Annotated in this window: 60 protein-coding genes and 1 tRNA gene (2 of these 61 only partly in view); 32 read left to right on the top strand and 29 right to left on the bottom strand. The window is 44.4% G+C overall.

Going from position 1 to position 56647, the window contains the following annotated elements; genetic code table 11:
- The 6 genes from ICN36_RS08775 to ICN36_RS08800 form a co-directional block, all read right to left on the bottom strand.
- On the bottom strand, window positions 1–532 hold the 5' portion of the coding sequence (locus tag ICN36_RS08775) for an efflux transporter outer membrane subunit (RefSeq protein ID WP_255531283.1). Its footprint begins 974 nt before the window's first position; 532 of the gene's 1506 nt are visible here — the first part of the coding sequence; it begins with the start codon at window positions 530–532; its stop codon lies beyond the left edge, outside the window.
- A complete protein-coding gene (locus ICN36_RS08780) occupies window positions 533–3691 on the bottom strand; it encodes an efflux RND transporter permease subunit (protein ID WP_216228004.1) in 3159 nt (1052 codons plus the stop codon).
- A gap of 22 nt (window positions 3692–3713) precedes the next feature.
- On the bottom strand, window positions 3714–6800 hold the full coding sequence (locus ICN36_RS08785; RefSeq protein ID WP_216228005.1) for an MdtB/MuxB family multidrug efflux RND transporter permease subunit: 3087 nt from the start codon (window positions 6798–6800) through the stop codon (window positions 3714–3716).
- A gap of 36 nt (window positions 6801–6836) precedes the next feature.
- Window positions 6837–8348, bottom strand: coding sequence for an efflux RND transporter periplasmic adaptor subunit (locus ICN36_RS08790; protein ID WP_216228006.1), 1512 nt, complete (start codon window positions 8346–8348; stop codon window positions 6837–6839).
- A gap of 489 nt (window positions 8349–8837) precedes the next feature.
- Window positions 8838–9419: a hypothetical protein gene (locus tag ICN36_RS08795; protein ID WP_216228007.1), complete on the bottom strand. Its 582-nt coding sequence runs from the start codon at window positions 9417–9419 to the stop codon at window positions 8838–8840.
- Window positions 9420–9518: 99 nt separating this feature from the next.
- Window positions 9519–10472, bottom strand: a complete 954-nt coding sequence (locus ICN36_RS08800; protein ID WP_216862074.1) for a hypothetical protein — start codon at window positions 10470–10472, stop codon at window positions 9519–9521.
- A 45-nt stretch (window positions 10473–10517) separates the two neighbouring features.
- Between ICN36_RS08800 and ICN36_RS08805 the strand changes: the two genes are divergently transcribed.
- Both ICN36_RS08805 and ICN36_RS08810 read left to right on the top strand, forming a co-directional pair.
- The gene (locus tag ICN36_RS08805; RefSeq protein ID WP_216228008.1) at window positions 10518–11966 is read left to right on the top strand and encodes a sensor histidine kinase; all 1449 of its coding nucleotides are present in this window, start codon (window positions 10518–10520) and stop codon (window positions 11964–11966) included.
- A 94-nt stretch (window positions 11967–12060) separates the two neighbouring features.
- Window positions 12061–14166 (top strand): alkyl/aryl-sulfatase, encoded by a 2106-nt coding sequence (locus ICN36_RS08810; protein ID WP_216228009.1) that lies wholly within the window; start codon window positions 12061–12063, stop codon window positions 14164–14166.
- A gap of 69 nt (window positions 14167–14235) precedes the next feature.
- Here ICN36_RS08810 and ICN36_RS08815 read toward each other — a convergent pair whose 3' ends face one another.
- From ICN36_RS08815 to rph, 4 genes are read right to left on the bottom strand one after another with little or no spacing between them, the layout of a single operon-like run.
- Window positions 14236–15249 carry a tripartite tricarboxylate transporter substrate binding protein gene (locus ICN36_RS08815; protein ID WP_216228010.1) on the bottom strand — a complete coding sequence of 338 codons (1014 nt, stop codon included), beginning with the start codon at window positions 15247–15249 and terminating at the stop codon, window positions 14236–14238.
- Between the two features lie 45 nt (window positions 15250–15294).
- The gene (gene hemW / locus ICN36_RS08820; protein ID WP_216228011.1) at window positions 15295–16482 is read right to left on the bottom strand and encodes a radical SAM family heme chaperone HemW; all 1188 of its coding nucleotides are present in this window, start codon (window positions 16480–16482) and stop codon (window positions 15295–15297) included.
- Window positions 16475–17065, bottom strand: a complete 591-nt coding sequence (rdgB, locus tag ICN36_RS08825; protein ID WP_216228012.1) for an RdgB/HAM1 family non-canonical purine NTP pyrophosphatase — start codon at window positions 17063–17065, stop codon at window positions 16475–16477. Before rdgB ends, hemW begins: the two co-directional genes overlap by 8 nt.
- A gap of 19 nt (window positions 17066–17084) precedes the next feature.
- Window positions 17085–17825, bottom strand: a complete 741-nt coding sequence (rph, locus tag ICN36_RS08830; RefSeq protein ID WP_216228013.1) for a ribonuclease PH — start codon at window positions 17823–17825, stop codon at window positions 17085–17087.
- A gap of 55 nt (window positions 17826–17880) precedes the next feature.
- On the opposite strand from rph, the gene ICN36_RS08835 reads away from it, so the two are divergent.
- Genes ICN36_RS08835 through ICN36_RS08850 form a run of 4 tightly spaced genes read left to right on the top strand, consistent with a single transcriptional unit; the run spans window position 17881 to window position 22121 of the window.
- Window positions 17881–18810 (top strand): YicC/YloC family endoribonuclease, encoded by a 930-nt coding sequence (locus tag ICN36_RS08835; protein WP_216228014.1) that lies wholly within the window; start codon window positions 17881–17883, stop codon window positions 18808–18810.
- A gap of 15 nt (window positions 18811–18825) precedes the next feature.
- On the top strand, window positions 18826–19464 hold the full coding sequence (gene gmk / locus ICN36_RS08840; RefSeq protein WP_216228015.1) for a guanylate kinase: 639 nt from the start codon (window positions 18826–18828) through the stop codon (window positions 19462–19464).
- Between the two features lie 44 nt (window positions 19465–19508).
- A complete protein-coding gene (gene rpoZ, locus ICN36_RS08845) occupies window positions 19509–19712 on the top strand; it encodes a DNA-directed RNA polymerase subunit omega (protein WP_011902918.1) in 204 nt (67 codons plus the stop codon).
- 15 nt (window positions 19713–19727) lie between these two features.
- Window positions 19728–22121 carry a RelA/SpoT family protein gene (locus ICN36_RS08850; RefSeq protein WP_216228016.1) on the top strand — a complete coding sequence of 798 codons (2394 nt, stop codon included), beginning with the start codon at window positions 19728–19730 and terminating at the stop codon, window positions 22119–22121.
- Window positions 22122–22133: 12 nt separating this feature from the next.
- Here ICN36_RS08850 and greB read toward each other — a convergent pair whose 3' ends face one another.
- The gene (gene greB / locus ICN36_RS08855; RefSeq protein WP_216228017.1) at window positions 22134–22634 is read right to left on the bottom strand and encodes a transcription elongation factor GreB; all 501 of its coding nucleotides are present in this window, start codon (window positions 22632–22634) and stop codon (window positions 22134–22136) included.
- A gap of 18 nt (window positions 22635–22652) precedes the next feature.
- On the opposite strand from greB, the gene ICN36_RS08860 reads away from it, so the two are divergent.
- Window positions 22653–22729 (top strand) — tRNA-Arg (locus ICN36_RS08860).
- 74 nt (window positions 22730–22803) lie between these two features.
- Here the strand turns inward: ICN36_RS08860 and ICN36_RS08865 are convergent.
- The 8 genes from ICN36_RS08865 to ICN36_RS08900 all read right to left on the bottom strand — a co-directional run bounded on the left by ICN36_RS08865 (window position 22804) and on the right by ICN36_RS08900 (window position 28564).
- A complete protein-coding gene (locus ICN36_RS08865; protein WP_216228018.1) occupies window positions 22804–23904 on the bottom strand; it encodes an integrase in 1101 nt (366 codons plus the stop codon).
- Window positions 23905–24117 carry a DUF4224 domain-containing protein gene (locus ICN36_RS08870; RefSeq protein ID WP_216228019.1) on the bottom strand — a complete coding sequence of 71 codons (213 nt, stop codon included), beginning with the start codon at window positions 24115–24117 and terminating at the stop codon, window positions 23905–23907.
- A gap of 136 nt (window positions 24118–24253) precedes the next feature.
- On the bottom strand, window positions 24254–25120 hold the full coding sequence (locus tag ICN36_RS08875) for a hypothetical protein (RefSeq protein WP_216228020.1): 867 nt from the start codon (window positions 25118–25120) through the stop codon (window positions 24254–24256).
- Window positions 25121–25228: 108 nt separating this feature from the next.
- Entirely contained in the window at window positions 25229–25807 is a 579-nt protein-coding gene (locus tag ICN36_RS08880; protein WP_216228021.1) for a hypothetical protein, read from the bottom strand.
- Between the two features lie 194 nt (window positions 25808–26001).
- The gene (locus ICN36_RS08885) at window positions 26002–26541 is read right to left on the bottom strand and encodes a hypothetical protein (RefSeq protein WP_216228022.1); all 540 of its coding nucleotides are present in this window, start codon (window positions 26539–26541) and stop codon (window positions 26002–26004) included.
- Between the two features lie 105 nt (window positions 26542–26646).
- Window positions 26647–27570, bottom strand: coding sequence for a DnaB-like helicase C-terminal domain-containing protein (locus tag ICN36_RS08890; protein WP_216228023.1), 924 nt, complete (start codon window positions 27568–27570; stop codon window positions 26647–26649).
- Window positions 27555–27848, bottom strand: coding sequence for a hypothetical protein (locus tag ICN36_RS08895; RefSeq protein WP_216228024.1), 294 nt, complete (start codon window positions 27846–27848; stop codon window positions 27555–27557). The genes ICN36_RS08890 and ICN36_RS08895 overlap by 16 nt, the downstream gene beginning before the upstream one ends.
- A gap of 29 nt (window positions 27849–27877) precedes the next feature.
- On the bottom strand, window positions 27878–28564 hold the full coding sequence (locus tag ICN36_RS08900) for a hypothetical protein (protein WP_216228025.1): 687 nt from the start codon (window positions 28562–28564) through the stop codon (window positions 27878–27880).
- Window positions 28565–28850: 286 nt separating this feature from the next.
- Here ICN36_RS08900 and ICN36_RS08905 point away from each other — a divergent pair, with 286 nt between their 5' ends.
- The 15 genes from ICN36_RS08905 to ICN36_RS08975 all read left to right on the top strand — a co-directional run bounded on the left by ICN36_RS08905 (window position 28851) and on the right by ICN36_RS08975 (window position 42311).
- A complete protein-coding gene (locus ICN36_RS08905; RefSeq protein WP_216228026.1) occupies window positions 28851–29327 on the top strand; it encodes a hypothetical protein in 477 nt (158 codons plus the stop codon).
- A gap of 446 nt (window positions 29328–29773) precedes the next feature.
- The gene (locus ICN36_RS08910) at window positions 29774–30631 is read left to right on the top strand and encodes a hypothetical protein (RefSeq protein WP_216228027.1); all 858 of its coding nucleotides are present in this window, start codon (window positions 29774–29776) and stop codon (window positions 30629–30631) included.
- 57 nt (window positions 30632–30688) lie between these two features.
- Window positions 30689–31108, top strand: coding sequence for a hypothetical protein (locus ICN36_RS08915; RefSeq protein ID WP_216228028.1), 420 nt, complete (start codon window positions 30689–30691; stop codon window positions 31106–31108).
- Entirely contained in the window at window positions 31105–31518 is a 414-nt protein-coding gene (locus ICN36_RS08920) for a hypothetical protein (protein WP_216228029.1), read from the top strand. Before ICN36_RS08915 ends, ICN36_RS08920 begins: the two co-directional genes overlap by 4 nt.
- 52 nt (window positions 31519–31570) lie before the next feature.
- Entirely contained in the window at window positions 31571–31972 is a 402-nt protein-coding gene (locus ICN36_RS08925) for a hypothetical protein (RefSeq protein ID WP_216228030.1), read from the top strand.
- A 58-nt stretch (window positions 31973–32030) separates the two neighbouring features.
- Complete coding sequence (locus ICN36_RS08930) at window positions 32031–32576, top strand: hypothetical protein (RefSeq protein ID WP_216228031.1); 546 nt, start codon at window positions 32031–32033, stop codon at window positions 32574–32576.
- Window positions 32577–32613: 37 nt separating this feature from the next.
- Window positions 32614–32910 (top strand): hypothetical protein, encoded by a 297-nt coding sequence (locus ICN36_RS08935; RefSeq protein ID WP_216228032.1) that lies wholly within the window; start codon window positions 32614–32616, stop codon window positions 32908–32910.
- Window positions 32910–33800, top strand: a complete 891-nt coding sequence (locus tag ICN36_RS08940; RefSeq protein WP_216228033.1) for a hypothetical protein — start codon at window positions 32910–32912, stop codon at window positions 33798–33800. The genes ICN36_RS08935 and ICN36_RS08940 overlap by 1 nt, the downstream gene beginning before the upstream one ends.
- Before the next feature lie 2 nt (window positions 33801–33802).
- Window positions 33803–34126 carry a hypothetical protein gene (locus tag ICN36_RS08945; RefSeq protein WP_216228034.1) on the top strand — a complete coding sequence of 108 codons (324 nt, stop codon included), beginning with the start codon at window positions 33803–33805 and terminating at the stop codon, window positions 34124–34126.
- A 477-nt stretch (window positions 34127–34603) separates the two neighbouring features.
- Entirely contained in the window at window positions 34604–34954 is a 351-nt protein-coding gene (locus ICN36_RS08950) for a hypothetical protein (protein ID WP_216228035.1), read from the top strand.
- 2 nt (window positions 34955–34956) lie between these two features.
- Window positions 34957–35325, top strand: coding sequence for a hypothetical protein (locus ICN36_RS08955; RefSeq protein ID WP_216228036.1), 369 nt, complete (start codon window positions 34957–34959; stop codon window positions 35323–35325).
- On the top strand, window positions 35318–37372 hold the full coding sequence (locus tag ICN36_RS08960) for a type IV secretion system DNA-binding domain-containing protein (RefSeq protein WP_216228037.1): 2055 nt from the start codon (window positions 35318–35320) through the stop codon (window positions 37370–37372). Before ICN36_RS08955 ends, ICN36_RS08960 begins: the two co-directional genes overlap by 8 nt.
- A gap of 94 nt (window positions 37373–37466) precedes the next feature.
- Entirely contained in the window at window positions 37467–40835 is a 3369-nt protein-coding gene (gene mobF, locus ICN36_RS08965; RefSeq protein ID WP_216228038.1) for a MobF family relaxase, read from the top strand.
- 483 nt (window positions 40836–41318) lie between these two features.
- The gene (locus ICN36_RS08970; RefSeq protein ID WP_216228039.1) at window positions 41319–41528 is read left to right on the top strand and encodes a hypothetical protein; all 210 of its coding nucleotides are present in this window, start codon (window positions 41319–41321) and stop codon (window positions 41526–41528) included.
- A gap of 258 nt (window positions 41529–41786) precedes the next feature.
- Window positions 41787–42311 carry a hypothetical protein gene (locus ICN36_RS08975; RefSeq protein WP_216228040.1) on the top strand — a complete coding sequence of 175 codons (525 nt, stop codon included), beginning with the start codon at window positions 41787–41789 and terminating at the stop codon, window positions 42309–42311.
- A gap of 55 nt (window positions 42312–42366) precedes the next feature.
- On the opposite strand, the gene ICN36_RS08980 is transcribed toward ICN36_RS08975, so the two are convergent.
- Entirely contained in the window at window positions 42367–42597 is a 231-nt protein-coding gene (locus ICN36_RS08980) for a hypothetical protein (protein ID WP_216228041.1), read from the bottom strand.
- 173 nt (window positions 42598–42770) lie between these two features.
- On the opposite strand from ICN36_RS08980, the gene ICN36_RS08985 reads away from it, so the two are divergent.
- Together ICN36_RS08985 and ICN36_RS08990 are read left to right on the top strand one after the other, a co-directional pair.
- Window positions 42771–43535: an outer membrane protein gene (locus ICN36_RS08985; protein ID WP_216228042.1), complete on the top strand. Its 765-nt coding sequence runs from the start codon at window positions 42771–42773 to the stop codon at window positions 43533–43535.
- Window positions 43536–43688: 153 nt separating this feature from the next.
- Window positions 43689–44045, top strand: coding sequence for a hypothetical protein (locus ICN36_RS08990; RefSeq protein WP_216228043.1), 357 nt, complete (start codon window positions 43689–43691; stop codon window positions 44043–44045).
- Here ICN36_RS08990 and ICN36_RS08995 read toward each other — a convergent pair.
- From ICN36_RS08995 to ICN36_RS09015, 5 genes are read right to left on the bottom strand one after another with little or no spacing between them, the layout of a single operon-like run.
- Complete coding sequence (locus ICN36_RS08995) at window positions 44035–44463, bottom strand: hypothetical protein (RefSeq protein WP_216228044.1); 429 nt, start codon at window positions 44461–44463, stop codon at window positions 44035–44037. The genes ICN36_RS08990 and ICN36_RS08995 overlap by 11 nt on opposite strands.
- Window positions 44463–44765: a hypothetical protein gene (locus ICN36_RS09000; protein WP_216228045.1), complete on the bottom strand. Its 303-nt coding sequence runs from the start codon at window positions 44763–44765 to the stop codon at window positions 44463–44465. The genes ICN36_RS08995 and ICN36_RS09000 overlap by 1 nt, the downstream gene beginning before the upstream one ends.
- A gap of 17 nt (window positions 44766–44782) precedes the next feature.
- Window positions 44783–47650: a type I restriction endonuclease subunit R gene (locus ICN36_RS09005; protein ID WP_216228046.1), complete on the bottom strand. Its 2868-nt coding sequence runs from the start codon at window positions 47648–47650 to the stop codon at window positions 44783–44785.
- A gap of 8 nt (window positions 47651–47658) precedes the next feature.
- Window positions 47659–48936: a restriction endonuclease subunit S gene (locus ICN36_RS09010; RefSeq protein ID WP_216228047.1), complete on the bottom strand. Its 1278-nt coding sequence runs from the start codon at window positions 48934–48936 to the stop codon at window positions 47659–47661.
- Window positions 48905–50506, bottom strand: a complete 1602-nt coding sequence (locus tag ICN36_RS09015; protein ID WP_216228048.1) for a type I restriction-modification system subunit M — start codon at window positions 50504–50506, stop codon at window positions 48905–48907. The genes ICN36_RS09010 and ICN36_RS09015 overlap by 32 nt, the downstream gene beginning before the upstream one ends.
- A 489-nt stretch (window positions 50507–50995) precedes the next feature.
- Between ICN36_RS09015 and ICN36_RS09020 the strand changes: the two genes are divergently transcribed.
- Window positions 50996–51772, top strand: a complete 777-nt coding sequence (locus tag ICN36_RS09020) for a hypothetical protein (RefSeq protein WP_216228049.1) — start codon at window positions 50996–50998, stop codon at window positions 51770–51772.
- Here ICN36_RS09020 and ICN36_RS09025 read toward each other — a convergent pair.
- The 3 genes from ICN36_RS09025 to ICN36_RS09035 all read right to left on the bottom strand — a co-directional run bounded on the left by ICN36_RS09025 (window position 51769) and on the right by ICN36_RS09035 (window position 53127).
- On the bottom strand, window positions 51769–52035 hold the full coding sequence (locus ICN36_RS09025) for a DUF4236 domain-containing protein (RefSeq protein WP_216228050.1): 267 nt from the start codon (window positions 52033–52035) through the stop codon (window positions 51769–51771). The two genes, ICN36_RS09020 and ICN36_RS09025, sit on opposite strands and share 4 nt — an antisense overlap.
- The gene (locus tag ICN36_RS12155; protein ID WP_216228051.1) at window positions 51998–52117 is read right to left on the bottom strand and encodes a DUF4236 domain-containing protein; all 120 of its coding nucleotides are present in this window, start codon (window positions 52115–52117) and stop codon (window positions 51998–52000) included. Before ICN36_RS12155 ends, ICN36_RS09025 begins: the two co-directional genes overlap by 38 nt.
- Before the next feature lie 659 nt (window positions 52118–52776).
- Complete coding sequence (locus ICN36_RS09035; protein ID WP_215310636.1) at window positions 52777–53127, bottom strand: DUF3147 family protein; 351 nt, start codon at window positions 53125–53127, stop codon at window positions 52777–52779.
- A gap of 104 nt (window positions 53128–53231) precedes the next feature.
- Here ICN36_RS09035 and ICN36_RS12070 point away from each other — a divergent pair, with 104 nt between their 5' ends.
- From ICN36_RS12070 to ICN36_RS09065, 7 genes are all read left to right on the top strand, one after another.
- Window positions 53232–53354 (top strand): hypothetical protein, encoded by a 123-nt coding sequence (locus ICN36_RS12070; protein ID WP_099092317.1) that lies wholly within the window; start codon window positions 53232–53234, stop codon window positions 53352–53354.
- A 59-nt stretch (window positions 53355–53413) separates the two neighbouring features.
- Entirely contained in the window at window positions 53414–53764 is a 351-nt protein-coding gene (locus ICN36_RS09040) for a hypothetical protein (protein ID WP_215330275.1), read from the top strand.
- Between the two features lie 71 nt (window positions 53765–53835).
- Entirely contained in the window at window positions 53836–54117 is a 282-nt protein-coding gene (locus ICN36_RS09045; RefSeq protein WP_216228052.1) for a copper-binding protein, read from the top strand.
- Window positions 54114–54752 (top strand): hypothetical protein, encoded by a 639-nt coding sequence (locus tag ICN36_RS09050; protein ID WP_216228053.1) that lies wholly within the window; start codon window positions 54114–54116, stop codon window positions 54750–54752. The genes ICN36_RS09045 and ICN36_RS09050 overlap by 4 nt, the downstream gene beginning before the upstream one ends.
- 22 nt (window positions 54753–54774) lie before the next feature.
- Complete coding sequence (locus tag ICN36_RS09055; RefSeq protein WP_011903508.1) at window positions 54775–55101, top strand: heavy-metal-associated domain-containing protein; 327 nt, start codon at window positions 54775–54777, stop codon at window positions 55099–55101.
- The gene (locus tag ICN36_RS09060) at window positions 55098–55493 is read left to right on the top strand and encodes a hypothetical protein (RefSeq protein ID WP_228385071.1); all 396 of its coding nucleotides are present in this window, start codon (window positions 55098–55100) and stop codon (window positions 55491–55493) included. The genes ICN36_RS09055 and ICN36_RS09060 overlap by 4 nt, the downstream gene beginning before the upstream one ends.
- Before the next feature lie 191 nt (window positions 55494–55684).
- Window positions 55685–56308 carry a tyrosine-type recombinase/integrase gene (locus ICN36_RS09065; protein WP_216228054.1) on the top strand — a complete coding sequence of 208 codons (624 nt, stop codon included), beginning with the start codon at window positions 55685–55687 and terminating at the stop codon, window positions 56306–56308.
- 146 nt (window positions 56309–56454) lie between these two features.
- On the opposite strand, the gene ICN36_RS09070 is transcribed toward ICN36_RS09065, so the two are convergent.
- Window positions 56455–56647 carry the final stretch of a hypothetical protein gene (locus tag ICN36_RS09070; RefSeq protein WP_068949419.1) on the bottom strand. Its footprint extends 308 nt past the window's final position, so 193 of the gene's 501 nt are visible here — the last part of the coding sequence; the start codon falls outside the window, past its right edge; its stop codon occupies window positions 56455–56457.

Here is a 56647-nt window from a genome sequence, read left to right on the forward strand (position 1 = left end):
TCTGAGCAGCGCTGGCCTGAGCATTTGCACCGCCCGCCTCAACATTGCGCCTGACTTGACCCCAAATATCCGGAATCCAACTGGCTCCAATATTGGCATTGGAGCTTTGCACTACTGAACTTGAGGTATTGCCATTATTGCTTGCAGTGCCCCGGGTGCCGCCGGCATTGCCTGTTAAGGTAGGAAAGAGACCCGCACGTGCTTGGGTCAATAGAGCGGTGGCTTGTCGATACTGTGCTTCGGCCGCAATCACATTTTGATTGTTAATGGCGATGTTAGTCATCAGCTCATCAAGCACGGGGTCGTGATACACCCTCCACCATTGGGTATCCATGCCCGCTTCGTTTGGCTCGGCAAGCTTCCAGCCGTCACCTGATTGACTACTGTCTAACTCTTTATAAGCCGGTGCAACCGGACTTGTGGGCTTCACATAATCTGGCCCGACCATACACCCAGCCATCAGCGCCGAAAAAATGGCTCCGATGAGAATGGGCTTGAGTTGCTGTGAATTCATGCTACCAATCTTACTCATTTATTGACGCCCCCACCGCCATTGACGTAAGCGTTCCATGTAGAGGTACACCACTGGTGTGGTGTAAAGCGTTAAAAGTTGACTCACAATTAAGCCGCCCACAATGGAGATGCCCAGGGGGCGATGAAATTCAGCGCCATCACCCGAACCAATCGCTAAGGGAATGGCCCCTAAAATTGCCGCCATAGTCGTCATCATGATTGGCCGAAAGCGTAATAGGCAGGCCTTATAAATTGCATCATGCGGCGACAAGCCATCCGTACGCTGCGCATGAATCGCGTAGTCAATCATCATGATCGCATTCTTTTTCACGATACCGATTAGCAAAATGACGCCAATCAAAGCGATGATGCTAAATTCCGTATTAAAGAGCATTAGGGCTAAAAGTGCTCCGACACCAGCCGAGGGCAAGGTTGAGAGAATCGTAATGGGATGAATGAGGCTTTCATACAAGATGCCTAGAACAATGTAGACCGTGATAAACGCTGCCAGAATCAGCCAGGGCTGACTTGAAAGGGAATCCTTAAAGGCTTTGGCAGTCCCTTGGAAGTTGCCTCGTACAGTATTGGGTACGTTCAATTTATCCATGGTCGCCATGATGGCCTCCGAGGCTTGACCCAAGGACACATTCGGCGCAAGGTTAAAGGAGATCGTCGTGGCAGTGAATTGGCTCTGATGATTGACTACTAAAGGGGTATTCGTTGGCGCATACGTGGCGATGGCGGAGAGGGGGACTTGTGCGGAAGTCACTTTGCTCCCCGGCGTATGAATCGCACCGATCGGGGTCGTCGCGGCCGTAATCGACTGCGCTGCGCCCACTGAATACGAATTTGGGCGAGGCGCTCCTGTACTAATATAGATATCCTTCAAGGTAGCTGGGTTCTGCCAGTACTGGGGTGCGACTTCCATGACTACGTGATACTGATTGAGGGGATTAAAAATGGTCGACACTTGACGTTGACCAAAGGCGTCATTCAGGGTGGTGTCAATCAAATTAGTTGTTAGACCCAACTTGGCAGCATCATCATGATTAATGGTCAAGGTGGTCTGAATCCCTTTATCTTGAGCATCGGTATTCACATCCACGATTTCGGGTAAATCCATCATCGCAAATCGAATTTTAGGACCCCATATCCTCAGGTCCTCTAAGTTATCGCCCAGTAGGGTAAATTGATAAAGTGCATTACTCGGTCTGCCCCCCATGCGAATATCTTGGACGGCCTGTAAATAGAGGGTTGCTCCCGCTACTGCGTTGAGTTTGCGGCGCATCCTGCTGATCACCTCATCAACATTGATCTTGCGCTCACTCAGAGGCTTGAGAGACATAAATAAACTGCCTGTATTGGTTTGACCTCCACCATTGAAACTCACTACTTTATCGACTGCGGGATCTTGCATCACGATGTTCATAAACTGCGCCATCTTCTGTTGCATTGCCTGAAAGGAGATAGCTTGATCTGCTTGAATGTTGCCAATTACCCTGCCGGTATCTTGTTGTGGAAAGAAGCCCTTGGGAATGGCGATATATAAATACACGTTCAGACCAATGACGGCAAACAAGATCAGCATGGTCAGTCGTTGATGGGACAAGGCATACTCTAAAGAGCTTGCATAGCGTTGGTTGAGTTTCTTGAAGAAGAGATCAATCTTGAGCATGAAACCCGTAGGTTCAGAATGCACATGAGGCTTCAATAAGCGTGCGCAGAGCATCGGGGTAGCAGTTAAAGAGATCAGGAGCGAGACGGTAATCGCAACGGATAAAGTGATGGCAAATTCACGGAAGAGTCTGCCGACGATGCCACCCATTAAGAGAATAGGAATAAATACCGCTACTAAAGACACCGTTATAGAGAGTACGGTGAAGCCGATTTCACGTGAGCCCTTGAGGGCGGCGCTTAGTGGTGACTCACCATTCTCAATGCGACGTGCAATGACCTCCAACACGACAATGGCATCGTCCACGACGAAACCAGTAGCAATTGTGAGGGCCATCAGAGAGAGATTATTCAAAGAGAAGCCGCATAAATACATCGCGGCAAACGTACCTACTAGCGAGACTGGCACTGCAATACTCGGAATGATAGTGGCACGTACATTCCCTAGGAAAATAAAGACCACCATCACCACCAACATTACGGAAATCATGAGCGTGCGCTCCACCTCTTTCAGCGAGGCCCGAATAGTGGGCGTTCTATCCAGCGGCACTTCCATGTGGATTGCCGCAGGAATGGAGGCTTCTAATTGGGGAAGCAGGGCTCTAACACCATCCACTGTTTCAATAATATTAGCGCCTGGTTGACGCCAAATTACTAGTAACACTGCTGGCTTACCGTTGGCAAGACCGCCGTTGCGTAAATCTTCAACGGAGTCCACTACTTGTGCAATATCGCCAATACGAACCGGAGAACCATTGTGGTAACCAATAATTACGGGAATGTAGTCTTGCGCCGTTGAAGAGGTATCGTTCGCAGTGATTTGCCAGGCTCTTTCACCGCTCTCTATCTGCCCCTTAGGCCGCACCGTATTAGATGCCGCAATCGCGCTACGCACATCCTCGAAGCCAATCCCCAAGGCAGACATGACGGTAGGATTAATTTCTACTCGCACTGCCGGTAATGAACTCCCCCCGACAGAGACCTGACCGACTCCTTTAGATTGGGCAATTTTTTGCGCCAAAATAGTTGCGGCAGCATCATACAGCTGCGCTCTTGGCATCGTCTCCGATGTCAAACTCACAATCATGATGGGCGCATCTGCTGGATTGACTTTGCGATAGGTTGGGTTGCTTGGCAATCCCGTCGGTAGCAAGCTACGCGCTGCATTAATTGCCGCCTGAACATCATTCGCAGCGCCATCAATATTACGGCTGAGATCAAATTGCAATGTGATACGAGTGGATCCCAATGAACTTGATGAGGTCATTTCTGAAACACCTGCAATCCGGCCTAGAGATCGCTCCAAGGGAGTGGCAACAGTTGCCGCCATGGTTTCTGGGCTTGCGCCAGGAAGGTTGGCTGAAACAGAGATGGTAGGGAAGTCGATTTGCGGTAAGGGCGATACTGGCAGTAATTGAAAGGCAGTAGCACCGGCCAGCATGATGGCCAACATCATGAGGGTGGTAGCAACAGGTCGGTGGATAAATGGGGCGGAGAAATTCATCGACTCAATGAGATTCCCATAGTTATCCTTTGCGGCTGGCTTGGTAGGCTTTTAGGCGCAGCGATAGGCGATCAAATGCCAAATAAATGACTGGTGTTGTAAACAGAGTCAGTACTTGACTGAACAATAAACCGCCGACCATCGTGATGCCGAGTGGGTGGCGCAACTCAGAGCCGGTACCTGTACCCAGCATGAGAGGAAGGGCGCCTAGAAGGGCTGCAAAGGTAGTCATTAAAATGGGGCGTAAGCGCAAGAGGCAAGCCTCATAAATGGCTTCCCGAGGCGACTTACCTTGGGTGCGCTCTGCCTCTAAAGCAAAGTCAATCATCATGATGGCATTTTTCTTGACGATACCAATGAGCAAGATAATGCCAATCACGCCAATAATATCCAGATCATTACCCGTGATCATGAGCGAGAGTAAGGCGCCTACTCCGGCTGAGGGAAGGGTGGATAGAATCGTGATCGGGTGAATATAGCTTTCGTACAAAATGCCCAGCACAATATACATACAGATAATGGCTGCCACAATGAGTACGACTGTATTACTTAAAGAAGCATTAAAGGCTTTGGAAGCGCCTTGAAAGCGAGTGATTAAACTCGCCGGCACTTGAATTTCTGCTTGCGCTGCGGTGATCGCGGCAACTGCATCTCCCAATGAGGCAGTACGACTTAAGTTAAACGATATCGTTGTGGCCGGAAATTGCCCTTGATGATTGATATTGAGTGGGCCATAGCGTTCTTCAATTTGAGCGAGTACGCTTAACTGAATTTGTTTGCCAGAGGTGCTAGGTACATAGATCGCATCTAAAGCGTTGAGGCCAGGCTCCTCACTCTGCGCCGCTTGCAAGACCACACGATATTGGTTGGTTTGGGTAAAGATGGTGGAGATCAGACGTTGACCATAGGCATTGTATAAAGCGTTATCGATCGCCGCGATCGTCACACCCAAGCGCGCCGCAACATCGCGATCAATCGCAATGTAGGATTGCAAACCTTTGTTTTGAAGATCGCTTGTGACGCTACTGAGTTCGGGGACGGTATTGAGCTTTTCAATAATCTTTGGGGTCCACTCATTTAACTCGGTTGGGCTGGCGTCTTCTAGCGTGAATTGATATTGCGTCCGACTCACCCGATCCTCGATGGTGAGATCTTGCACTGGCTGCAAGAAGAGTTTGATATCAGTGAGTCGATCCACCTGATTTTGGATTCTGGCTAAAACTGTTTTGACGCTATCCCGGTCAGCATGGGGCTTAAGATTAATCAGCATCCGCCCACTATTGAGCGTGGCGTTTGTACCATCCACCCCGATAAATGAGGACAAGCTATCCACATCAGGATCTTTGAGGATGATGTCTGCTAAAGCTTGTTGACGCTGCGCCATCGCTGCATAAGAAATCGATTGCGGCGCCTCGGAAATACCTTGAATCATGCCAGTATCTTGGCTCGGGAAGAATCCCTTTGGTATAAAAATATAAAGCAAGATGGTGAGTACTAAGGTCAAGAAAGCAACTGCTAGGGTTGCTTTTTCACGATCCAAAACCCAATTGAGGCCAAGACTATATTGGTGAATGAGGCGATCGAATTGTTGGCCGCTCCAGTGATAAAACTTTGATTGCTGACTTTCTGGAATGTGATGCAATAGCAGGGCGCACATCATTGGCGTTAGAGTCAGAGATACCACTGCAGAGATAACGATCGCGACTGCTAATGTGACCGCAAATTCCCTAAAGAGTCTGCCCACCACATCTCCCATAAAGAGCAGGGGGATGAGTACTGCCAGAAGCGATACGGTTAAGGAGATGATCGTAAAGCCAATTTGCTTTGAGCCCTTTAAGGCTGCTTCAAGCGGATTATCACCTTCCTCGATATAGCGTGAGATATTCTCAATCATCACAATGGCATCATCCACGACAAAACCAGTGGCAATTGTTAAGGCCATGAGCGATAAATTATTTAATGAAAAGCCAACCCATTGCATGATGCCGAAGGTGCCGATGAGTGAGAGGGGTACGGCAATGCCGGGAATAATGGTGGCCGGCACACTGCGCAGGAAAACATAAATTACCAGCACCACTAACAGAATCGAAAACAGCAGTTCAACTTGCACGTCATGTACTGAAGCGCGGATGGTGCTCGTACGGTCAGTTAATATTTTGACTTCCAGTGCTTGCGGCAGACTAGCTGAGAGTTGGGGCAATAGCGTTTTGATTTGATCCACTACCTCAATTACATTGGCGCCAGGTTGGCGTTGGATATTGAGGATGATGGCGGGTTGCTGATTGGCCCATGCCCCAAGACGAACATTCTCGGGGCCATTAATAACCCGTGCGACATCGGAAATACGTACCGGAGCGCCATTGTTGTAAGTGATGATGAGATCTTTGTAGCCTTCAGCCGATTTGATTTGATCATTGGCATCAATCGTGGAGGACTGATAAGGACCATCAAAGCTACCTTTAGCTGAATTGATATTGGCGTTACCAATCGCTACGCGGACATCATCAAGACTTAAGCCTTTGCTGGCCAGCGCTCCTGGGTTGGCAATGATGCGTACAGCGGGTCTTTGCCCTCCTGAGACGCTCACGAGACCGACGCCAGGAATTTGAGAAATCTTTTGCGCTAGGCGAGTGTCTACTAAATCTTCGACCCGCGTTAATGGCAGCGTGGCAGAAGTAATTGCCAGCGTGAGGATGGGGGTGTCAGCCGGATTGACTTTGTTATAAATCGGTGGCGCAGGCAGATCTCCCGGTAACAACGAATTTGCTGCATTAATTGCGGCTTGCACTTCTTGCTCAGCAACATCCAAACTCATTTCTAGGCCAAATTGCAGGACAATGACGGATGCGCCTCCCGAGCTCACTGAAGACATTTGATTGAGTCCAGGCATTTGACCAAACTGGCGCTCAAGTGGAGCGGTGACTAGAGAAGCCATCACATCTGGGCTACCACCGGGATATAAAGTAACTACCTGAATGGTGGGATAGTCAACCTGGGGTAAAGAGGAAATTGGTAAGCCACGATAGGCTAAAAGCCCCCCAAGCAAAATTGCCACCATCAGGAGCGAGGTGGCAATTGGGCGGAGGATAAATATTCGTGAGGGGTTCATCAATAACTGAAAAGTCGATGCAACTGGATAGCTACCTTAATTACCCTGAGCAGCACGTTTAGATTTTTTTGAGCTACCCCAGCCAGATTTTGAGTCCGGGTTCACTGCACTGGAAGCTTTGCCAACCATGACCTTGGAACCATTGCGCAACTTATCCGTGCCATCCACCACCACAATATTGCCTGCAGAAAGACCATCCAGCACTTGCTGGTTGTAGCCATCTATCGGCCCCAACTTCACTGGCACGACCGAGACAGTGTTGTTGTTATTTAAGCGGTAAACAAAAGTACCCGGAGTTCCGCGCTGAATAGCGGGCACAGGAATCACGAGTGTATTTTTGAGGGTTTCAAGGACGACCCGTACATTAACAAATTGATTCGGGAAGAGATTGAGATTCTCATTGGCAAAAATACCGCGTAATTTGACGGTACCGGTGGTGATATCGATTTCATTGTCGATACTTTCCAAAAACCCAGTGGCTAATTTCACTTTGTTATCACTACTCCAAGCCTCCACTGGGATTAGTATCTTTTCAGCTAGGGGTGATGCGCTCGTTTGAGTGCCATTGCTAGCTGTAGGAGCTGAAGCCGGAGCCGGAGCGGGAGCATTCTCAGGAGGAGGTGGCTCTTCTAGGAATTTCTTAAATGCTGGAATTACTTCTTGAGGCACCGAAAATAGGACGGTAGTGGGTTGAAGTTGTGTAATCACGAACAACCCACTAGCGTCACTAGGCTGAACTAAGTTACCAGGGTCAACAAAACGCAAACCAATGCGACCATTGATCGGTGAGGTGATATGCGAAAACTCGAGCTGTAATTTAGCGGCACTGACAGAGCCTTCATCAGTTAAAACATTACCCTTGTATTGCTGAACCAAGGCCTTTTGAGTTGCGTAGACCTGCTTAGAAATAGAGTCTTGTTTGAGCAAGATATCGTAGCGCTTCAAGTCAGTTTCAGCATTGCTGAGTAAAGCCTGATCCTTGTCGAGTGTGCCCTGTGCCTGCTTCAGTGCAGCCTCAAAAGGACGCGGATCAACTTGGGCTAGTAATTGGCCAGCCTTTACTAAATCACCCTCTCTAAAGTAGAGCTTACTTAGAATGCCACTGACTTGGGTGCGCACAGTGACCACATTACGAGGAGTAACTGTACCCAAAGCAGTTTGGATCACGGTAATGTCGCCACGTTCAATAGGTGAGGTCACAACTGATACGGGCCTGTTACGGGCATCGCGCGCTTTAGAATCTGACAGAAAGCCGCTGATGAAATTCCATACAAAACTCAGGACTAGGTAGACGGCAATATAAAAGAGAATCTGTGTGAATCTTCTACTGATCTTGAATTCAGGTTTTCTAGTAATGAACCGCGCGAGTTTTTCCAAACGGGGCTGTACATAATCGGTCATGCGCTGATTGAATTCCACCAGTCGCAGACGTCCCAACGCATACTTTTTTTGAGAAAAGCGCCACCATTTTGGCCAAATTGGATTATCCCGAATGCGCAGGGCTAAACGGTAGAGTGCTTGACCAATTTTGTGCAGGAAAGGTTTCATGGGGCTACATTAGGAAAAAGTGCAAATTGGAGTGGTGGTTTTAGTGCTTTAAGCCTCAGGCAACATCATAAGCCCTTGGGTTCTCAAGCCAAGAAAATCTCTTGCAAATTGTTTAAATAGCGCAAACCTTGTTCCGTGGGCCTGAGTAAAGAGGGGTTGGGGTCCAGCAAGCCTTTTTGACAAGCTTCTGCAAGGGGTTTTGCAATGACATTCAAGGGTATCCCCTTGTTAAGATACTTCTTCTGTGTACCTTTATGTGTACCATTTTACAGGGGATGTTATGAGTCTCCTAGTGATATCTTTTGGTAACATCATTGAAAAAATACATACGTTTAAGTGCTTACAAGGCTATTTTAGGAATTTCATGGAGTCTTATGGTTCTATAGATTTGCAGACACCTCTTCCACCAAGTTAAATGTAAAAAGCCCAGCAACTACTTGCTGGGCTTTTATCTTTTCAGCTACTAAAAAGAGCTACTGCATTTCTGGATTACTTCTTAGCAGCTGGTGCGCTTACTACTGCGGCAATTGCTTCTGTGTAAACCACTTTTACTTGATCGTTTACAGCGATATCTTTCATCAAGTCAGGGTTCTGAACCTTCACCTTGAAGATGTTTCCTTGCGGACCTTTTAAAGTAACAACATTCTTAGCTGTGTCAATTGCTTCAACATTAGCAGTTGCAGTAACGGTATTAGTAGTGATCATGCCTGGCTTGTCGCCTTTTGGGGCAGTTGCTGTGCTAGTAGTAACTTGCTCGCTAGTTACGCCTGGATTTTTAACCTTAACCAATTCAATCGCTACAGCCATTTCATAAACAACATCAAAATGGTCGCCTACTTTAATTTCAGCAAAGTTCTTCACTTCAGGGCCGGCAACGATAGAAGTCTCGCCATCTTTGTTTTTTAGAGTAACTGTGCGTGTTGCAGCATCAACTTTAGTTACTTCACCGTCATAAATAAGTGCGGCTTCTTGAGCGGCTACTCCAGCAATAGGTGCTTTTGGTTTAGTAAGGTAAAAGTAACTGCCAACTGCGATTGCAGCAATAACGACAGCAATGATAATTTTTTTCATAATGGTTTGATCCTTAAGATATTTGAAGTACATCACCATTAGATGGCGATGCGGAAATGTCTAAATACTAGTAATTTAGTACTTGCTTCTATTGTATTGCTAGAAGCTTGCCGCTAGCCCGATAGAGGTGCCATGCACTTTTTGTCCAAATTGGTAGCGAAATACAACCCTAACCCTAGTAAATATAGGGTCAGAGGCACTTCGATCCAATTCTATACCGGTGCCAACTGAGGATAGGGAATTGAACCCGAGCGCTCCCCGTAGGTCTCCTAGAAACTCCGTATGTGCCAACTCAAATACAGCTCTTAAGGGTCTATCTAATAGTGTTATCGGTGTTGGAATGCGACTGCGGGCCCAAAGTGCCAGACTTTGCGAGTCTGCTGATCCCTGAACCGCGGTAGATGTCGCAAATGTTTGGACCGGAATATTGGTGTAACGCAACTCCACATCAATCTCTTGATCGGGTTTGTAATTTTCATAATCGAGCATGACTGAGCCACCTAAACCATAAGAGTTCATGCGACCACCGTTCAGGAATTGCAAATCAATCCCTTTCTGATTTTGAATGACTCGAGAAGCAATAGAGAGATCGCTCTCTAGGTGCCCCAGCATGACATTGGCAATAGGGCGAAAGCGCAGTTCATTTGTAATCGGAAAATCCCAGCCAACACCTCCAGTGCCAGTCACGCTATTCCAGTGAACTGGCACAGTAATAGAGCTGTTCCCAATCCCATCGGTAAAAGTAGGGTTGTAACGATTTACTGCCAGAGTACCCTCTAAGTAGAGTGGAAAATTAGCGCTAATACGGTCACCGCCACCTAAAGAGATCATTTGTAAGTCAGCATTATCGCCACCGTTGTTGCGAATAGATAAGGAGCCTGTAGTGATATCTGGCGTGAGAGAGTAGCCGGTAATTGTCATAAAGGCATCAGCACGCTTTTTAAGGTAATTATTTGCGGCGTTATAGAGGGCGGATTGGGCATGTGCAAAGCTAATCCCAGCGGCAAATAGGGTGACAAAGAAAAGGAGCTGGGTTCTACTAAAAAGCCGCATTATTCGATTTTAGCGATTCAATTCAGTGGATGTACTATAGCGAACATGAAGGTTCTAATTTCTATCTACTTCTTTATTCTCGCCATCATTCAGATGGGCTTATTTTTGGGTATTTATCATTATTACCGCTCCCAAAGCCTTCTTAAACCTAGTTTCTATTGGATGTTCTCAATAATAGTTAGCGTGGCGGGCTTATTAACTTTTGGCGCTGGAGCTGTCACTCTACAAAATATTGTGAACCCTGAATTTAATTTCACGGTAGCTAATAGCCTTTTTTATATCGCTGCGTTATTGCAAGTCTTATTTTGTCAGTCGCTTAATCGAGAGGTCTCAAAGCAAACAAAGATCTATGCCTTAGCTTCAGTCCTCATTTTCATTCTTACATTCGAATACATGCGCCTACACGGTACTTTTGAGATTCGAACTGCTGTAATGGCTGCCATTGCCAGTATTTTTTATTGCTGGCAAATTTATGAGTTGGCCGTCAAAAGAAAAACTTCACCCTCAAAACAGTTGCTTTATATGCAATGTGCAAGCTTTGCAGAAATATTTTTTGCGATAGGCCGTTTTTTAATATTAGTTACATCTGCTGTTGCGATTACGCGTGTTGAGCAAATTCCGCAAATACTGATTATCTTTACTATCTCTCAGTTGGTTATGAATACGCTCTCTTATATAGCCATTGGTAGTTATTGGGCTGAGCAAGTCGTTGTCGCCAACATCAATGTGATAGCCGAAAATGAGACAACTAAAAAACTATTGCAAGAGCGAGACCTTTTGATTGCCTCATTATTAAAGGCTAACAAGACCGCTAGCACTGGGGCTTTATCAGCATCCATTGCGCATGAGCTGAATCAACCTTTAGGTGCTTCAAACCTAAATATACAATTCCTACAAAAAAAATTAACTGAAGGAAGTGTAGATCCTGAGTTGCAAAAAGAAATTTTAGATTCATTGCTATCGGATAACCAGCGAGCAGCAAACATCATTCGATCCCTCAGATCTGTTTTTGCTGATGAAAAAATCCTGACATCCAAAGTGGATGTCGCTGATTTAATAGACTTAGTGCTTACTATCGCTAGCCCTGAGATTGCTAAGCAAAATATTCAAATAGTATTGAAGTTAGAAAAAGATTTATTTATAACGGCAAATAAGAGCGAGCTACAACAGGTTCTTTTGAATCTATTGAACAACGCCATTGATGCCTTGAAGTCCTCGGATAAAGCAGATAAGACAATCACCATTTTGGGTAAGCATATTGGATCTGAGATTCAAATATCGATCACAGATAGTGGTTTAGGGATTGACCAGGATGTCCAGACCCATATGTTTGAACTCCTCTCGACTACCAAAAGCTCGGGAATGGGCATTGGTCTGTGGTTATGTAAGCATATTATTTCTAGGCATGGTGGCTCTATTTGGTTTGAGTCTTTTGCCGGTAAAGGAACCACCTTTTTTGTACGTTTGCCTTTGGTTGCGCAGTATTCAATTTAATCCTTCCATCTTTGTTATTGGCTGTAGGGCTAATTGCTATGGATTTGCTCAAACATATCATTAAAGTAATAAAACATCTCTTCTTTAGGCTCTTATGAAAATCAAACTTACCAAAATTTCTTTTGCAGTTGGCATGCTGACCTCTGGCTTAGTTCTCGCTGCTGGTGGCGGTGGAGTTGTTGCCGATCCAGGTGCTATGCAAGGCAAGCACTTTGATGAGAAGGGTAAAGCACCATCTAGTTACACTGTTGAGCTACAAAACGGGCTTCGCAAGACTCTGCCATTTGAAGATAGGCGAGATTTTGAAGAGTCAAAGAGAGGTTTTATCGCCGCGCCTCCCTATAAGACCATCATGGCCGATGCGGGTAATGTTGCCTGGGACATGGGAAGCTATGACTTCTTATTGCAAGGTAAAGACTTTGATAGTGTCCATCCTTCGTTACAACGCCAAGCCATTCTGAATATGAGTTATGGCTTGTATGAAGTAGTGCCAGGAAAAATCTATCAAGTTCGCGGCTTTGATTTGGCCAATATTAGTTTTGTTAAAACCAATAGCGGCTGGATTGTGTTTGATCCATTGACTGCCAAAGAAACAGCGCGTGCTGCTCTAGAGTTGGTAAATGAAAAGCTTGGTAAGCTTCCAGTGGTAGCGGTGGTGTATTCCCATTCACACGGAGATCACTTCGGTGGTGTGAGAGGGGTAGTGGATGAGGCGGATGTCAAGAGTGGCAAGGTAAAGATCATTGCCCCGGCTGGCTTTATGGATCATGCGATTGCTGAGAACGTCTATGCCGGTAATGCCATGACCCGCAGAATGTACTTCCAATACGGAGTGTTATTGCCAAGAAGTCCCTTTGGACATGTGGATCAATCGATCGGCAAAAATACTGCAGCAGGCAATTTAGGTCTTATTGAGCCTAACGTCTATATCAATCAGCCATACGAAAAAATGACGGTTGATGGCGTGGAAATGGAATTCCAAAACACTCCAGGCACTGAAGCTCCTGCCGAGATGAATACCTACTTCCCGCAATTTAAAGCCTTCTGGGCGGCAGAAAATATCACCGGTACGATTCACAATATTTACACCTTGCGGGGTGCTTTAGTTCGTGACTCCTTGGCATGGTCTAAGAATATCAACAACGCCTTATATCGCTATGGCAATGAAAGTGAAGTCATGTTTGCATCACATACATGGCCGCGTTGGGGTAATGAACGTATTCAGGAAGTGATGCGTACGCAGCGCGATAGTTATGCACACTTGCATAACGAAGTCCTTCACCTAGCAAACAATGGTGTCACCATTAATGAAATCCAGAATGTCTATAAACAGCCTGAGAGCTTGAAGAAGCAATGGGCCGCTCATAGCTATCACGGATCTGAAGAGCACAATAGCCGTGCCGTTATTAATCGTTATTTGGGCTATTGGGATGCCAATCCAGCAACGCTAGCGCCATTATCGCCAAAAGATTCTGCGCCACTCTATGTAGAGATGATGGGTGGTTCAGCCAAGATCATGGCAAAGGGTAAAGAGCTCTATAAGCAGGGCAAGTACCGCGAGGCAATGGAGATCGTAAATAAATTAGTCTACGCACAGCCGAACAATACTGCCGCGAAAGACTTGCTTGCTGACATCTTTGAGCAAATCGGCTACCAAAAAGAAAGCCCAAGTATGCGTAATAGCTTCTTGGGAGCTGCTTATGAACTTCGTCATGGCATGCCATCAGGTGCCTCGCCAAAGTCTAATGGCCCAGACATGATCAAAGGCATGACAACCGAACTCTGGCTCAATGCCTTAGCCATCAGCATGGATAGTAAAAAAGCAGCAGGTATGAATTTCGTCATCAATCTTTCTACTCCAGACAATGGCGAAAAGTTTGTGATTGAAATGAGTAACTCTGCATTGACCAACATTAAAGGTCAGCAAGCCAAGAACCCCAATCTGACTATTACGCTGAATCGAAGTGATCTTGAGCAAGTAATGGGCGGCCAAACGACTTTTGACAAACTCTTAGCCGAAGGCAAGGTAAAGTTTGATGGTGATCGCAAGCCTTTTGATCAGCTTAGGAGCACCTTGACTGTCTTTGTGCCTGATTTTGAATTAATGCCAGGGACAAAAGGAAAGGCTGCTCCCAAATCCGCAGCTCCAGCCAAAGATCCATTTGCAGCGCAAGAGATGGCGATTACAGCTGGAGAGTAGGCTGCCTTTCTTATCGAGACTGATAACAAAAGGACCCTGATGGGTCCTTTTGGTCATTTGATTTAATGATTAATTGAGATCCACTTGTAGTTTGGCGTCTTTTACTAGCTTAGCCCATTGATTTCTGTCTTTAACAATAAACTTGCTAAAAGCTGCTGGTGAACCGCCACCATCTTCTGCACCGACCTCGGCTAACTTGGCCTGTACTTCAGGTTTGCGTAATATGGTATTCACATCAGCATTAATCTTATCCACGATCTTTGGATCAAGCTTTGCTGGGCCCATGAGACCGTACCAAGCTGTTGCTTCAAATCCTGCATAACCAAGTTGTTCCATAGTCGGCAGGCTAGGGTAGGCGGCTGAGCGCTTAGTGCGGGTTTGCGCGAGAGCGATAACTTTGCCGCTTTGAATATGCGGCGTTGCTGCCCCCATAGTTTCAAATGCATAAGTAATATGTCCAGCCATTAGATCAACCAAAACAGGTCCGCTGCCTTTGTATGGAATATGGAGTGCTTGTGTGCCAGACATATGCATCAATAATTCAAAGGCCAGATGTTGAGTGCTTCCATTTCCGGCTGATCCAAAACTAACCTTGCCAGGGTTTTGTTTCATATAGGCAACCAAATCTTTGACGTTCTTGGCTGGAGCATCAACGTTGGCAATCAGAATGTTTGGTGTAACGCCGAGCAAAACAATTGGCGTAAAGTCAGTAGTGGCGTTATATGCCATCTTTTGACCTAGCGCTGGAATGATCGAGAGCGCATTGACATGCGCAAGACCAAGGGTGTATCCATCAGCTGGAGATTTGGCAACAAGATCGGCAGCAATTGTTCCGGCGGCACCGCCGCGGTTATCAACGATGACCTGTTGACCCCACATTTGGGATAGATTGATGGAGATAATGCGGGCAATCGCATCTGAGCCTCCACCTGGCGGAAATCCAACGATTAATTTAATTGGCTTATCTGGCCATGATTTGGCTTGCGCAAAGGTGTTGGTAGAGATAGAAATTGCGCTAATGGCAAACGCGCATAAAAACAGAACCCGTGCATACGCACTGCCAGCTAACTTACTTTGAATCATTGCTTGTCTCCGAATCGGATTTTTATATTTATTAAGTTAATTACTTTAACTGAGAAACAGCTCTTGAAGATTATTGAGATAGCGTAAACCCTGATCAGTAGCCTTTAGTTTCGAAGGGTTTTGATCCAGCAAGCCTTTTTTACTTGCCACATCTAAATCTTTGCTAATCACATTTAACGGAAGTCCGGTACGCTCGCTAAAGGTGCTGGTATCAACCCCGTCCTTCAATCTTAAGACGTTAAGCATAAATTCAAAAGGGAGATCCTGGGGTTCAATAACTTTGTTTTCAATTAAGGCGTTGCCCTTGGATTCCATTGCCTGCATATAGGTTTCAGGGTGGCGTTCACGTACTTGACGTGTAATCTTGTCCGGGTAGGAAATCTTTCCATGAGCGCCGGCGCCAATACCAATGTAATCGCCAAAGCGCCAGTAGTTCAGATTATGTTTGCACTCTTGGTTCTTCTGGGCGTAAGCAGAAACCTCATAGCGTTTGTAACCTGCCTTTGTAAGTAAATCCACATTCTGTTCAAAGATGGCATCGACTTCATCATCGCTTGGTAATTGCGGTGGAAAGTTTGCGAAGTAGGTATTAGGCTCTAGCGTGAGGTTATAAAAGGATAGATGGGGTGTTTTAAAAGAAAGTGCTGTCTCTACATCTGCCTTGGCTAACTCTAATGTCTGCTTAGGGAGGCCATACATGAGATCAAGATTCACCGATTTGAAATGTTTCAGCGCAATCTCAATTGCGCGCCTAGCTTCCTCACCATTGTGAATGCGCCCCAAGGCTTTAAGCTGTTCATCCTGAAAGCTCTGAACTCCTATCGACACCCGATTAATGCCTGCCTTTGCAAATCCTGCAAATTTATCGGCTTCGATAGATCCTGGGTTGGCCTCCATGGTGATCTCAGCATCAGGCTCTAGGTTAACGCGAGCACGTACAGCGCAGAGTAATCGATCCATACCTTCTGCAGACAAAAGGCTAGGTGTGCCGCCACCAATAAAAATACTATGAACCTGACGCCCCCACGTATTGGCTAGTTCAGTTTCTAAATCGGCGATGAGTACATTGATATAACGATCCTCATCAAAGCCTGCTTTAGATACGCCATTTTTAATTTGATGGGAGTTGAAATCGCAATAGGGGCATTTTTTTTCGCACCAAGGAAAGTGAATGTACAAAGCCAGAGGTGGCAATGCAGTAAGACTAACTTTATTGGGATTTGAACTAAGCACGAGATTTGAGTTGGGCAATGAGCTCACGCAAAGCTTGGCCACGGTGACTGATTAAATTCTTTTGCGCAGGATCTAGTTGTGCTGCAGTGAGTTTTTGCTCAGGTAAAAAGAAGTGGGGGTCGTAACCAAAGCCATTAGAACCTGTTGCCTGTTCAATAATTTGGCCATACCAACGGGTTTGCACAATGATGGGTTCCGGATCATTGACGCCGTTGACGAACACTAGAGCGCAAACATAATGAGCGCCTCGATCTGCCTGACCCTTTAATTCTTGGATGAGTTTTTGATTGTTGGCTGCATCATTGCCTTGATCTCCCGCATAGCGAGCCGACAATACGCCTGGCATGCCATCCAAAGCATGGGCGCAAATACCGGAATCATCAGCTAAGGCAGGCAAGCCAGATAGAGCGCTAGCATGCCGTGCTTTAGCAAGGGCGTTTTCAACAAATGTGTGGTGCGGCTCTTCTGCGGAAGGAATGCCTAATTCACCTTGCGGGATGACTTGAAAGTTCAGGGGTGCTAAAAGCGCCTGAAATTCTTTTACCTTGCCAGCATTGTTGGATGCGAGAACGAGCTTTTGCATTAATTAAGTAAATATCAGTTTATTTAAGCGAGTCAATTTGCAATTGCGTGAGCTCTTGAATGCCTTGCTCAGCTAAATCCAATAAAGCATTCAGTTCAGATCTCGAAAAGGAAACACCTTCAGCGGTACCTTGCACCTCAATCATTCCGCCTTTACCAGTCATGACGACATTCATATCGGTATCGCAAGAAGAATCTTCCGGGTAATCTAAATCTAGCACTGCTACCCCTTGATAAATACCAACTGAAATTGCAGCAACGCTATCAATGATGGGGTCCTTAGTGAGTGCGCCACTTTTCAATAGTTGATTTACTGCATCGCGAGCAGCAACATAGGCGCCAGTAATGGAAGCTGTGCGTGTGCCGCCGTCTGCTTGCAATACATCGCAATCGAGGTGAATTGTTCTTTCACCGAGAACTTTTAAGTCAAAGACGCTACGCATAGCGCGGCCAATCAAGCGCTGAATTTCTTGAGTACGACCGGATTGTTTGCCGCGGGCTGCTTCACGGTCGCTGCGGGTATGGGTAGAGCGGGGCAGCATGCCGTACTCGGCCGTAACCCAGCCTTCGCCTGAGCCCTTCTTATGAGGAGGCACCTTTTCTAGGATGCTGGCAGTACACAGAACCTTGGTATCCCCAAAAGCGATCAAAACGGATCCTTCAGCATGCTTAGTAAAGGCCCTGGAGATGGTTACTGGGCGTAAATCGGTTGGCTTACGTCCGCTAGGGCGGGCAATATTGGCTGGGTTAGCAGTGCTCATAAAGAGGGTCCTGTGAGGTTGGTGTCTAGATTAATAATGAATCTACAATGTCCATATGATATCGAGCATGACTGGTTATGGCAGCGCTTCTCGCCAAGTCTCCTTAGGAGCTGGTGTAGTTGCTGATCTGCAGGTGGAATGTCGGGCTGTTAATAGCCGCTTTCTGGATCTTGGATTTCGTCTTCCGGACGAATGCCGCGGGGCGGAGCCTGCCTTGCGAGAAATGGCCACCCAAAGCCTTTCTCGAGGCAAGGTGGAGTTTAGGGCGGCATGGCGAGTCAATAGCGCTGCTGCGGGCGCCGCCAAAAGTAATCCACATGCCTTGGGGGCCATTAATCGAGATCGCCTTGATGCTTTATATACCCTCCAAGAACAAGCCCAAGAATCTTTCCCAAAAGCACAAGAGCTCAGCATTGCTGAAGTCCTGCGTTGGCCTGGCGTTGTCTCTGAACCGCGGGGTGAAGAAGATAGCTGGATTACTGCCGCGGTCGAAGCCGGGCGCGCAGCCCTAGCCGTTCTCATGGAAAGTCGTCATGCTGAAGGTAAAGCCTTGGTTGGTGTATTAACCAGCATTACCGGGAAGATGCGTGACATCGTTAAGGCCATAGAGCCTAAGATTCCTGAATATGTAGCGCAATATCAAGAAAAGCTCACCGAGCGTTTAGCAGAAGCGCTAGCAACGCAAGAGCAAGCAAAGGCTGGCACTGAGTTGATGGAGCGCATTCGTCAAGAGGTTGTCCTATACGCAGTCCGCATTGATGTAGCTGAAGAATTCGCGCGCTTAAAGACCCATCTTCAGGCGGTTGATAATGCACTTGCAGGCAAAGGCCCAGTCGGCAAGCGCTTGGATTTTCTGATGCAAGAACTCAATCGCGAAGCCAATACCTTAAGTTCGAAGTCTGTATCTGAAGAATGCACGCAGGCTGCTCTGGAGCTCAAGCTGATGATTGAGCAAATGCGTGAGCAAGTTCAAAATCTCGAGTAATCTATTGATTGATTTATGACTAACCTTAATCTGACTCCATCGTATCAAGGCAGCATGCTGATGATTGTTGCGCCTTCAGGTGCAGGCAAATCTTCATTAGTGAATGCCTTGCTAAAAGAAGATGCTGGACTTAAATTATCTTTATCAACAACTACTCGTACGCCAAGACCCGGTGAAGTCGATGGCAAGGATTATCGATTTCTGGCTAAAGAGGATTTTCTGCAAGAGCGTGACAAGGGTCATTTTTTAGAATGGGCAGAAGTTCACGGGCATTTTTATGGCACTTCAAAACTATGGATTGAATCTCAAATGCAGGCGGGTAGCGATGTCATGTTGGAGATTGATTGGCAGGGAGCTCAACAAATTCGGAAGCTAATTCCCTCAGTCCAGTGGATCTTCATCTTCCCGCCCTCAATAGAGGCTTTGGAAGAGCGTCTACGTAAGCGTGGTCAAGATGATGAGGCAACTATCCAGCGCCGCCTAGCAGCCGCTCACGTAGAGCTTCAGCATGCTCCTGAGGCAGATTACATCGTGGTAAACGATTCTTTTGGTCAGGCATTGGTCGATTTAAAGCATATTTTGGCTTCAAGCCGCCTACGTTCCGGTCCCAGCATGGCCAGAAATCCAGCTCTTTTAAAGCGCCTTGGGGTCTAATCAGTTATCCTATAGGTATTGAAGCTAAATTAAGTGAGTCCAGCATGGCACGTATTACTGTAGAAGATTGCCTTAAAACTATCCCCAATCGTTTTGAATTGGTTTTGGCCGCGACTTATCGCGCTCGCCAATTGGTACAAGGTCACTCCCCACGTGTTGAGTCCAGAGATAAAGCTACTGTAGTTGCTTTGCGCGAAGTAGCCGCTGGTGTGACTGACCGTGACATGTTGACCAAAGTACCTCTGTAATTAAGGAGTTCCGGTGTGGAGCTTCCTTTAGGATTGGTCAAAACATCGGAAAAAGTAGGAAGCATCTTGCCTAAAGATGCTTCGCTTGGCTCAGCTCAAGCACAGTTGTTAGATGAAGAATCTGACACCCCAATTCAAAGCGGTAAAAAATCAATTATTGCCAGTTTGTTGGCTCAATCGAGCCGTCATTTATTTGGCCCAACTTCTGCACCCAGTCTTCCACTAAAGCATCAGGTGGTTTCGATAGAGGGCTTGCTTGCAAAACTCTCTTACCTCAAGCCTGAAGAGATTGTGCAAATCAAAAAGGCATTTCAGTTTTCTGATGCCGCCCATTTAGGGCAATACCGTCATAGCGGCGAACCATACATTACCCACCCAGTTGCTGTAGCAGAGCTTTGTGCGACGTGGCGTTTAGATGCGCCATCCATCATGGCCGCCTTAATGCATGATGTGATTGAAGATACTGGCTGTACAAAAGCAGACTTAGTTGAAAAGTTCGGCAATAAAGTAGCTGAGCTAGTTGAGGGTTTAACGAAGCTCGATAAATTAGAGTTTCAAAGTCATGCAGAAGCTCAAGCAGAGAGCTTTCGCAAAATGTTTATGGCAATGGCGCGCGATGTCCGCGTCATCTTAGTAAAGCTTGCTGACCGTACTCACAATATGCGCACCCTAGATGCGGTGCCGATGGAGAAGCGTCGTCGTGTAGCTGCTGAAACAATCGAAATCTACGCACCTATTGCACATCGTCTTGGATTAAATGTCATTTATCGCGACCTTCAGGATTTGAGTTTTCGCTACTCCATGCCTATGCGCTTTCGGGTTATTGAGGGCGCAGTAAAGCGGGCGCGTGGCAATCGCAAGGAGATGGTTGAAAAGATTTTGCAATCCTCTCGTATGGCTTTTGCGAAGGCCAACTTAGAGGTTGATCTACGCGGTCGTGAAAAGACCCTCTTTAGTATTTATCACAAGATGCGCTCGAAGCATCTAAGCTTTTCACAAGTATTGGATGTTTATGCATTCCGCGTAACGGTGAATTCGATTGATGAATGCTATCGCGCTCTTGGTATCTTGCATGCGCTATATAAGCCCATGCCCGGTAAGTTTAAGGATTACATTGCTATTCCTAAATTAAATGGCTATCAATCCTTACATACGACTTTATTGGGTCCATCTGGTGTGCCGGTAGAGTTTCAGATTCGCACCACTGAAATGCATGCGGTTGCTGAAGCTGGCGTGGCAGCACACTGGGCTTATAAAGATGGCTCTCCAGATATGAGTGAGGTGCAGAACCGCGCGCACCAATGGTTACAGTCTTTAATTGATATTCAGGATAGTAGTGGTGACTCTCAAGAATTCTTAGAGCACGTCAAAATTGATTTATTCCCTGATGCAGTTTATGTGTTCACGCCAACTGGACAGATCAGGGCATTACCAAGAGGGGCGACAGCCCTAGACTTTGCCTATTCGATTCATAGTGATCTGGGCAATACTTGCGTGGCTGTGAAGATTAATGGCCTGCAATTGCCTTTGCGTAGCGAACTAAAAAATAGCGATATCGTTGAAGTGATTACTTCTGCAAACTCGCAGCCTAACCCAGGTTGGTTAGCATTTGTGCGAACCGGTAAGGCCCGCGCATCCATTCGCCACTCTCTCAAAACAAAACACTATTCTGAATCGCTTCAGCTGGGCGAGCGTCTATTGGCAAATGCTTTGCGTCAGCAAGGTGTAGATGCTGCTTTACTCAGTCCTGAGATTTGGGAAAAGCTGACGCATTGGACTGGTGATAAAACCCGCGAAGAAGCTTGCGTCAATATCGCCTTGGGTAGACGTTCCCCGCAGGAGCTCGCTATTCGTCTCAAAATTATTATTGATGATGAGGGCGGTGCTGAGCAGATGCGTTTAGGTGTTGCGGACTGGGTTGCGCCAAATCAAGAAATGGGGCATCACCACCAACGTCAAGCTATCTTGGTCGATGGGCGTGAGGGCAACTCTATTCACTTTCAAACCTGCTGCCATCCTATACCAGGCGACAACATCATTGGTTACCTTGGCAAAGGCGAAGGATTGCAAGTTCACACTAATGATTGTCCAGTGGCATTGCGCATGCTTTCTAAGGATAGCGACAAGTGGGTTGAGGTGGAGTGGGGTAAAGAACTCAATCGTGAGTTTGAATTGGATCTAGCCATTGATACACTACAAGGTAAAGGTGTTTTAGCCAGAGTGGCGAGCAGTGTTACTTCTGCAGATTCAAACATCATGAATGTATCTATGGAAGATCGCTTTAAAGAAGATTCAGTCACTATCCGCTTTACGATCCAGGTTTACGATCGTCTGCATCTCTCTAAAGTGATGCGCAGCCTACGCGCCAATCCTGATGTCATGCGAGTCACTCGTACTCGCGCGACATAGACTCCTTTGACTCTATAAATACTGAACGTCTAAGATTTCAATTTCAGCAGGGCCTGTTGGTGTTTGTATAAAGACGCAATCTCCGATCCGGGATTTGATCAAGGCTTTTGCTATAGGTGATACCCAGCTGACGTGCCCCTTATCTAAGTCCACCTCGTCCACGCCAACAATCGTGATGGTGGTTTCTTTCCCGGCCTGGTCGCCCTCTAGGGTTGAGTAAGTCACAGTAGCGCCAAAGAAAACCTGTTCGGAGTCATTTTCACCAGATTTTCGGGCGGCATTATCGACAACTACCGCAAATTCAAGACGTTTGTTCAGGAAGCGGATTCGCCGATCTATCTCCCTAAGACGCTTTTTTCCGTAGATGTAGTCCCCATTTTCAGACCGGTCACCATTGCTGGCAGCCCAGTGGACTACCTTCACAACCTCCGGTCTATCAAGGTTTAGGAGCTGTAGGAGCTCGGTCTTGATGCGTTCGTGACCAGCGGGGGTGATGTAGTTCTTCTCTTCCATGGCATAATTATGGCTGTTGCGGCTGTAGCTCAGCTGGATAGAGTACTTGGCTACGAACCAAGGGGTCGTGGGTTCAATTCCTGCCAGCCGCACCAACTATAAGGGCCTCCTGTCGGGGGCCCTTACCTTTTGTGCAATAGAACTGCTTTTGTGCAATAGAAATAGCCCTCTAAGAGGCCTTTTTCATACCTAAAGATGCGATTTTTTCGGGCTTGCGACGGTAGATTTTGTCAGTAGTTCTACCATCGGCGTGACTTAGTAGGGCTCTAGCGTGCTCTAAAGTCTCAGCGTCAGAGGCGCATTTAGCTCGTAAATCATGCTCCGTAAAGCCAAGATCAACCTTCGTTTCTTTGAGCACTCTTGCACAAAAGCGCTGCCACATAGAATCCCAGCCATTTGCCTTACCAGTCTCCTCATTGAAGTACCCATGACCATCTTTCTTGCAAAAAAGGAACGTAGAGAGCGCAGGACGGGCTGCCTTGGCCTTTTCAACACAATCCCTAAGCTCAGGGTCCCATAAGTAGATCGTGCGCTTACCAGTCGATTTAGCAGTTTTATGGCGTTGGATGTGAATTCCGTCCTCTTTTAAATTGGACATAGTGAGTCGCAATAAGTCCGACCTAGCCATTCCGGTGATAATTTTGAGTCGAATATAGGCTTGAATTGCGCGAACACTGCCTTTAATACGTTGAGCTTTCATTGAAAGCATCTCTAAAATTTCCCAATCCTCAATATATCTATCGCGTGATTTCTCCCCTTTTAGACGAACTTCGTTTTTAAACGGGTGGCGATGAATGTAGCCCCACTCCACGGCCTTAGTAAAGCAGTGAGAAAGCACCTCCATTTCACGATGCGCCGTAGTTTTGCCGCCGGACATATTTCCATTTTCATTCAGCTTTTTTGTGGTTCTCATATCAACATATTTGTAAATATGCTGAGGTTGGATTGCGCTCAGCTTTAGAGTGCCGAAAACGGATCTAATTTGTTTGATCCAGATTAAATTGGATTCGCGACTTGAAATGGCTTTAGTTGGGACAACTTCAATTAAATAGCGGTCAAGTAGTTCTGAAATATTTTGTGCGTTATTTTGCGCTCCTATGCGCTCAGCCCACTTTGCGTATGCTTGCGGCAATGTTTTGCCTAAGCGGAATTGTTTTTTTCCTTCCCATAGATGTTCTAAGCCTACGGGGACTGAAAAATAATATGCTCCGTGATATGAGCGCCAGCGTTCAGGTAGTCCCTTGTTTTCTGATTTTCTTGGCTTAGGCATTTAAATAGCGCTCCAGTTTGGTTCGATTGGTTTTTTATTTCGTGTTCTAGGCTCACTCAAACCTAGCGTCTGCTCGATATATGACCTCAGTACGGCTACGCTGCCGTCCGGTCTTAACTTATGCTCTATCCCCATGGAGCGCAATGCGCATGCCTGTGCTTTTCTTTGAATTTTTCCAGTTAGCTCATGGAGCTCAGCAAGGGTTAAGAACATAATTTGTTTTTCCGCGGTTTCTGTAGTTATAAGTTGTGCATCTATGTAGTCATTAAATCAGTGTTTGATGCATTTTGGTCTGCCGAATAACGGTCATAAAGTGTACATACCGGCACTTTACGACCGTAACCGACACTTATCTTGTCCGCTCAGGTGATTTCTCTGGAACTCTTTCGCTTTCCTTTGCTTTCTCGCGCTCAATTTCTCCTGCAGCCCTGATTTCTTGTAGCACCGAGTCAACAGTTTTCACGCTAGTTTTTTCTGCGCTAACTTTGTAATCAGAGGCTTCCCATTTCTTCTGCTCTGGGGTTTCTATCGGCGCATGATCTTTACGAACGATCGGAGGAGCTTCAGTCTCTTTTTTGACAGTTTGCGCTTGATCGGGTGGGGAGGCAGTTCGAGCAGCAGCATCTTGTGCGGGCTCGCCATATTTGCGAACGGTAGGCTCTTTGTGCTCTTGAACCTTTATAGTTGTCGTTGCATGACTCGGCGCATCAGCCCAAGTCCTGTGTTGAGCAGGCTCCATGCTCGAAGAGGGGCCATTGGGACGAACTTGACCATATATAGGCGAGTTGTTTTGACTTGAATCACGTTCGCGAGATTTTTTTGGTTCCTGAGCTCTTGCTTGATGTTCAGCATTACGTGCTGAACCTTCGCTGGGTCGCGCAGACTGAGGTGATGATCTGGCTTCATTTTTATTTGAAGACGGCTCCCTCGAATCTTGCTTAATCTCCTTCACCGCGTCTTTGAGGCCTTCAATGATCGACTTTCCACCTGCTGCGAGACCATCGCCAACACCTTTTACTGTGCCAGCGACCAAATCGACTGGCAGTCTCAGAATATCTTTGACGCCTTGTTCCAAAAAGTTACCGATCGCGTTGCCTAACTGAGTCATCCAATCCCCAGACCCGCCACCACCTTCACGAATAAATCGGGTCTCATTGCCAGGCGGCTTTGCTTCTGGCGGAAGGTGGGCTTGTTTTACATCTCCGAATTCAGGCATATCAATTCCTTTTCTAAAAGCGGGGCATGATTGCCGGGCTATTTAATACATGTACAAAGCGACGCTTTGATAGCTTGGCGGATACCCAAATCAAAGAAGAAATTGCTATTAATCGCATTGATACAAAGCTATGCAATCAAGCTCTGGAAAGCGATTGTTGAATTCAATTAAAACGTTATGAGCCGTCGAGATACATTTTTCTTTAACGATTACTTGGCTAAGATGTAAGAAAAAATCTTTTCGACCAACTTTTTTCTCAATAGAGATTACAAGCTGTGTAGGTTCATAAATGTAGGAGTCTGTCAGTCGACCAGAAATTAAATATGTTGGTTGTTCGCGCATCATCATGCCAATTGACTTCATAAAAAATGAGTCGCAGGCTTGAAAGTAAATTTTATGACCGGGTAAGTAACTAATTCTCATATGTGGATTACTTATCGCAGCATTGTCTATAAATTCGTTGAATGCTTCGACAGCTATAACGAGACCATCAACATCGGTTCGTATCTTTATTAGATCGGTGCGATGTGGCCACAAACTGGAGCTAGAAAGCAGGACCGGCGAGCGCACGACCTGCAAAAATGGTTTTGATGCAGTCATTAACGCGTCAATAATTGATAAAGACTCGACCGCATACCATTCAGTTTTACCGTCACCAGGGAACCTATGCGTATCCTTACGATTCATCCCGTGGAGCTTGTGTTGAAATGACCTTTCGTGCCGATGAGCTTCTTCTATGGTTTTAAATTCGTAGGTGACTATGTCTGTTAGATCAAAATTATTTAATCCGATACGTGAAAGTCGGGCCCATACATCATTACTCCATCCCATCTTTCGCGCACTAATACTTCGATGCTTAGCTGAATATAAATAGCTTTGACTCAAAATAAATCAATTTGTGTTGTTGGCTCACAAGCTCTTTTTGATTCGCTTGCCAATCGTCTATTCATAACGCTTAGGCAGGAAACACCCATCTGATCTCCGTATTTGCTCATGATTTCGCGTCCAGTTAAGGAAGTCTCAAGTGCCAAAATGAGTGCTTGGGTACGACTCGGCAATTCAGCAATAGCGGCGTCGAGGTCAACTTCTCTTTGCAACATATCAAGCTTAAGCTCAAGCGCATCTTCTGCGGATTCGGCATAACCGATCTCAAGCTCATTTCTTTCTTTGTCGGTATTTGAGTTTACACAGCCACCTTTTGAGCCACGGCCAAGGCCACATGACTTAGTTAAATCAGTGACTTTTTGCAAAAGCTTCTTTTCAAATAGTTGATCGGTAACTACGATCGAGGTATCAAATTCAGCTAAAAGTAGCCAAGCTTCACTTTCAACTTCTTTTACATCCAGCCCTTTGATAGATGCGAGCTTTTTTATGGTCTTGCTGTACTTGTTTAGTACGTTTACTGTGCTTTCGAATTTCATATTGTTCATTTTTTTAGCTTCCGTAAGTAATTTTGTTTCGTTGAATCCATTGTAATACAGTAATCATCAAGATACAACAATTATTTTTATTTATTTGTTGTCCATTTACATTTCAAGATCGCCTAAATATTTGTGTGGATCCGCAAATGATGAATCTAAAAATTGAGAACTTTTTGGATCAAACCACAGCGCTATCTTGCCTTCCCATTCGCCGTTTCTTTGTTTCCTACATAACAGTGCTGCGTCAGGTATCGAGTTGTCGGGAAGACGATTGTTTGCCGTTTCATTCTCCTTATCTTTGTTTCTCCAGACCATGAAAATATTGTCTACTTGATCTGCAATTGACCCAGTCCCTTTAATATCGCTTTTATCGGGCTCAGATGACTCCTTTTCGCCTTTACGCAGATGGTGTACTAGGTGCATATGAACGCCAGTGTCATGTGAAAGTGCGCATATTTTTGTCACAAAGTCTTTTTGCTGGTCGTAATCTGTTTCTTTTGGTATGCAGCGCATAAGATTATCGATAACGATATGCTTTACACCTTTCTCTTTAATTGCATAACGACAGATTGCAATAATTGTGCTGGGGTCAATCATTCCATGATGATCGAGTACATAAACTTGATCTCTCTTCCAATCCCAAAATTTCTTTTGATTTACTGTAGTAAGTGTGTCGCCGCCAATCGCTTGCATCATCATGCGCAAAAGAGTTCTTTTTGGAGCCATTTCGAAACTACAAATCAATATCTTTTCACCTTGCTCTGCAAGAGTTAGCATTACCTGACCCACCAGCAGACTCTTACCGTGACCATTCACCCCAGCCCAGCAGGACGTCTCACCTTCGCGAAGGCCAATGTATTCGCCAGCCAAATCCCAGGGTGTATGTTTACCCTTGCGGATACCAGGATTCGCAATGAATTCGGCTACATCTTCTTCATAATCTGACTTTTCAAAAACTGCTCTTGACGGTTCAGTCTCTGCATAGTATTTTTGAAAATCAATATTGTCTGTTCTTAAGATGCTTGCCATGTATTTAATTCTCCGGTTGTGTCTATTCCAATGAGTTGTTGCGGATCTACTGCAATAAAAGCGAGCCACCACTTGGTGTAATGCTCGATAGTTGTATCTAATCCAGGTATTAGGTGAATAGTTATGTTGGTGGCCCACCTAAGGTCTGCACGTGATGGTGAAGAACCTTCGGTCCATATATCTATAGAGTTGCTGCCGCACTCAATTTGATTCTCATGGTCGCCTGGTGGAGCATGCTTAATGCGAACAAATGCTTCGGCCGGAGTAAGGCCTCCCATGCGACACTTAATTATCTGGAGATGGCCGATCATATATTTGCGTAGCCTGAAGCCATTGATCCACTTGAGGCCGCCTTGCTACGTGATGCATCTTGCTTAATAACCCAGTTTCTCCATGTCGCAAACCAATCTGCCTTTAGACCTTTTGATCCCGCAGTACCAGCCCAGTAATTTTTGAATACTTCAAAAACATCGTGAGGGTGTAGATCTGGCCTTTTTGACTTGCAATATGCTATCCATTCTTCGCCAATTTCTTCCTCGACACTAAATCGTGTACCTTTGGATTGCGTTGAAGCAGGCGTTTTGAATTCTTTAGAGGAGGTAGCGACGCCTTCTTTTTCATCATATTGCTGGCTTGCTTGATTTGATTTTTCTATTGGTAGATCACTTATTCCAGCTGGCGGCGCTGGAAACTTGCTTTTTGGGTAGCGGAGCCTTTGCTGAAACCTTGGAATAAAAATAAATCGCACTCCGGCAGAGTCATAGAGTCGGACTAGGTCTTGATCGGCAAGTTCTGAGAGTAAAACTTCCATCCTATTGGCTTCCATCGACCTGCCAGAAAAACAGCGAGCCCGCAAACTCCAGTTATTCCCGGTATATCTTGCTGTGTCATCAGCGCAGAGCAAAAGGTGAACGAACAATATCTTTGCTTCGTCACAAACGTTCCAATACGCCTCTGAAGTCAGGAGTTCCTCTCTAATTACTCGTTGTGGCATTACGAGTTTCCCTTGCAGATTGTCAAATTATTGTGGGGCTGGAGTATTGGTGTGTAAGTGTTCATTGATCAATAATACATCAATTTCAATTGTTGTCAATCAAATTGTCAAATATATATTTTAGGGGAGATAGCTTAAAAGTCATATAAATAATGGATTTAAGACCAATTATCATTATTTTTTCATATTTATTTATATTTGACATACTAAATTTGAGTGTTACTATCTACAAATAAGTCGTGTACACGCATTTACCAAAGCAAACATTAAGGAAAGAACTCTAAAGATGGAAGAATCAAAAAAAACGCGACACCCGAACGCTCCTTTACTAATTCTTGCGGCACGCAATCGGAATCCAAATGCAACCGCGGCGGCTATAGCTAGGGAAATAGGGGGGGGAATAACGCGTGCTCGCGTGAGTCAGTTGCTAGCAGAAATGGGATTAGAAACTAGAGTAACTTTTAAAAGATCCCCCGATTCGGCTCTAGATACAAATTTAATTGCTGAGATGGCAGTTGTCCATAATTTGGTATCGAGGGGTTTTGAGGTTTATAGATCTGTATCAAACAGTCACGCTAAGTTCGACGTAATTGCATCGACAAGGGCCGGCAAGCTTATTAAGATTGATGTGAGATCAGAGCGCTTTAACAAATATCAGTCTGGATTAGATGCAGCATTTGACTACATTGCCTTTGTCAGTGGTACTGGAAAAATTAGTTACGAGCCCGAATTAGATGTGCTTTTGCCTGATCTTGTTAAATAACCGATATGACGAGTAGACTTGGGCGGGCTTATGGACTTAAGACGGGCTTAAGTCAGACTTAAGACTTACTCAAGACTGCTGAAGAGAAGAGAAGAGAAGAGAAGAGAAGAGAAGAGAAGAGAGCATTTACCTCTTCGAGGTACCCAACTATTTAGATTGATAATTAGTCTTTATGAAGACAATGTTTTTAAATAAACCCAATCCCTAACATCGTTGCGTGTACACGTATAAACCTTTACCCAAAGCAGAGAAGCTACGCTTCACTCCGCCAGACTTGTGCTCCAGGTCCTAACTACGCGTAATACCGTGTACACGGATTACCAGCAGGTAATAGCAATCCGTAAGTAACCAAAGGGGAGGGTTCAATCCCCTTTTCTGCTTTGGTAAGTCAGTAGCAACTAGGTTCACTTAGCACATTCAATGTAACCACCAAAGGAACATTGAATATGAATCTCAAATTAATCCCGCTTTGTATAGCTGCAATCTTTACTCTGAGCGCTTGCGACAAACTCGGCTCATTTGGCTTTAGCTTAGATAAAACTGAGTCCACTTCAAGTGATCAGTCAAAGTCGATTACAAAAGACCGTTCGATCGGAGTCAGCGACTCAAACCAATTTTCAGTAAAAATGCCAGCGGCAGCTCTGATTGCAGAGTCAATGCGTGATTTTCTAGCTCAGCAGGGCATCAAGCCACCATTTAGAAAAGCATTCATTGGCTCAGGCTCAGCAACGCTCTCTGGAAAAGTGTCGACATCAACCCTGAATCCGGCTTACGTAGCTGCTGCGCTCGCAATTTCAGCAAGCTATGAGCCAGCTCTCGCCTGGCCTTCATTTATCAATGACCACGACTTCATGATTCGCGGTGCTGCAATGAGTGATTTTGCAAACTCCATCTCTACAGAAATCGTATCAAAAATCAGCTCCCAGGCGCTTCAAAACCCTGACGATGCAAAAGCCAAAATCATACTAGAGCTAGGCAAAATCCCATCCGCCACTCTCGAAGCAATTTATTCAAAAGCTTTAGCCGGCGCGAAAGCATCTCAACTCACACAAAATCTAGCTGGCAGTTCATCCCCTATCGAATACAAAATTGGCGACAGCGCAGTGAGCGCAGGCTCAAACGGATTTCAAGTCGCGAAGAACGGTCTTACGTGGTTCGGAGGCGGCGCTCTCTCTGGTAAGTCATATGACATCTCAATGTCATCTTCTCTCTCGACTGCACTTAATCAAAGACTCGACTTGAATACAAAAGAATCCTCGGGCTCAAGCGAGACAGCAAAGATTTCAGCGGACATTAAGCATTAAAGCGCAGGCGTTCACATTTAACTAGTAAGTCAATTTAACTAAAACAGAAAGAAAATCATGGAAATCATCATCAAGAAACTCGCGTTATACGTAACAGTCATCGCTTTGGCATCACTAACCGCTTTAGCCCTCATCCCGCCCGCAAATGCCGCAAGCGCTAACAACGCAGATGCAATTGAGCAAGGTTTAAAAAATCAATGTCTTACGACATTTCGCGCTGGAAACACCCAATTCATCGGCACAGGATGTGAAGAGTACTCACTGATTGCGATTGATACAGAGCGAAAACTCTCAGTAATGATCGACCCCAGCTCAGAAGTAGTCGAAGGCTTTAAGCAGCTCGGCACTATTGGATTGCTATCTAGATACGACGATGTAACGAAGATTTTGGCAGTCGATGCTAAAAATATTGATGTGAAGGCTGCTGAGAAGTTCTTCAACGATGCGCTTATTGCCGCCGCCGGAGAGTCCAAATGAATTTCTATTGGATAGCTGCTCCCTTGCTCGTCCTCGGCGTTGTAGCCCTGTTTTTGATAGAAACCAAACTCCTGGGGCTTGTTTTGAGTGGTGCAGCAGCTCTATTCCTCGTGCTCCAGTTTTACAGCGACTTCTCAGCCACTAAAAATGCTAATCGCTCAAATAACCAGGCAAGTGAGGCTCAGTTCGAGGTTGAGTGGGCATCTGCTCGTGGCGCATCAAGCGAGAAGGTATCTGCGCTAGAACTCGAAGCAAAGCGCTTAAAAGAGCTTGCAGCTATGACAGAAGAAGAGCGAAAAACAGTGCAAGAGGCTAATGCAGCAGCAAGAGCTCCGCTTGTAAATGCTCTCAATAAGCAAGTCAGTGAAGCCGCAGCAGACAGCAACGAGCCGCTCGTAATTAAGAAATAGCCCAGCGCTTCACATTATCACTAATTGAACTTAACTAAAAAGGAAGCAAAGTATGAAAACAGTAAAACCCCGCGCAACAGCATCTATGAAGCTAGCAGTAGCTTTGGCGAAGCAAGCCGCATTCAACAACAAAGTCGCAGAATTAAAGCGAGCAGTAACAAGCGCGGCTGAAGCTGATATTCGTGGCCTGCAACTCAAGATTGGAAAGCTGGCTGAAGAGTTTGGCATTTTGAATCTTCCGGACGCAGTCCTCCGTAAGGCATTCGCTGATATTTCTAAGTTGAATGGAGCAAAACCGCAGCCAGCCCCTTCAGTTACAGAAGTTAAGGCCGTAGCTACGCCTGAGCCGGCAAACCCATTTGAGCCCGTTATTGCAGCCGCTCCTGTCCCAACTCCAACTGTTGAAGCAGTAAAAGCAGTCGAAGAGAAGAAAGGAGGACTGTTCGGTCGATAAATAAATTGGCCGCCTCGCTCCCGAGGTGGCCAATTTTTTGAACACAGAAAGAGACACTATGAAAACCAAAGCAAATACATCCGCGCTCAAAAAATTGTCAATGCCAGAGAAATGCGCTTCGCTTACGACAGTTCAGAAAACGCTTGCAATGAATCATTTCAAAGATGCACATTGCTTGACTAATAAGAACATTGTTGAATTATTGGCGATTGAGGGATTTCACATCTCAGCATCGTCACTTTCGAGTTATATGCAGGGAAATGTACTGGGTACAGATAACAGGAACTGGTCAGCCGTTGATCGTTGTCCGCCTGACGGAGACCATGTAAGCCACATTTATAACGAATTTCAAAAACTAGAGCAGAAGTACGGGGTTGTCTATAAGAAATTATTGAGCGTCTCAATGCGCGATCTTATCGACTCCTGGTATCGAGTTTTGAATTTCGAGGCTGGATCTAGCAGTCGTAAGTTGTCAAAGATCCTTGGTGTAGGCCATACAACTCTTTTCAAGTGGTATCGAGATAACAGGCACCCAGGCTCTATTAAAACTCTGCTGACAATTACGCGAACTATTACGAAGCACTTAGCGTCGATCAGAACATAACTATAAGAAGCATTTAACCAAATACAGAAAGAAAACCATGAAAAAGACATTATTAAGCTTAGCGGTAGTTGGAATGACATTAGCCTCAGGTTTTGCCCAAGCATCAAACGAGAACCTCTTACATGATCTTACCCAGTTTTGCGCTTCAAATGGTCAGGTGGCGACTAAAAAGGAGATGCAAGCTTGCAAAATCACATTTTCAAAGCTAGTAAGTGAATGTTCGCCAGGAAAAGATTGTGACATCTTCAAACTTGCATCACATGCAATTAGTGATGAGGTGACTAACAAAACAGCGTGGGCTAAGACAAATGGCTTATTGGACGGCGCTAAATAATGAAAAAATTACTTATCTCCTCAATGATTTCAGCTTGCTTGATTACAACTTTTGCACAGGCTCAGACTTATAACGCTACGGGTAGCGAACGTCAAGCTGCAAGTAATGACATGGGGATGTATCAGTTGACTTTAGAGGCATTCAGGAAAAGCCAGTATTACCTCAATCCACAAACACGGCAGGCCAAGATTGTTCATGACGTTATCGATATAACAAGTTTCGGCGTTGGGCGGCAGGTTCTAATTCTCCCGAACGGACAAATTACTTCATTCAAAACTGGAAGCTCCGACAATTTAATTGAGATAACAAAGTGGAAGAAGGATGGGTATAGTAATAAATATGATGCATCGTTAATTGAAGATTCCGCGCTTACATTAAGTGAGTTTAATAAAACGGCAGCATATCAACGTGTTGTTTATCTATCATTTTCAGATATAGCTGAAAAATCCTTCCCAGTTATTCGTAGTAAAAAAATGAATAGGCAGGCAGCAATTAAATATTTATCTCAGCGCATTGACTCGGAGTTATCAGATTTAATTATGCAAAATAATATCGAGGTATATAACCCTAGAATGACTTCATCCGGGCCTTCTACTTCAACTCAAGGCGCAGAGTCTGGCATCGCTCCAAGGTGTGGCGCAGTGCAATGTTTCCCAGTCGATGGCCATGGGTACTTAATGGTTGCAAATAATAACGTAGTGATTGGTGGGTTTAATGAATGGTCAGCAATTTGGGATGACGGAGTAGTCCTCAAGTCAAATTATGGTCAGGTCGATTTATTAAATCGTGGCAGACCTTGGTTTTCTGAATCCGGTATTAAGGGCGAAAAGTTAAGCATCGCAGGTTCCAGCGATAAGGGTTCCTCAACCTCACAGAAGCGTGGGGAGTAATTATGAAAAAGTTACTTAATGCTCTAGCGCTATCCACCATCTTCATTTCAGGAGTTGGCGCAGCCCAATCTCGTTACCAGCTCCCTGAAAATTCACCATGCGCGTATGCTGCCCAGCAGATTACACGCGTAATTGTTGAGGCAGACCAAAGACGTATGCGTCCGGAGCAAACAGAGACGTGGCAGCAACTTAAGAGCGAGCCAGGGCTGAATGGGATTAATCTATCGGGACTCTTGCGTGAGGGGATGGATATCAAAATGAATATTGCAAATCCTACGGCTCGAGATATATTCGGTGGAATTGAAATTGCATGCAAAAGGCACTAGGTGGACTGGCTGCTGATTACGTTAGTTTTAATAGGTAACGTAATCGAAAATTTATTGCGACATGTAAATTAATACGAGTTAAATCCCGCTTACAAGAATTCAAATGCATTTTTGTGGGCGGGAGGCATCTTTACTTAGCTATGCGTATTGGTTAAGAGTGTTCAATCGTTAATTTTATAGACAGACATTACGCACGTCGGCTTCGCCGCCTTGGAAATCTCCCGTAAAGCGTCAACCTCAACAGCTAAAAGCCTCTCCTGTCGTCTTACGGCGAATTACCGCAGTTAAAGTTTCGCGCTCCTTCGTAATACGTTTGTAATACGACTTTTTAAACCTCAATGAATTCAATGGTCTAGTCCGTATTACTTCGTATTACGCAAAACTCCAAAATTGTTAGTTTTCACCTTCAAATTGCACATATTGCGCAGGTGAGCGCATAGATAGGTAAGCAACATATCTGACAATTTTGAGGAGTAAATGATGGCAAAACCCAATATCAGCATTCGACTGGATGATTGGATTACTAATGAATTAAGCGAGTTATCGAAAGCACGGGGCGTAGCTCCATCTGCATTAATCCGTGAATTTGTTGTTTCAGGCTTGGATAAGCAAAATTCGATGGGCGATCATTTTGACGCTGAATCAGCAAAGATTGATCAGCTAAGCAGTCAATTAAAGCTGATTACTGATACTGTCCTCGGCACTCTTTATCACACTGTTGCATACAGAAACCTTGATGCCCAGTCAAACCCGTCCCGTGAAAAGACAGAAGAAATCATCTCAATTGGTACAAATATTGCAGCAAAACTATTAGAAAGCAGAGCTTAATTATGTTCACAAACCTTAATCACGATCCACTAGAAGACTCATTTACCTCATGCCTTGAGGATTTAGTTAATGGCATTTATCAAGAACAGCGCCTTACTTTGCGTGAACCAAGTCGCAATCACGACATTATCTTCAGGTTCTTTTATACGAACACTATTGACGATTTCAGCGTTGTTGACGTCATCAAGTCGAGCGTAGGTAACGATATTTTGTTCGCCGATTTTATTAAGTTACCGACAGGCGAATGGAGAAACTCAAGCGGAGACGTAAAGCCGTGCTTTATTGATTTCTTCCCAAGTCTCGAGAATTACATCCTTGTGGCGGATGAAGTGGGTGATGTTATTGAAATCACGGGAGGTGATCATGCTTGATATTAAAAATGCAAATATGATTGCTGGTACAGCGTTGGAAACGCTTAGAACAAAGGGTAAGTTTATTGCCCGTGGCTGGATGTATGCTGGCGCTGCGGGATTAGCCCCAACAGTTCTCATCTTACTAATTTGGCTAATTCTTATATCTCCAATGACCTTTTCGGTGGTGTCGAATAGCTATGTCAGCTCTGATACGCCGATTACTTGGCGGGTAAAGGATGTTGCCGGAAAAGCTCATCGAATTCAAATTCAGGATGCTTCCGGTGTTACTAAAGACAAGTTAACCAGCGAAGAATATTCGGATGCTATTAGTGGTTTTGTGTCGGAAAACTACTGGATTAATCCGGTCTGGACAATCAATGTCCTGCTATTCATTGCTATGGGGCTGTTCTGGCCAATAACAAAAAGAGCGCACAAACTCTTCTTTGAACTCGGTCAAAAGACGATAACGAATAAACGATTAAAAGGTGCTTTGGACGTTGTAACCTCTAAAGAACTCGATGCATTAGTACGAGAAGATGGCGGTGGCGACTGGACAATTTGCGATGTAGCGTTCCCTGATAACGCCTTTAAATACGGCACAGGAATTTCGGGTCAACAGCGCTCAGGTAAATCTTTGGTCATGCACGATTTAATTAAACAAGCATCCAACAAGAAGGTTCGCCTGTTTATTCATGACCCACAAGCAGAATTTTATGAGGCTAATTTCCGTCCCGGTATCGATTGTTTCTTTAATCCAGCAATGATCGGCAGCATTCCTTGGTCAATATTTTTAGAGTTGTTAACCGAAAACGATGCTCGTGAACTTGCTCAAGCCGCTATCCCTGTAACGGCAAATGCTGGTGCAAATGCCTTCTTTGATGATGCAGCCAGATCACTATTAAGCGCATTAATTATTTCATTAGCCAAACGTGGCGTTACTGACTCAAGTGAGTTGGCAAGAGCATTCTTTTCCGCTACGCATGAGGAAATGGTTGAGTTTGTCAAAGGAACCAATGCTGCATTCTTAGTCTCAGATAACGCAAAAGGAATGACAGATTCAATCAAAGCGAGCGCTGGCATCTATTTAAATGGAATTTTAAGCATCCAGCCTGGCGCTTGGACTTTGCGCGATTTCTTAGCCCAACCCGAAGGTAACCTTTACATTCTCGGCGACGATTCAGAGTTATCACCAGTCAAGCGGATGCTTGTAATGGCTTTAACTGCAACCATTGCCAAGGCTGCAATTAAGACTCACGAGCCTAAGTTTTTGTTTCTTTTGGACGAATATCAGCTTCTGGGAGATTGCAAGGTAGACAAAATGTTATCAGCCCTTGCTAAGTTTGGCGTTGCAGTAGTTGTCGGGATGCAATCAGAAACTCAGCTTGTAAATGTCATGGGTGAGAGCCGCGCCGCTGCTACATTAGGACTGTTTGGTAACTACCTCCAGCTCAAAATCAACGGAAAGGATGCTCAAGATAAAGCATCAGGTCGCTTTGGAATGCAGCTACAAGAGGTTGTATCTACATCCCAACAGTTATCGGTAACGGAGGCTCGCGACTCAATCGGCATCAGTAAAGCGCAACAAGATAAGCCAATTATCATGGGAACCGAGTTCGGAATGTTGCCACCGCTAACAGGCTACTTAAAGCTCTCCGGCGATACAAGAACTTACCCTGCGGCTAAGGTTGACTACATGTCTTGGCTAAAAAAAGATGCAGATGGCCATTCATTTGCAGATGAGCTTCAGTTGCAAGTTGCAGATCTACCGGCGACTGACTCTAGATTCGACATTGTTCGTCAAGTTGGCGACGACTATAAGCGCAATCTGGCAATTAACATTCTAGGTCAACAGATTGTTAAGTTGGAATTGCGCCAGGGTAATCTAAGTCAAGCTAAAGCGATAGAGGCGATCAAAGCTCAAATTTTCCGCAAGAAAGAGGCGATGCAAGAGTTGATTGATGGTGGCGAAATTAAAGATGAGGTCGAGTTGGATGAAGATATTAATCAAGTAGAGCCAGAAAAGGAGATTGTTAAGCTCTCCACGCCGGAGTGGGGCGTTATCTAATAGGGTGGTCAAAAAGATGAGGGGCTTGTGTCGCAAGGTAAAGAAGGTTTGCTAAGCATATAGACACAGGCCCCTAACTTATTGAAAGTAAATAATGATTCGATGCACTCCGATTACCTCCGGCGAAGGAGCCGCTAAATACTTCTTTGATTACGCGAACGAAGCTTCAAATGGTGAATGGGGCGGCAGAGCTGCTGAAATTATGGGGCTGGAAGGCACATCTGCCACTCGCGAAGATTTTATAAATACTCTTGAAGGAAAATTGACAAATCAGCAGACGGGGCAATTTCAAGACTTAGGAATTAACTCAAAAGAACGTCGGTCTGGATACGATATGACGTTTTCTGCACCGAAAAGCGCGAGCATTGCAGCGCTAGTTTACGGTGACACGAGGATTGCGGACGCTTATCGTGAGTCTGTTAAAACTGCGCTAGCTCAGATGGAAGATTTGGGGGCTCAATATCGGCAGAGAGAAGGCGGCCAGCCGGTGACCTACGCGTCTAATTCACTAGCTTATGTAACGTTTGAACACGAAACATCGCGTGATGGCGACCCGCAATTGCATATTCACGCAGTTATTGCGTCAATCACTGTCGATTCACAGGGCAAATTTCACTCCCTAACGAATGATGAGTTGATTCAGCACAAAGCCTACCTAAAGATCGGTGAAATGCAGCAGCATGATTTCGCCCGCCGGTGCTCGGATTTGGGGTACACAGTAGTTAAAGATGCGAAAGGTAACTTTGAGCTCGCCGAAATCAGCGCCAGGACGATTGCCTCTATGTCAAAAAGGTCAGAGGGAATTAAAGAGCATCTTAAGTCAATGGGCATTAATCCAGATAAGGCAAGTTTTGAACAAAAACGCGCAGCATCTCTCAATACGCGCCAAGATAAAGTTGAGACAAGTCGCGAAGAGAATGTCGCTAGGTGGAAAGCTGAGACTGGAGATATTGCTTTTGCTAAAGAAGGGGGTGGAATTCAAAGGGTTATGACCGTCGAGACCGACAAGACATTTATTTCACAAGAAAAAATGGATAAAGCCGTTGGACAAGCAATTTCTCATTTATCAGCAACTGAAAGCAGTTTTAGGGAGATTGACTTAATTAAGGAGGTGGGTAGATTTAGTGGGCATACAGCAACTAACGCTCAAATAACTGCCGCTATTGCAGACATGAAGACGGACGGAAATATCGTACAACACGAGGGAGCTAACAGATTTATAACTACTCGTGAACTCCAGCAAGAAGAGTTAAAGATGCTTGAAACCGCGACATCGACCATTGATAAATTCACACCAATCGTCAAAGGCCATGATAGAGCAGAGGAACTTCTTAAAAAAGCGGATGAGGCTCAGCTTGAAAAATCAACGTATGCATTATCTGGCGAGCAGAAAGCGGAGATTCTAGGTATTTTGAATTCTAAAGACGGTGTTACTTTGGTTCAAGGCTCAGCAGGAACGGGAAAAACGTCAGCACTCAAAGTTATTAACGAGATAGCTCAATCTCAGGGCTATAAAGTTATAGGTACGGCGGTCTCATCTAAGGCAACCAACGAAATCATATCCGCAGGCATTGAGTCCAAAAATGCCGCAAAGTTTTTAGCCGACCTAAATTCGATTCCTCGTGAATTGCAACGAAAGATAGAGATTGCAGAAGCAAGGCAAGCTAACTTATCGATCGGGAAAGTAAGCGTTGATGCCAACATTCGAACTTTAGGTATCGGACTATTTGCAGATAAATATGTAGTTAACCTCAACGATATGACCGTTTACCGCTCAAATAGTACTGGTGGATTGAGTACTCCTTTAAAGACTGCGCTTTATTTTGTTGAGGCAGCAGCCAATAAAGTAGGCTATCAAAGTCTTAAAACAATGTCCAAGGCTGACACCTTGACCGGAAAAGCTAGCAATTTAATCATGTCTGCTACGGTCAGAGTTGCCGAGGCGATTATTAAGCCAGGTCCGGATAGCTTTAGACCTGTCTTGATGGGAGGGGTAGAGCATGCTGCCGCAACCGCATTAGCTATCTCAAAAATTGCAATTGAAAAGATTGCGGCCCAAGTCGAGATTAGTACTCTAAGGACTCAACTTGATAACTTTAATAAAACAGGGAATGTGGACGGAAAGCGTCAGCTGATGGTTCTTGACGAAGCGTCTATGATCGGCACGAAAGAAGTGGCTAAGATCATCGATTACTGCAAAAAAACAGAAACTAAGCTAATTATTCAGGGCGATTCAAAGCAACTTGGCTCCGTCAGCGGCGGAAGAGCATTCGACCAGTTAAAGCAAACCCAGCTTGCAACGCATAACTTAGTAGAAGCAGTTCGGTTTAAGACTGAGCAGACTAAATCTATTAATGACTCTTTAAATAAGGGACAATACGACCAAGCAATTGAGAAGTGCAGTATTAAAGAGGTCGGCTTGAAAAAAGACGATGCTAATTACTCAAAAGATGCTAACAACGCACTTTTATATGCAGAAACAGCTAAAGAGTATCTGAAAGAGATCGACACCAAGATCAAGGGCAGTGCAAACGCTTCGGTCGGGGTTGTTGTTACATCAAATGCAGATCGAATTGGTTGCAATGAGGCGGTGCGAGTTGAGCTTAAGGCTGCTGGAAAAATTGGCGAAAAGGATTTTAAATTCGGGCATCGGGAGTCGACAAAGATGACTGATGCAGAGAAAAAGAATGTATCGATTTTGAAAGATAAGGGTGTAACGCACTTACAGGCCAATCAAAATATTTCTCTCAAAACGCCCGGCGGCATAAGTATAAAAAAAGGTGAAGAGTTAAGGATTGTTAGCTGGAATACAGATAAGAATGAGTTGACTGTAATTAGTGACAAGGGCGTGAGGGCGACAATTAATCCAGCTGAGATCAAGGGATTGGACCCGATGGACAGCAAACAAACCCGCGACTTCTCTAAAAGTGATCTTGTCGACGTTAGAGCAATCATTGGTAGTGAATACCAAATGAAAGATGGAAAGCCAGTTTTGAATGAGCAAACTGGGGATAAAGTGAAGAGCCCTGATTATCTGTCGAACGGAGCAAATGGCAAGATTGAGTCAATTTCAGTACGTGGAGCAGAAATCAAATTCGATGATGGAAGGGTGATTAAAGTTTCTGCGGAAAATATGGCAAAGGTTGATCATGCTTACGCTAGAACGGCTCACGGAAATCAAGGTAGAACTGTTGATAAAGCGATTGTTGCTATTAGCGAGGGTAGCGCTGGACTAGTTAATAAAGAGTCGGCATATGTAGCGCTAACGAGGGCTAAAGAGTCGGTAACAGTTGTCACTACTGCTAAAGATGCAGTAATAAGAAATGCAATCGAGATGAGCGATAAAACTACCGCTCTTGATGCACCCCGTGTCAAAGAGCAGAGCTTTAAGCGTGAAACAACTAAAGACAGAGAAAAGGCCCCAGAGCAAAAAGAAGCCAAGAAACCAGACTTCACAAGATAGCGCAGCGATGTTTATACCTATGTACCGATACTAATAGGAAAAATCATGTTGAAAGCAAATCTAGAACGCAGCAATTTAAGTCATCAGTTAAATATTAGAAGCTGGAATTTTGAGAGCAGGGATGAGGGCTTTAACAATAGTTCTGGTGAGCAACATTCATATAACAAGAGTGAGCTTGTTCAATACCTAAACTATCCTCAGATTAATAGGTATCAGGAGCACTAAAACCTAATCAATCAATGAATGCGTTCAATAGTCTCAAATCGCAAGGAGTCCATTTAACCTTCTAAGTAGAAAGCCGCATTCGTGTGGTTTTTTTCTTTTCATGATTCCCGAAAGCCCATATTCTATATAGCTCTTAGAGGGTTTCACATTGTAAGATAACTACAAATAATTAATTAATAACTAGTATCTTGCTGATTATTGTATTACAATAGATACATAGGCACAGAAAGCCATTAACCAATAAAAAGAAAGAATCAAATGACTTTAAATCTTAAAACAACAATCGCAGCGATATTTTCACTATTAGCCATTGTTTATCTGGGGACATTAGCAGTAGCAATATTTTCACCTGAGTCAGCAAAGGTAGATGGGCTTGAGATGTATCTACCGGAAATTGCAACTGTTGCACATGATACCGCTCCAGCCATTGAATCTCCTGCAAATTTACTTAACTACCTTACTAAATAAGGCTGCCTTCATACTTTCTTAAAAAGACGACAAATGACTAATTCAAACCACAAATCTCTAATGACTTCTGTCTATACAAAGCTACACACTGATGCGGGTTATAAGGGTAGTGAATTAAGTGTTTGGAACATGACGATAGAAGAACTTTTGGCGGTGAATTTTTCACCAGTGTCTTCTGTAAATAAAGTAAACGATAAGTATTTGGCAAAAGAAACAGTTAACAAGCTGTCCATCCACATTTAATAAGAACAATAAACCATGAATTATCTAACAACTCGACAGAACTATAAAATTCAGGCTATATCTGATGTTGACTACATTGACCTCAAGACAGGAATACTCCACGAGAAATTTTCATTCGGAAGAGTGCTGTTACGCCTAGTTGCATACGCCTGCACTAAAAAAGGCTTTTCTACCCTGGTGATTCTGTTGTTCGCTTCATTCTTGATTTGGAAAACCGTGAGTATTATCGGTAGGATGCCGCAGACTGCCCAGGCAATTCAGCAAGTAGCTAATATTGATGATATTTCAATTAGCAATTTCCAGACTCAATTTCATTCAACTACCGCTAGAGTATTTTTAACCCTCTCTACTAACGGCAGAACTTCTGAATATCCCACCTTAGTTGTTAATTGGGTTGGAAGCGGCAAGGAATCTATACGGCTTACTTCGGCTGATTATCCTCATCCAGCAGGCTTATTTCATGGCAGTCTTGATATTGATTTTTACATTCAAAAGCCTGCAAACTCAACGGCTTTGAGTATCTCAGCTCAATACGATTGAGCCATCGTCTTCCAAGGTGCTGCTCAGCGTCAAATTCGATCTTCAGATGAGTAATTTATTTTTTCAGTTTATATGCGCTTAATGCAAGTCGTATGCCAGCACTAGCACTGCCATCACCGATCATTACCGCGTGCTCTTTTTCATCGTCAGTAAGTCGAACGTTTACTACGCTTGTTTTGGCAATTTCACCGGTTCCTTTGTCTGCAAATGACTTTCGACCAGCGCCTTCTCTAAATCCTCCAGCATTTGCTCGGGCACCGCCGTGACCATTTGCTTTCTTTTCCATTTCTTGAGCCCTTTATTATTTATCTGAATACTGTAACACAATATTCAAGTAAAAAGTATTGAACAAAGATGTTATTGTTCGCCTGCTTAATAGATTTCCAAATTTAATAAATTTAGCGTCGCTTCGCGCATATCAACTGAAGCTTCACTTAACTAAATTTTAGGAAATTAAATATGAACAAGTTATCAGTCATTCTCAGCGCAGCATTAGTTCTAGCAGTTTCAAGCGCATCCGCACAGTCCCAGTTTGAAGGCTATTACGGTCAACTCGGCGTAGGATATTCATCCGTGACATCAAGCGTCTCCAACTCCAACCTAACTACTGCGCAGTCCGGGGCAACACAGTACGGTATGGGCTCTACTTCAAACTCTGCGAGTGGAATTAACAGTGCTTTTGCAGGTGGCTATACGTGGATCTTGGCACCAAAATTCACAGTTGGATTGGGCGTTGATTACCAGCCGATCGCTGGACATGCTGCAACAGGATCCTTGAGTAATTCAACAGGGTTAGCAACAAGCGCCCCGATTACGCCTGCTTGTACTTTTTGCGCTCCAGTTGCGAAGACAGTTACGCCGTCCTCTATCAGCTCATCTTCTCAGCAAACCAATGCTTATGCTCTGTATGTTGCACCTGGCTATGTTATCGATGACGATAGCCTGGTTTATGGAAAGTTGGGTTACGCTGGAACACAAATTAAGACTACCTTGAGCGGCGGCTCAGCTCAATCGGCTAATTACAAAGGCTACCTCGTCGGAATCGGTTACAAACAGATTATCAGTGGCGGCCTCTACGGATTCGTAGAAGGTAATTACACGGCTTATGGCAGTCAGACTCAGAATGCTAGCGGCAGCTTAGGAAATGTGACGACTTACAACATCAGTACTACAAATAAAGTCAGCTCTTACAACACGATGATCGGTGTTGGTTACAAGTTCTAAGAATTAAGAAATGTTGCTTAAAAGCCGCCTACGAGCGGTTTTTTTGCTTTTACCGATATGTAAAGTGCTATAGATTGCGAATAATGCCATCAAATGCTGTCGTGATTATCGTAATAATCACGACACAGAACCTGATAGGAGTAGCATTAACGCATGACAAAACCTAATTCTTATATTCGGTTTCTCAAGTTGGTTGATGTATTAAATACTAAAAGTAGCATCCGCAGGTTGGACTCTATTGAGGCCTTACTTTTAAATAGCATCATGATCGATGATCAGGCCGGCCGTTCTATTCTTGTCGGGGATCTGATTAATCTAAAATTATTGGGCTCTCAAGCTACTCTGCACAAACGAGTAACGAATCTTCGGTCACTTGGCTACATCAGCCTCATAGCTCAGAGTGATGCTCGTAAGAAGAGGGTGATGCCAACAAAACTCTCGTACAAGAGACTTGAGTCCCTTTCAAGCTGTATGGAGCAAGCTACAAAAGCTCTTACTTCTAAGGCTTAAAGCGCTGACGCACTATTTTTTCGACTGGTATTGCTTGTGCTCTGCCCCTGTTTTCTCTTTGTTGTTCTTCTACCGCTTTTGCGAACTCAATCTCTGAGATTGCCTTTTCCTCAGCCCGCTTACTGAGTTCTGATGCTGGGATAACTGAGCCCAGGGCTTTAAGAGTATCGACTGTAGGTTTGCCCGTCTTAATTATTCCGGAAGGGGGGTTCATCATTTTGTGTAATGTCGTCGCCAGAATTTTTCCTTCTGCGTCCAGGTCTGATTCTTGCACTCCAAACCAGTTATTTATGACTTCTGCGCCTATCTTTTCGATATTTTCCAAAGTTCGGTAGTAGATTGAATGTTCCTCCGCGCCTGTCTTTAGATTCTTTCTTTTGGAGGAATAAACGCGAATAGTATGGCTTGGACCATCCATTACCAGCCTTTTAGTACTGGTGCCTGTGGAGCTTGGCGGGGAGTATTGATCGTGGCGTTCGGCATAGCGGGGGCCGGGGTGGCCGTGGTAGTACCTTGATAGGTGCCAGTGGGTGAGTAGTAGTTAGTCTGCCCGTTATCCACCTGTGATGAGCCAATACTTTGTCCTTGGGGGGTGTATGTAGTGGTTACTCCGCTCGGCGAGGTCTGCTGATAGCCTTTGTAGGCTCCGTTAGCGTCATAGATTGCTTGTGCGCTGGCAATAAGCGGAAAAAGTATTAGTAAGGCAGCTAAATATCTCATTAAATAGTCCAAGTTAACTAAACGCTTCCACCCATGCCTTCAATATAGGTAGTCACAAAGTGCCTTACCTTTTCAGCTATACGATCTAAGATTGATTTGCTTTCAATCACACCAGGTGAGTACTCTAGGGCCTGCTTGATCTGTTGGTTACGCGGAAACTTATTGGCAAAGAGATAGTCATTAATCAGCTTTTCCATCTGCTCTGGGTTGATTTTCTCGTCAGCACACATGTCCTTAAATGCCTGAGCTCTATGGTTAGACCAAAAACTCTCGAATTCACCGATAACATTGTCGTTGGGGTTGAGTTTGGGTAGATTTTCCTCAATGAATCTCTCAATGAGCTCTCGCTTGCTGCGTAACTGCACCTCACCAGCAACGAGATCAATGATCTCTTTATGACGCTGCTTAGCCTCATCAGGCGGAAGTTTTTTAAGGCTTACGAGCAGATTTAGGATGTAGGCTACATTGATCTCATCCCTATGTATCAGACTGAGCTCGAAATCAATATCCTCGAGTACTGACACTCGATTCTCTTCGGTAGCTTTTTTAACTTTATCGTGAATATCAAGGTATTTACTCTTATAGTCCTCGAACGTCTGAGCTGTAATACCCAAGTCCTCGTCCTTAAAGTCTGAGAACGTTGTGAGGATATTCTTGATCCTCAGCAGTTCACGGAATCTAGTTACAAAGATGAGCTCTTCTTTTTCATCTCGCAACGAATCAACGCTACCCACGGTTGGAGCAATATCTAATAATTGTTCGGTCGCCTTATTAAACTGAGTTACATAATCCTCGTAGGGCTCAAGTAGCACAGTCTCTTTGGCATTCTTATTAGAGAAGAGGGCGATTGCCTCGTCAGTTGCCTCTTTGAGATTACGGAAGCAAACAATATTCCCCTGAGACTTCTTCTCATTGAGAATTCGGTTCGTGCGCGAGAGTGCCTGAATTAGTCCGTGGAACTTTAGATTCTTATCAACATAAAGTGTGTTGAGTCTTGGACTATCAAAGCCAGTCAAGAACATGTTTACCACCAGAAGAATGTCAATTTCGCCTTGTCTCACACGCTTAGCGATATCTTGATAGTAGTTGTAGAAGGACTGACTATCGTTCGTCGAGTACTTTGTCCCAAACATCACGTTGTAATCCTGAATAAAGCTATCAAGGTGATCGCGACTGTATTGATTAACTTTTGCACCTTCGGTAGGAGGATTTTCTTCTGGAATGATTCCGCTAATTAGGCCGTTATCTAGACCATTGGCGGTAGGGTCGGCTTCGTTAGCGGCATAACTGAAGATCGTCGCAATCCGCAGCGGCTTTGCTAATCCCTCTTGCTTCTGTTTAAATAGTTGATAGTACTGAATGAGGTTCTCTACACTGCTAACGCAAAACATCGCTGTAAATTCAGGTGACTTAGTCTTTTGCCTGTGATGCTCAAGTATGTAGTCGGTAATTTTGCTTAGGCGCTTAGGACTGTCAAGCAGGCCTTTTGTATCAATTGCCTCGACATCAATATCAAGTTCGCTGGCAGACTCTTTCCGCTGGTACTTGCCTACGTACTCAACTGCAAAACGTAAAACATTCTCATCTTTAATTGCATCAACAATGACGTATTTATGTAGGCATTCACCAAACAGACTTTTGGTAGTCTGCTTATTGCCTTCGCTACCAGTAGCATTCTCTGCAAGGATTGGCGTGCCAGTAAATCCAAACATTTGAGCGTTCTTAAAGAAGGTCTTAATGTTCTGGTGCGTATCGCCAAACTGGCTTCGGTGGCACTCATCAAAGATAAATACGATCTTTTTATCCTGTAAATGACCAATCTTTGAAAGATATTTGCCATTCATGATTGCGTTGTTTAGCTTTTGGATCGTAGTTAATACAAGCTTTGGAGTTTCTTCACTTAATTGCTTGACTAGGGTGCTGGTATCTCCAGTAATGTCGATACTCCCCTTAGCGAATGAGTTGAATTCTCGAGCCGTTTGATAGTCTAAGTCCTTGCGGTCAACTACAAAGATGACCTTATGAACCTTTGGCATGTTGACAATAATTTGACTAGCTTTAAATGAAGTGAGCGTTTTGCCGGAACCGGTAGTGTGCCAAATATAAGCATTGGCATTACTGGCTTTAACTTGATTAATCAAAGCTTCGGCAGCGTAAAACTGATATGGGCGCAGTACTTTAATAATCTGATCTTGAGTGAGCACCATGTACTGGGTGATCATCTTTGCGATATGACAAGGCTTTAAGAACTCGGCGCTGAACTCATTTAAATCGGATAGGCGATTATTAAGTTTGTCTGTCCAAAAGAATGTTTGCTCGAAAGGGGCCTTCTTATTGTTGGAGTAGTACTTAGTATTGACGCCGTTACTAATGATAAATAGTTGTACATACTGAAATAGACCATAGCCTGCATCGTAGGAGGTATGGTGGTAGCGCTGAATCTGATTGAACGCTTCTTTTAATTCAATCCCACGCCGTTTTAGCTCAATTTGGATTAGCGGCAACCCATTAATCAAGATGGTGACGTCATAGCGGGTCTTGCGACGACCTTCTATGGAAATCTGATTGGTAACCTGGAACTCGTTCAAGCACCAATCTTCGCTATTAATAAAACTAATGCGGATCTCTTCGCCGTTCTCGCGCTTAATAGGAAAAGGCTTATCTCTGAGAATGCCAGCTCTAGTAAATACGTCGCCTGTATTAAGGCGATTTAATACCTTATCGAACTCTTCGTTTGAGAGGGTAACTTTGTTATGAATCTCTAGTTGGCGCTTGAGATTAGCAAGCATGCAACCTTCATCGTCAATCGTTACGCGGGAATATTCCATCCCCTCCAACTGCTTAATTAGGGATTCTTCGAGAGCGTATTCAGATTGAGTAGACATTGTGTGGTTTAAACGAACATTTGCTGTAGAAGACCTTGCTTGTACTCTTTGGCAGCCTCTAGCTGGGCTTTAACGTTCATGATCTTGTCATCAATGGCGGCGAGGAAATTGGCAATTTTGATTTGCTCGTCAAGGCAAGGAAGACTAATTTCCATCGATTTAATAATTTGCAAATTTAAGCCCCCTCTGCCTCCATCACCAGCTGATAGCGATCTAAGCTCATCATACCTAGCCTCTAAATTTTGATAAAGGTAGCGCGTATTAAATATTGTTGGATTTGGCAGAATTGCAGCAATTGATTGATTTGTACATAACTCAACTAAATTCATCGCTACAGTTCCGCGTGTTTTACCTTGGCCAGCTAAACCAATTAAGACACAATTTTTTGGAATTAATTTAGTACTCGAATTTTCTAATCCAGCTTGAGTTATGCGATTTTCAACTTCGAAAACCACCTTGAGATTAAGTTCGCCAGAATTCATCCATCGAATACTTCCGCCCCAATATTCCTTTTTTAGTGTGCTGGGCGTACCGCCAGCAGTAATTTTGCTTGATATTTCACCAATTGTTGTAAGTTCCCACTCCGGAAACTCCCGCCTGTCATCATCCTTAAAGCGCAACTCCTGATTGAAAATCTTCTGCATCACTCCTTTTTTATAGGAGGAGAGTAATTCATATTTCTTGGTAAGCTGGGAGATCTTGGCGTCAACGGTTGTGAGGAAGTTGGCGATTTTGGTTTGTTCAGGTAGCTCGGGAGTGCAAATTGGTATTGCTGATAGAGATTCCTGGCCGATGTTGTATCTTGTTGCGCCACCACTTCTTTGAGTTATCTGATCCCTAACCGAACTTGTCTTTAAAAGATGGTGTGAAAAGATCGGATCTATTTCAACTTCAGCACGTCCTCTGATAACAAAGCCACCAAAGGTAACTGGGCGTACACCCAAATAAACATTTGATTGGCCGACATCTTCTCTTGTCTCAGAGCTCCTTTGAAAAAGAATGTCCCCATATTTAATTTCATTCTTGGAAAATTCAACATCTGAAATATTTACAGAGCCAATAATACTTTCGTAGCTAATATAGTCATTATTAATAATATCTAATACATTAATAAACTTATATCCGCTTCCATATTGCGACTTCTCGGCATTAACACCGTTTTTAAAAGAATAAATGGCACCCAGCAACCGATGGTTCCAATCGTTTTGAAATTCTTTAAATCTTAGCTTTGGCGCCACTACTTTCGTAGTCATCTTATTTCCCTGCTGGCGCAAACGGCGGCTCAATACCAAGCTCTTTACAAAAGTTTGCGATGATCTGATCGGTTGCTTTGCTCTCTTGATCTAGTTGAGCGAGTTGCTTTGAGATTGCATTCAGATCGATAAACTCTTCTGCCTCAAACGTATCGACATATCTTGGAATATTCAGATTCCAGTCGTTAGCCTTGATTGATTCAATGGTGGCTAGGGCGCTGTATTTATCTTCACTGCTTCGGGCTTTATAGGTTTCGACAATCTTTTGAATATGCTCTGGCCGCATCACATTGGTGGTCTTGACCTTCTCAAAGTGATTGCTGGCATCAATAAAGAGGATATCGTCTGGATTCTTGCGACATTTCTTAAAGACGAGGACACAAGTGGGAATGGAGGTGCCATAAAAGATATTGGCTGGCAGGCCGATCACGGCATCTAAGCAATTGAGCTCTTCGATTAGGTATTGGCGAATATGGCCTTCTGCCGCCCCTCTAAATAAGACACCATGAGGTAGAACAACTGCCATCGTGCCTTCTTCGGCTAGTTGGTAGACCATGTGCTGCACAAAGGCCATATCGGCTTTAGAGCTTGGAGCTAATCTGCCATAGACACTAAAGCGATCATCACTCATAAAGAGTGGACTGGCGCTCCATTTTGCAGAGAAGGGCGGATTTGCTACGATTGCATCAAAGCGTAGATCTCTGTGCTGCGGATTCTCTAAGGTATCTTCTTGCTTGATATCAAAATCAGAGTAATGAACGTCATGCAAAATCATGTTCATTCGTGCTAGGTTATAAGTAGTGCGGTTTAGCTCTTGACCATAGATCCTGCCTACTTGTTCGGCCTCTCTTTTAACTCGTAAGAGCAGGGAGCCGCTACCGCACGTTGGGTCATAGACGCTTTTAAGTTTCTTGTTATTAGCAGTAACCAGCTTAGCTAAGAGCGTGGACACGGGTTGGGGCGTATAAAACTCACCAGCCTTCTTTCCGGCCCCGCTCGCAAATTCACCGATTAGGTATTCGTAGGCATCGCCCAAAACATCGGCAGTAGCATCAGACAAGTTGAAGTCGATCTTGTCTAAGTGAATGAGCACCTTAGCAATCAGATCATTTTTCTCAGCCTCAGTTTTGCCGAGCTTCATTGAGGTGAGGTCTATATCTTCGAAGAGGTTTGCAAACTCTTCTTCACTTCCTGTCCCCATGGTGCTTTGCTCAATATTCTTGAGGATGCGGGTTAGATCTCCCAAGATGAAGTTATGGCTGCTACCTTCGTTTTTGGTATCGAGCTGATTATTGCCTTTAAGCGCAATTGCATGAAATAACTCGCTAGGCTTTAAAAAGTAACCCAATTCATCCAGGGCAGCAGAGTCGAGGGCTTCAATGTAGGCTTTGCCTTTGCTCGTTGACTCATCTAGTGATGCGAACTTAAGGTTTTCTTGTTCTAGCTGGGTATCAGCGAAGCGTTCAATCTTCTCGGAGAGGTATTTGTAGAAGATAAAGCCAAGGATATAGTCACGAAACTCATCTGCACCCATCTTGCCGCGAAGGGTATTTGCGATGTTCCAAAGTTGCTGTTGTAGCTGACGGCGCTGTTCTTCTGACATTTTTACCTAGTTATATGGTTTATATGCATTCTACAGGGTCAAAAAATAGCATAAAAAGGGCTCTAATCCCTAATTTATGGGGCTGGCTAAAAATAGGGGTTGATAAATGGCCAGATCAACTCAATAGGGAATAGGATTAAAAATCCTGCCCAACATATTGGCCTTACATACCAATCCCACCCTTGAAAGTGATTTAACCGATGCGTAAACTCCTATTGCTGACCCCTCTACTTCTCGTTGTTGGGTGCGCTACACACGTTGTTAGTTCATCTCCGCGATCCGTTGTTGTCGAATCTCAGTCCTTAAATGCGGGAGAGGCTCAGAGTCAAGCCGACCAGGAGTGCGCTAAATTTAAGAAATTCGCGCAAATGACCTCGAAAGGCAGTTACTGGGAGAGAAATTACACCTTCGCTTGTGTTGATTGATTAAGAGTTGCGAAAATATGGCCGAAGTCTTGGCGTCCAAACAATTTAAATTGCGGTGGGTTACATGACAACAACATTATTTGATCAATATGCATCAGTCATTAAAAATTTAAGTCCTGAAGAGCTCAGTGATGTTGGGTCACTACCATCTAGTCTCGAGATGGAGAGAGATGGGCCCATATCAAGCTACTACATTCCATTCGAGCATGTAAATACACAAGCTAAAATTGTGCTCGTTGGAATTACTCCTGGTTTCACTCAAACTCACAATGCTCTCCTTGAAGCGCAAAAGCAATTAAAAGCTGGAGCAAGCAATCAATTTGCGCTTCAAGCAGCTAAACAGACCGGGGCATTTTCTGGGCCAATGCGCCCAAACTTAGTGGTTATGCTTGATTACTTAAAGATAAATGAATGGCTTAGAATTAAAACTTGCGATGACTTATTCGGTTTATCAAGTCATTTAGTGCAAACAACGTCGGCTTTGAGGTTCCCTGTATTTGTAAATAATGAAAATTACAACGGCACCCCAAATATGACAAAACATCCGCTGCTGAGAAAGCTTCTAAAGGAATACTTCTCTGAAGAGGCTGGAATGCTTAAAGATGCAATTTATATACCGTTAGGGCCTAAGGTATCTGAGGCGCTTAACTGGCTGGGGTCAGAGGGTTTGATAGATGCCTCACGTGTATTTGATGGGATGCCTCATCCATCTGGTGCTAATGCAGAGCGAATAGCTTATTTTTTAGATAAAAAACTAAGAGCAGATTTATCTATTAAAACTGATCCAGATAAGATCGATAGAGCAAAGGCGGCGTTGATTGCAAAGATTGCGAATATTTAACGGTTTAGCGTCAAAAGTAGGTAAGTTACATAGGTAAATCCAGCAAAGCTAACCAGCCCGAATACTTTCCAGCTTAACTCTCTACTGGAATCATCTTCCTCAAGCGGTAATTGATTTTGCTCTTCGATGGGCTCTACATGGCTGGCATGCTCATTGCTCTCTGAATTATCTAAACGTTGTCGATAGCTAATTCCTGAGCCTGGTAATCCGACACTGTCAGTAACTCTATCGCCGCGTATGTTTAGTTTTGCTCCACGGCCCAACGCTTACGCTTGCTCCAGTCTTGCTTAGATTCATTATGAAGCCTTTAAATAAGGTGATTCGCTTTTGAAATCGTAATCCCATGACGTGGGCCTTTACTTGATTTGGGATAGGTTGGATATTTAAGTGTAGTCATCTAATGAGAGATTTGGTGATGTCGGGAAATGTAAATCAAAGGCTCCATAGCAAAGAGAGGATCTGCATAAATTTGACTCTAAATCTGCATAATAGAACTAGTAGCAAACCAATAGAAACAAGGGGTTACGAGCCCCTGAGCGCCAATTCTATTATGCAAATTACTACTTGTAAGTCATTGATTCATATAAAGAAAGTGTCACTCAAGTACATTGGCTACGAACCAAGGGGTCGTGGGTTCAATTCCTGCCAGCCGCACCATACTACATAAGGGTCTCCCGTCAGGGAGACCCTTTCTATTTGTGCAATAGAACTGTATTTGTGCAATAGAATCAGGTTTTTATCGTTATTTATCCAGATTTACCGCCATGAGAGCCATATAAAATAGGGGCCTTCTATTTAGCCTGCATTTTTAGCTTGTGCAATAGGGTTAATTCGTTCTTTTGTCATTAGTCTGACTCTTCGTAATCACATCACCATCACTTAATTGGGTTGTTGTGCTCTGCAAGCATCATTACATTTGACTGCTTACATGCCTATTGCGGCCACTCAAAAGGCCTCTCTTTATTGATTCTGACTGGCAGAGAGCGGCCAGTAACGGCCCTTACTCAGAGAAGTTGGATCCCAAAACCCTTCATCACAAGGGCAAATAATCCAAAGCAAATAACCGTTACCACTACGCATACACCCATGGTTATCCAGAACCCCAGCTTTGGAAGTAAGTATGGAAATAATAGAAACATAGGCAATGTTGGAATCACATACCAGAAGGTGTAATAAGCGTGATTAGCTATCTTCTCTTCAGGCTGGTTTTCTAAATAAAGCCATAAAAGAGTTAAAAGAGTCATTACGGGCAATGCCGCAATAAAGCCACCTAACCTATCACTTCGTTTGGCAACTTCAGAAATGAATACAACCATTCCTGCGGTTAGAAGATATTTGGTAATGATCCAAGCCATTTGAGCCTCTAAATGATAAGTTGCAGTTCAGTTTATAGAAACCTAGACATGCTGCCTAGATAGGCATAGGATGAAACTAGGTGCTTAGCCTAATGGAGGGTGATATGAATCAATTTATGGATGGCTCAATGATGGGTGGAATGGGGTTGATTGGAATCTTAGTTTTGATTGTCCTTGTCCTTTCAATTGCCGCTTTAACGAAATATCTCTTTTTTAGTAAAAAATAGCGTTTTTCATTTGTGCCATTGGGAAAGCAGGCTTTTGCAAAAGTAGCTAGAATCACTAAATGCCTCGCGTTTGCCTACTTATCCTGTTAGTTGTCCTATTACCCATTCGCTCTTTTGCGTTTGAGAGCATGGGATTTAGTGTGGCTCAGCCAACGCATTCCATGGAAATGATGGCTGATAGCGATGCAAGTCATTGCGAGATGATGCAAAGCTCTAGCAAGCAAGACCCTCAATCTGAGCAACATGACAAACCCACTTGTAATGCCTGCTCCTTGTGTATGGCATTTGCATTTGCGTCGCCATCCATAGCAATGAATTTTAAGCAACTCTCGTATCAATTTGTACAGCAAGAGCCATTATTCGTATATGGCGCACTCTTAGCTCTACCCATCAAGCCACCCATTTTGTAATCCCCCTAGCAGTAGTCCGTCCAAAATTTGGATGGAGTTGTTTATCTAATTAACTTTCCTTTGGGGGAAACATGAAAAAATTTGTATTGGGTATTTTATTTCTCATCACTTCACTATCTTGGGCGGCGCCTGATTGGACCAAAGCACAAGTAGTCAAAGTAGAGCCTGAGCGTCATCGTATTGTGCTCAAACATGAGCGGATTCAAAGCATTGATATGGATGCTATGACTATGCTTTTTGATACTGCGCCCAAGTTAAATCTTAAAAGCTATAAAGCGGGTGATCAGGTACGCTTTCAGGTCAAAATCAGTGATGGGGCGCTAGAAGTAGTTGCCCTGGAGAAGGCGCCATGAGGTCATGGCTTGTGTTCATAGGTAGTCTTTTAGTCAGCCTTACCGCTCAAGCGGCGCCGATGGGATTTAAGGATAGCTGGATGACGATGGGTGATTTTAGTAAAACCTTTCGAGAGCAAACAGCTAACTACGCCTTGACTCCTAGAGATGCTATTGGTGTGACTTCGACCTATATGCAAACGAATAACTATTCGCAAACTCAGCTTAATAATGAGCTCACCTACACTCGATTAGTTAAGCGTTGGAATATGCCAGAAGCACAAGCCAATATTTGGTTTATCGGCGGCGTTGGCGAGACCACAGGCAATTACTTTAGCGGAACTAAAGCTACGGTATCCCCTGGCATTCAGGCTGATTATGAGACTACTCGTTTGTATGCTTCAGCTAATACTCGCATCTATGTGGCTGATGGCATTACCAATAATGTAGTTTCGGCAAGAGCTGGCTTTTCTTTCTATGAAGCGAACTACGATGAGACCCAACCATGGTTGATCGTGGAAGCTAGAAGAATGTCGATGGTATCAACCCAGTATGAAGTAACGCCTATGCTTCGGCTGATTCATAACCGCTTTTTTGTAGAGGCAGGGGCGAACCTTCATGGCCAACCCCGCCTGAGCTTTATGTATGTCTACTAAATGAACTAACAAGGATTACAAAATGAAAAAGATTTTTATAGCAACGCTCTTAGCCCTCACTTTATCCCCAGCATTTGCTGTAACTAGCATGAAAGCAACAGTTAATGGCATGGTCTGCGCTTTTTGTGCGCAAGGCATTGAAAAGCGGATTTCAAAAATGCCATCAACCAAGGCCGTCTATGTGGATCTCAAACAAAAGACCGTTGTTGTTGAGCCAAAAGAGGGCATGGCTTTAGATCAAAAAGCCATCATTGAGGAAGTCAAGGACGCAGGGTATGACATCGTCAAAGTAGAGTCAGTACCTAAAAGTGTTGCAGAACTCAAAGCAGAACTGGTGGCCAACAAATGATTCCTGAAAAAATGATCGCACCCAAAAGCAATCTCCTTACCAGTGTTGCGACGCTCTTTGCCAGTTCAAGCACTTTGATCTGTTGCGCTATTCCAGCACTTTTAGTGGCATTAGGTGCGGGCGCTACTTTATCCACCTTTATTTCCATCTTTCCAAAGATTGTATGGATTAGCGAGCACAAGGTAGAAGTATTTATTTTTGCGGGAGTGATGCTCTCTATTAGTGGTTATATGCAATGGCGCGGTAGATTTGCTCCATGCCCAACTGATCCCACATTAAGAGATGCCTGCATGAGAACGCGCAAGGCTTCATTAATCGTTTATAGCCTGAGCTTATTGCTTTATTTAACCGGGGGTTGGTTTGCTTTTGTGCAACCTCTGATCTCGAGTTAAAAAGTTCATAGGCGTATCTACATTCAATCTAAACCACCTTCGGGTGGTTTTTCTTTTTATGACTGCTTTGGGTCGATATTTGCCTCCAGTAGCTAACTAGCTTGAATGACTGCTTTTGAGATTTCTAGAGTCCTTGCTGATGCCATTAATTCAGCGCAAAGTGGTATTCCCTTTCACATAAGGAGAATGTCATGGAACAGCTTATTGCAACTACGCATAAAGAACCCTGGAACAAAGGCAAACTGACAGGGCAGAAAGCACCACTTAAGTTAAAAGATATTTGGGCCATTCGGGTCCGACTTCAACTAAATGTCAACAAGCGGGATTTAGCTTTATTTAATTTGGCTATCGACAGCAAATTAAGAGCTTGTGACCTAGTTAAGTTAAAAGTTCGAGATATCGCGACTGGAGACCATGTTTCATCTAGAGCCAACATATTGCAACAAAAGACCTATCGACCAGTTCAGTTTGAAATTACTGAATTAACAAGGACTGCAGTTGAGCAATGGATTCAGGCGGATGGCTTGCACCTGGAGGATTATCTATTCCCCAGTCGGATTAAAGAATCCCCACATTTATCGACTAGGCAGTACGCTAGGATTGTGCATAGTTGGGTTAGCTCTATTGGCTTGGAATCAGCAAACTATGGAACGCACACCATGCGCCGCACTAAGGTTTCTTTAATCTATCGCCGGACTAAAAACCTACGAGCAATTCAGTTGCTGCTGGGTCATACCAAGCTGGAAAGTACAGTTCGTTACCTAGGCATTGAAGTGGATGATGCTTTGGAGATGGCAGAACAAACTGAGGTTTGAAATTGGGGAGGCTGCGTTAATGCCATCGCCGCAGTCTACCCCTCTCTCATAAGCAGACAGTCAGATGGACTTTGGCCGATAGGCTCAATCCGACCCAAGGGAGACCTTGGAGGACAAGTCCAGTAACTCATCCCCCTAGTGTGTTACTACCTTGACCGATCCATCCACATATAGTTCTGCTGCATCATTTGGTTCATCATGTTCTGCTGCATACCCATGTATTGATCCATCATGTATTGGCGTTGCTTTAACTGCTCAGGTGTTAATTTAGAGTAATAGGGGCCCATACCATTCCAACCCATCATGTGTCCACCCATCATGCCGCCGTTACCACCACAA

The sequence above is a fragment of the Polynucleobacter sp. UK-Gri1-W3 genome (genome assembly GCF_018881595.1).
Classification (GTDB): Bacteria; Pseudomonadota; Gammaproteobacteria; order Burkholderiales; family Burkholderiaceae; genus Polynucleobacter.

What these genes read in the sequence shown, in the direction of transcription:
- ICN36_RS08780 (WP_216228004.1), bottom strand. Translation starts at nt 3,691, where the DNA reads ATGAATTTCTCCGCCCCATTTATCCACCGACCTGTTGCTACCACCCTC.
- ICN36_RS08785 (WP_216228005.1), bottom strand. Translation starts at nt 6,800, where the DNA reads ATGAACCCCTCACGAATATTTATCCTCCGCCCAATTGCCACCTCGCTC.
- ICN36_RS08790 (WP_216228006.1), bottom strand. Translation starts at nt 8,348, where the DNA reads ATGAAACCTTTCCTGCACAAAATTGGTCAAGCACTCTACCGTTTAGCC.
- ICN36_RS08795 (WP_216228007.1), bottom strand. Translation starts at nt 9,419, where the DNA reads ATGAAAAAAATTATCATTGCTGTCGTTATTGCTGCAATCGCAGTTGGC.
- ICN36_RS08800 (WP_216862074.1), bottom strand. Translation starts at nt 10,472, where the DNA reads ATGCGGCTTTTTAGTAGAACCCAGCTCCTTTTCTTTGTCACCCTATTT.
- ICN36_RS08805 (WP_216228008.1), top strand. Translation starts at nt 10,518, where the DNA reads ATGAAGGTTCTAATTTCTATCTACTTCTTTATTCTCGCCATCATTCAG.
- ICN36_RS08810 (WP_216228009.1), top strand. Translation starts at nt 12,061, where the DNA reads ATGAAAATCAAACTTACCAAAATTTCTTTTGCAGTTGGCATGCTGACC.
- ICN36_RS08815 (WP_216228010.1), bottom strand. Translation starts at nt 15,249, where the DNA reads ATGATTCAAAGTAAGTTAGCTGGCAGTGCGTATGCACGGGTTCTGTTT.
- rdgB (WP_216228012.1), bottom strand. Translation starts at nt 17,065, where the DNA reads ATGCAAAAGCTCGTTCTCGCATCCAACAATGCTGGCAAGGTAAAAGAA.
- rph (WP_216228013.1), bottom strand. Translation starts at nt 17,825, where the DNA reads ATGAGCACTGCTAACCCAGCCAATATTGCCCGCCCTAGCGGACGTAAG.
- ICN36_RS08835 (WP_216228014.1), top strand. Translation starts at nt 17,881, where the DNA reads ATGATATCGAGCATGACTGGTTATGGCAGCGCTTCTCGCCAAGTCTCC.
- gmk (WP_216228015.1), top strand. Translation starts at nt 18,826, where the DNA reads ATGACTAACCTTAATCTGACTCCATCGTATCAAGGCAGCATGCTGATG.
- rpoZ (WP_011902918.1), top strand. Translation starts at nt 19,509, where the DNA reads ATGGCACGTATTACTGTAGAAGATTGCCTTAAAACTATCCCCAATCGT.
- greB (WP_216228017.1), bottom strand. Translation starts at nt 22,634, where the DNA reads ATGGAAGAGAAGAACTACATCACCCCCGCTGGTCACGAACGCATCAAG.
- ICN36_RS08865 (WP_216228018.1), bottom strand. Translation starts at nt 23,904, where the DNA reads ATGCCTAAGCCAAGAAAATCAGAAAACAAGGGACTACCTGAACGCTGG.
- ICN36_RS08870 (WP_216228019.1), bottom strand. Translation starts at nt 24,117, where the DNA reads ATGTTCTTAACCCTTGCTGAGCTCCATGAGCTAACTGGAAAAATTCAA.
- ICN36_RS08875 (WP_216228020.1), bottom strand. Translation starts at nt 25,120, where the DNA reads ATGCCTGAATTCGGAGATGTAAAACAAGCCCACCTTCCGCCAGAAGCA.
- ICN36_RS08880 (WP_216228021.1), bottom strand. Translation starts at nt 25,807, where the DNA reads ATGAATCGTAAGGATACGCATAGGTTCCCTGGTGACGGTAAAACTGAA.
- ICN36_RS08885 (WP_216228022.1), bottom strand. Translation starts at nt 26,541, where the DNA reads ATGAAATTCGAAAGCACAGTAAACGTACTAAACAAGTACAGCAAGACC.
- ICN36_RS08890 (WP_216228023.1), bottom strand. Translation starts at nt 27,570, where the DNA reads ATGGCAAGCATCTTAAGAACAGACAATATTGATTTTCAAAAATACTAT.
- ICN36_RS08895 (WP_216228024.1), bottom strand. Translation starts at nt 27,848, where the DNA reads ATGGGAGGCCTTACTCCGGCCGAAGCATTTGTTCGCATTAAGCATGCT.
- ICN36_RS08900 (WP_216228025.1), bottom strand. Translation starts at nt 28,564, where the DNA reads ATGCCACAACGAGTAATTAGAGAGGAACTCCTGACTTCAGAGGCGTAT.
- ICN36_RS08905 (WP_216228026.1), top strand. Translation starts at nt 28,851, where the DNA reads ATGGAAGAATCAAAAAAAACGCGACACCCGAACGCTCCTTTACTAATT.
- ICN36_RS08910 (WP_216228027.1), top strand. Translation starts at nt 29,774, where the DNA reads ATGAATCTCAAATTAATCCCGCTTTGTATAGCTGCAATCTTTACTCTG.
- ICN36_RS08915 (WP_216228028.1), top strand. Translation starts at nt 30,689, where the DNA reads ATGGAAATCATCATCAAGAAACTCGCGTTATACGTAACAGTCATCGCT.
- ICN36_RS08920 (WP_216228029.1), top strand. Translation starts at nt 31,105, where the DNA reads ATGAATTTCTATTGGATAGCTGCTCCCTTGCTCGTCCTCGGCGTTGTA.
- ICN36_RS08925 (WP_216228030.1), top strand. Translation starts at nt 31,571, where the DNA reads ATGAAAACAGTAAAACCCCGCGCAACAGCATCTATGAAGCTAGCAGTA.
- ICN36_RS08930 (WP_216228031.1), top strand. Translation starts at nt 32,031, where the DNA reads ATGAAAACCAAAGCAAATACATCCGCGCTCAAAAAATTGTCAATGCCA.
- ICN36_RS08935 (WP_216228032.1), top strand. Translation starts at nt 32,614, where the DNA reads ATGAAAAAGACATTATTAAGCTTAGCGGTAGTTGGAATGACATTAGCC.
- ICN36_RS08940 (WP_216228033.1), top strand. Translation starts at nt 32,910, where the DNA reads ATGAAAAAATTACTTATCTCCTCAATGATTTCAGCTTGCTTGATTACA.
- ICN36_RS08945 (WP_216228034.1), top strand. Translation starts at nt 33,803, where the DNA reads ATGAAAAAGTTACTTAATGCTCTAGCGCTATCCACCATCTTCATTTCA.
- ICN36_RS08950 (WP_216228035.1), top strand. Translation starts at nt 34,604, where the DNA reads ATGATGGCAAAACCCAATATCAGCATTCGACTGGATGATTGGATTACT.
- ICN36_RS08955 (WP_216228036.1), top strand. Translation starts at nt 34,957, where the DNA reads ATGTTCACAAACCTTAATCACGATCCACTAGAAGACTCATTTACCTCA.
- ICN36_RS08960 (WP_216228037.1), top strand. Translation starts at nt 35,318, where the DNA reads ATGCTTGATATTAAAAATGCAAATATGATTGCTGGTACAGCGTTGGAA.
- mobF (WP_216228038.1), top strand. Translation starts at nt 37,467, where the DNA reads ATGATTCGATGCACTCCGATTACCTCCGGCGAAGGAGCCGCTAAATAC.
- ICN36_RS08970 (WP_216228039.1), top strand. Translation starts at nt 41,319, where the DNA reads ATGACTTTAAATCTTAAAACAACAATCGCAGCGATATTTTCACTATTA.
- ICN36_RS08975 (WP_216228040.1), top strand. Translation starts at nt 41,787, where the DNA reads ATGAATTATCTAACAACTCGACAGAACTATAAAATTCAGGCTATATCT.
- ICN36_RS08980 (WP_216228041.1), bottom strand. Translation starts at nt 42,597, where the DNA reads ATGGAAAAGAAAGCAAATGGTCACGGCGGTGCCCGAGCAAATGCTGGA.
- ICN36_RS08985 (WP_216228042.1), top strand. Translation starts at nt 42,771, where the DNA reads ATGAACAAGTTATCAGTCATTCTCAGCGCAGCATTAGTTCTAGCAGTT.
- ICN36_RS08990 (WP_216228043.1), top strand. Translation starts at nt 43,689, where the DNA reads ATGACAAAACCTAATTCTTATATTCGGTTTCTCAAGTTGGTTGATGTA.
- ICN36_RS08995 (WP_216228044.1), bottom strand. Translation starts at nt 44,463, where the DNA reads ATGGATGGTCCAAGCCATACTATTCGCGTTTATTCCTCCAAAAGAAAG.
- ICN36_RS09000 (WP_216228045.1), bottom strand. Translation starts at nt 44,765, where the DNA reads ATGAGATATTTAGCTGCCTTACTAATACTTTTTCCGCTTATTGCCAGC.
- ICN36_RS09005 (WP_216228046.1), bottom strand. Translation starts at nt 47,650, where the DNA reads ATGTCTACTCAATCTGAATACGCTCTCGAAGAATCCCTAATTAAGCAG.
- ICN36_RS09015 (WP_216228048.1), bottom strand. Translation starts at nt 50,506, where the DNA reads ATGTCAGAAGAACAGCGCCGTCAGCTACAACAGCAACTTTGGAACATC.
- ICN36_RS09020 (WP_216228049.1), top strand. Translation starts at nt 50,996, where the DNA reads ATGACAACAACATTATTTGATCAATATGCATCAGTCATTAAAAATTTA.
- ICN36_RS12155 (WP_216228051.1), bottom strand. Translation starts at nt 52,117, where the DNA reads ATGGGATTACGATTTCAAAAGCGAATCACCTTATTTAAAGGCTTCATA.
- ICN36_RS09035 (WP_215310636.1), bottom strand. Translation starts at nt 53,127, where the DNA reads ATGGCTTGGATCATTACCAAATATCTTCTAACCGCAGGAATGGTTGTA.
- ICN36_RS12070 (WP_099092317.1), top strand. Translation starts at nt 53,232, where the DNA reads ATGAATCAATTTATGGATGGCTCAATGATGGGTGGAATGGGGTTGATT.
- ICN36_RS09040 (WP_215330275.1), top strand. Translation starts at nt 53,414, where the DNA reads ATGCCTCGCGTTTGCCTACTTATCCTGTTAGTTGTCCTATTACCCATT.
- ICN36_RS09045 (WP_216228052.1), top strand. Translation starts at nt 53,836, where the DNA reads ATGAAAAAATTTGTATTGGGTATTTTATTTCTCATCACTTCACTATCT.
- ICN36_RS09050 (WP_216228053.1), top strand. Translation starts at nt 54,114, where the DNA reads ATGAGGTCATGGCTTGTGTTCATAGGTAGTCTTTTAGTCAGCCTTACC.
- ICN36_RS09055 (WP_011903508.1), top strand. Translation starts at nt 54,775, where the DNA reads ATGAAAAAGATTTTTATAGCAACGCTCTTAGCCCTCACTTTATCCCCA.
- ICN36_RS09060 (WP_228385071.1), top strand. Translation starts at nt 55,098, where the DNA reads ATGATTCCTGAAAAAATGATCGCACCCAAAAGCAATCTCCTTACCAGT.
- ICN36_RS09065 (WP_216228054.1), top strand. Translation starts at nt 55,685, where the DNA reads ATGGAACAGCTTATTGCAACTACGCATAAAGAACCCTGGAACAAAGGC.